We start from the raw sequence: 57671 nt of genomic DNA, 5'->3' as shown, positions 1-57671 counted from the left end.
CCCCATCCACGAGGACACGCCGGGCCCGTTGACCTTCGACTTCGAGGCCATGCAGGCCGGCGAGCTGCGGTTCCGCGCCACCGGCGACCCCGCCGAGCGCGCCGCGGGAAAGCTGACGCTCACCGTGATCCGCGAGGAACTGTCCCGCATCGTGCGTCAGCGGGCGGCCGACGACCCCAACCTGCACTACCTCGACGGCCTCGACCTGTACGGCGAGCAGGACGCGGCCGAACTGCCGCTGCCCGACGACCTCCACCCGGACGCCGTTACCCACCTCCGCATGGGCGAACGCTTCGCCAAGCACGCCTTCGCCGACGGAGGCCCGTTCGGAATGTGACGGCGGGCGGCAGTGCGACAGCGGGCATCGGTGCGACAACGGGCGTTGGCGTACCAGCAGGCACTGCTTCATCAGTGGGCATTGGTGTAACGGCGGGCATAGGCAGGCGGGCGAAAACGGTTCACGATGGGTGGCCGGATCTCCTCACCCAACGGAGGGTCATATCGTGCGTCTGCTCACCGGCTTGACGATGAGTGCCGTACTCGCCACCGGCCTGCTGGCCGCCCCACCTGCCCTGGCCGCCGCCCAGACGGCGGTGAGCTTCGCCGCGGACTCGGGCGACTCATGCCGCCGCGGTTTCACGGAGGGTAGCCTCGAACGCTACGCCGGACCGGTCATCCGCCCGACCGTCCTCGTCGAGGGCTTAGTGTCCGACGAGGGCGTCCCGACCGTCTGCTTCCCCGACAACAAGTACACCACCGCCACCTTCGACGGCTACGACGACACCGGGCTCGTGGCCACCGAGACCGCCAAGGCGAACGACGAGCAGGTCAAGTTCGCCTTCAAGCTGTCCGACTCCACGGGCGTGCGGACGATAACCCGGGTGGTCGTGCAGGTGTGCCGGCACACCAACGCGCCCATCGGGACCAGCTACTGCGGCAAGGCCCAGGAGTACAAGATCCCCTAGTCCCCCGGCTCAGGCTCGCGGCCCAGGCGTATTACGGCTGGGCCGCTTTTCTCTGTCCACAGGGGCGAGCAGCGCAGGGGCACCCGAGGCACGCGACACCCGGACGCCGGGAGGTTCGTGGCTCACGACGGGGGCGGCCCCGAGACGGGGGATACATGCGTGTCCTGATCGTTGAGGATGACGTCACGACGAGCATGGAGCTGGTCCGGGGTTTCGCGGAGCGGGGTTTCGAGACGATCACCGCCGCGAGCGGCCGCTCGGCTCTGCGGCTCTTCGCCTCGGTGGATGTCGTACTCCTGGATCTCGGCCTGCCCGATATCGACGGGGTGGAGGTGTGCCGGCTGATCCGCGCCGTGTCCGGCGTGCCGATCATTGTGGTCAGTGGCCGCGACAACGAATTCGACCGGGTTCTCGGACTGAGGATGGGGGCCGATGACTACGTCGTGAAGCCGTACCGGCTGCGGGAGTTGACCGCGCGCATGGAGGCCGTGGTGCGGCGGGCCCGCTGGCCGCGCGAGAAATATGTGCTCGGCCCCGTGCGGCTCGACCCGCACGGCCGGCGGGTGGCGGTGGCCGACCGGGGGGTCGCGCTCACCCGCAAGGAGTTCGACCTGCTCATTCTCCTGGCCAGCGAGCCGGGACGCACCTTCACGCGCGAGCACATCATGGCCGAGGTCTGGGGGCACGACGGGGCCGGAGACACCCGGACGCTCGGCGTGCACGTGGCGGGCCTGCGCAGGAAACTCGGCCTGCCCGACTTCATCGAGACCGTACGCGGCGTCGGATTCCGGCTGGCCGTCCAGCCGTGCTCGCGCGAACCCTGATCGGCCGTCGCACCTGCCGCAGCACAGTCGCACCTGCCGCAGCACAGTCACGCCCGGGACGACGTAGGGTCCACATCAGCGACCAGTTCCCGGCCGCGCGACCGCGGCCCGCGTGAGAGGGAAGCCGGCATGACCGTCACTCCCGAGCAGTTGCGTGCCCTCGCCACCCGCGCCGAGGCGCTCACCGCCGAGCTCTGGGCGCTCTGTGGCACCGTCCAGAACGGATCCGCCGAACCCGATCCCCTCGTGGCGGCGCGGCAGGCCGCGGGGTGGCTGGCCCGGGGCGCGGAGGATCTGCAACTCGCCGCCGCCGACCTGGCCAGGTTGCAGGAGCAGCCGTGCGGCCTGCCGTGGGGCGTGTGCCCCGAGCACGGCAACACTCTCAACTCCAGCGCGGGCATCTCCACGTGCCGGGTGTGCCAGCGTACGTGGGCGCATGACCGGTTGCGCCGGCCGTGCGACGAGACGGCGACGTGGAAGGTGATCGACCGGGCGGGGACGGTCACGCGGATGTGCGACGGGCACGTCCTGGGCGCGCGCGCCGCCGCAGGCAACGCCACCTTCGTCCGGCTCGGCGCCGACTGACCGAGCGCGTATTTTCCGCGTCAAGACCCGTATGGATCGCCGTATCCCGCTTCACAGGCCGGAGGGCACGGGCGTACAGTTCGTAAAGTACGTACTTGACGTTCATTGCGAAGTTGGCGCGGATGAATCCTTCGGAGAGCGAGTTCGTCGACCGGATGGGCCTGGTCATGGAGCGCCTGGGCACGACGCGGACGATGGGCCGGCTGTGGGGCTGGCTCATGATCTGCGACCCGCCGCACCAGTCGCTCACCGACCTGGCGACGGCGCTCGGCGTGAGCAAGACCGCGGTCAGCACGGTCTCCAGGCAACTGGAGACGGCCGGGATGATCGAGCGGGTGCCCACGTCGGCCCGCGGCCACCACTACCGGCTGGTCGGCGGCGGCTGGGCCTACGCCATCAAGGTCCAGCTCAAGGCCATGCAGCTCAGCCTGGACACGCTGGACTTCGGGCTGTCGGTCGTGGACGAGGCACGGACCACCCAGCGGGCCCAGGTCGCGGAGACCAGGGAGTTCTTCGCCTTCATCCTCCATGACGCGGACGAGATGCTGCACCGCTGGGAGGAATACCGCAAGAGATCGTCCTGACGTACGTCTCGATCATTCGAGAGCGACAAAGAAGAGGGATCCTCAACCCAAGGAGAAGGCGATGTCCTACATCGTCGAGCGGTACAACGTTCCCGCACAACACTTCTGGCTGCACGGGCCGCGATCCGGCCCGCCGGTCGAGTTCAGTGAGGAAGCCGGAATGTGGAACATCTACGGATACCCCGAGCTGCACGAGGTGCTCGGCGATCCGTCCACGTTCTCCTCCGACACCATGCGCGTCGTCCCCAAGTCGATGTTGCCGGACGGCGAGACCCCGTCCCTGGACGGGTTCATCACCCAGATCGACCCGCCGGAGCACGGCAAGCTGCGCAAGCTCGTCAGCAGCGCCTTCACCCGCAAGGTGGTCGCGGACCTGGAGCCGCGGATCGCCGAGCTGACCGGCGAACTGCTCGACGCGGCGCGCGAGCGCGAAGGGTTCGAGCTGGTGCGCGACCTGGCCTACCCGCTGCCCGTGATCGTCATCGCCGAACTGCTGGGGGTGCCCAGCAGCGACCGCGCCCTGTTCAAGGAGTGGGCCGACGCGCTGTTCCAGCGTGATGCCAAGATCTCCGTCAAGTACACCGCCGAGGAGCGCAAGGCCCAGACCGAGCCCTCGATGAAGGCGTGGCGGCAGATGGCCGGCTATCTCGGCGAGCACGCCGAGCAGCGCCGGCGGCAACCCCGCGCCGACCTGCTCACCAGGCTGGTCGAGGCCCAGGTGGACGGCGAACGGCTGCCCGCCGACCAGGTGGTCAACTTCGCCATGATCCTCCTGCTGGCCGGGCACATCACCACCACGATGCTGCTCGGCAGCACGGTGTTGTGCCTGGACGCCTACCCCGGGCAGCAGGACAGGGCGCGCGCCGACCGCGGCACGATCCCGGACGTCATCGAGGAGTCACTGCGGCTCATGACTCCGTTCGCCGCCCTCGGCCGGGCCACGACGCGCGACGTCGAGCTGGGCGGGGTGACGATCCCGGCCGACCAGATGGTCATGTGCTGGCTGGCAGCGGCCAACAGGGACCCCCGGCAGTTCCCCGACCCCGACTCCTTCGACCCGGGGCGCGACCCGAACCCGCATCTCGGTTTCGGCCGCGGCATCCACTTCTGCCTGGGCGCGCCGCTGGCCAGGCTGGAGGGGCGGGTGGCGCTGAACATCCTGCTCGACCGGTTCGACCAGCTCCGCACCGATCCCGATGAGCCCGTGGAGTTCATCACCACGCCGACCATGACGGGGGTGCGCCGCCTTCCGCTGCTGCGGAAGTGACGCGCGTCCGGCCGGAAGATGACACCGTACGGCCCGGAAAGTGCGGCCGTACGGTGCGGATAGTGCGGATAGTGCGGCTGGATGGTGCGGCTGGGCGGGGGGCGGTCAGAAGGTGAAGCCGCCGGGGCGGGCGTTGCGGTCGGCGATCAGGCCGGCCAGCGTGGCGACGGCGATCTCCGGCGGGGTCTGCGAGCCGATGTTCAGCCCGATCGGCCGGTGCACCCGGTCGATCTCCTCCCCCGGCACGCCGAGGTCGGTCAGCGCCCGCACGTGCGGCGCGGTGTGCCGGGCGCTGCCCATGATCCCGACCCACCGGACGGGATACTTGAGCACGTCGCGGAGTATCGGGCCGATCTCGTCGCGGTGGTGGTCGGTGAGCACCACGTCGGCCGTCCCGTCCAGGTAGCCGCCCAGCTCGGCCTCCAGCCTGAACCCCGTCCCGCTTCCCGCCGGACGCCGGGCGGGGTCGGGCTCGTACAGGATCGTACGGAAGCCGAGCTCGGCGCCGAACCTCAGCAGGCAGTCGGCCACCGGCGAGTCGAAGACGGCGACCAGCGTCCGCCCGGCTTGCCGGGCGGGCGCCTCGCTGTGGGCCACCTCACACGCCGGATCCTCATCGTGGGTGTGGGTCATGCCCGCAGTCTGACACGCGTGAGCCGGTCCCAGAAGGCGGGTCAGGCGGTGCGCTTGGCCCAGAAGTGCGGGCCGATCTGCTGGAACAGCGACAGCGTCGCCTGCGACGAGCCGCTCTGCCCGAGATGCCGGAGCGTCGCGACGTTCTTGGTCGGCAGGGTGCCACCGGGCCCGGAGACGGCGGTCGGGTGGAACCACTTCTGGCCGTCGGTGTTGTCGCACACCGCCACCACCACCTCGACGGTGTTCTTGGCGGTCAGGCACAACGCGGAACCCCCGCTCTCCAGGCTGGCCCGCAGCGTGTAGATGAAGGCCGCCTGCCCGCCGCCCGAGGAGAAGGTGGCCGTCTGCGCCCACTGGCCGAACTTGCTGTTGGTGTCGGGCTGCAGCGCCACGCTCGCGCCGTTGACGTTCCCGAACGCCGACATGACCAGCTTGGCGCTGTTGCCCCGGTACTCGAGCTCCTTGTAGACGGGCGCGGCGGCCTGCGCCGGTAAGGCGAGCGCGGCGCCGATCCCGGCCACACCGATGGCGGTGGCGGCGTGGCGGAGCATGCGTGATGCGAACATATGGGTTCCCCCGTTGTCATGATGTCTGGTCCACCCCGTTGATGAACCTCCGGAAGTAAACCCGCTCGGACACCGGTCGGTCCGCGCACAAATACGCGCTACGGCGGTGCTCCCGGGCACACGCCGGCGATCAGCGGGTGGACTCGCGGATCATGAGCCGGAAGGGGGCGACGTACTGGCCGGTCGGGCGCTGGGGGGCGAGCACGCGCTCCACCACCAGCTCCACCGCCTTGGCGGCCATCCAGCGGTGGTCAGGCGCCACGGTGGACAGCGAGGGCACGGCGTACGCCGCCTCCGGGATGTCGTCGAAACCGACGAGACGCACGTCGTCGGGCACCCGCAGACCACGGTCGGCCAGCCCCCGCAGGATGCCGAGTGCGACGGTGTCGGTCACCGCGACCACGCCGTCGATCTCCTGCCCGGAGTCGGCCAGGCGGTGCGCGACGGCGCGGCCGGCCTCCATGCTCATCCCGTCGAGGACGAACAGCAGCGGCGGATCGAGGTCGAGGCCGCGTTCGGCGAGCGCGGCGCGATAGCCCCGGTAACGGCGGGTCACCACGTTCACGCCCTCCAGGGCGCCGCCGGTGACGATCGCGATGCGGCGGCATCCCCGGTCGGCCAGGTGCGCGACGGCGGCGGCGGTGCCGTCCTCGTTGGGCATGGCGACGTGGTCGAAGCGCCCGCCGAAGTCCTGCTCGCCGAGCATCACGATGGGGTAGTCGGCGTCGGCGGGCCCTTCCAGGCGGTCGAGTTCGACCGCGCTGAGGATCAGCCCGTCGAAGTGCAGGGTGCGGGAGTGGGCGATGGCGCCGGCCTCGCCGGCCGCCGCCGCGCCGGTCTGCTCGACGACGACGTGGAAGCCCCGCCGCCGGGCCTCGTCGATCACGTGGACGGCGAGGTGGCCGAAGTACGGGCTGTCGATGTCGGGCACGGCCAGGCCGATGACGCCGGTCCGCCCGGACTTGAGGGTGCGGGCGGAGACGTTGACGCGGTAGCCCGACTGGCGGATGGCCTCCAGCACGCGGCGGCGCACCGGCTCGCTGACGCCGGGGCGGTTGTTGACCACGTTGGAGACGGTCATCTTCGACACCCCGGCCAGCCGGGCGACGTCTGTCATGGTCACCATGCCGTGCCCCACGTTCTGCTCACCTGCGCGGACCCACGTGGCCGCCGCTCACCTGCGCGGACCCGCGCCCGCCGCTCACCTGCGCGGACTCCGCGTGCGCCGCACCCGGCCGAGGCCGTCCGCGCAGGCCACCGATGGCGGTGAGCTTATCGCGGATCACTCGGGCGCGGTCATGCCAGGTCCGCCTCGACGGTGACGAAGGAGTGGGCGGGCAGGTGCACGCGGAGTCCGGAGGCCGTGGCCGTGACCTGCTCGTGAGCGCGCGGCGCGACCGCGGCGGGCGTTTCGGGGCTGTTGTGCTCCTGCGGCTCGCCCGCGGTCAGGATGCGCGAGCGGACGCCGGTGAGCGCGCCGCCACGCAGGTCCAGCTCGACGTCGGCCGGCCGGTCGGTGTCCAGGTTGGACAGGGAGATGAGCACCCGGCCGTCCTTGCGGCTGGCCGACAACGAGACGGTCGCGAGGGTGTCGCTCCCGACCTCGCGGGTGGGCACATCGCCGAGCAGGTCCACGCGCAGGGAGGCGGCGTCCTGGTGACCCTTGTTCATCTCGAACACGTGGTAGGTGGGCGTGAGAACGAGCGCGCCCGAGGAGGGGTCGGTGAGGATCATGGCCTGCAGCACGTTCACCGTCTGCGCGATGTTGGCCATCACCAGGCGGTCGGCGTGCCGGTGGAAGACGTCGAAGTGCACGCTGGCGACCAGCGCGTCCCTGAGCGTGTTCTGCTGGTAGAGGAAGCCCGGGTTGGTGCCCGGCTCGACGTTCCACCAGGTGCCCCACTCGTCCAGCACCAGGCCCACGGTCTTTTCCGGGTCGTAGCAGTCCATCACGTTGGAGTGGCCGGTGATCAGCTCGTCCACGTGGGCGGCCTTCACCATCGTGCGGTAGTACTCGTCGGTGGTGAACACCGTGGCGTCGCCCTTGTCCTGCCAGGTGCCGGGGACCGTGTAGTAGTGGAACGACAGCGCCTGCATGAAGCCGGTGGGCCGGTAGGCGCAGCCCAGTTCGCCGAACTGCTTCATGAGCGTCTCGGTCCAGGCGTAGTCGCCGGCGTTCGCCCCGGCCGCGATCCGGTAGAGCTTGTTGTCGCCGTGGTTGCGGCAGTAGGTGCCGAACCTGCGCGCCTCGGCGGCGTACTGCTCGGCGCTCATGCTGCCGCCGCAGCCCCACGCCTCGTTCCCGAGCCCCCAGTACGGGATCCGCCACGGCTCCTCGCGCCCGTTGGCCTTGCGCAGCCGCACCATCGGCGAGTCGCCCTCACGGGTCAGGTACTCCACCCAGTCGCTCATCTCGCGCACCGTGCCAGACCCGACATTCCCGGAAATGTACGGCTCCGCCCCCAGCAGCTCGCACAGCGCCATGAACTCGTGCGTGCCGAAGTGGTTGTTCTCCTCGACGTTGCCCCAGTGCGTGTTGACCATCACGGGCCGCTCGACCTTGGGACCGATGCCGTCCATCCAGTGGTATTCGTCGGCGAAGCAGCCGCCCGGCCAGCGCAGGTTCGGGATGTTCAGCGCCCGCAGCGCCTCCACCACGTCCAGCCGGATGCCGCCGGCGTTCGGCAGGTCGCTGTCCTCGCCCACGTAGAACCCGCCGTAGATGCACCGGCCCAGGTGCTCGGCGAAGTGGCCGTACAGGTGCCGGCTGATCACCGGGCCTTTGACGTCGAGGTTGATGACGGCGGGCAGCACGTTTTCGCTCATCTCTGAACACCTTGCCTTAGGGGCGCATTTATCGATAAAGCGAAGCTACTTTATCGATACAGAACCCCCTGTCAAGAGGCCGCACCCGCTGTACGCCGCCGCACGCATCGTTCAGCATGGACAGCGTCAGCGGTCGAGGAGGCACCCGTGCCGAAAAGACTCTCCTACTCCGACGCGGTCAAGCTGCTGGGCGGTTCGCGCAGCGGGCTGATCGCCGCCCTGGACAAGCTGACCGGCGGCGTGCTGATCAGCGCCACGGGCGGGGGCGGCGAGTTCGCCCTCAGCCTCTTCGACGTCAAGGGCGAACTGGTCCAGCTCAGCCAGGAACTGATCACCGGACTGGCCGACCGCATGCGCGGCCTGAGCCGCTTCGACAGGACGCAGCGGCTCACCGCCGCGCACAAGGTCATCGTCCTGACCGGCTTCTTCGAGGCCGTCGGCGCGGCGGCGCTGCCGGTCGCCGGGCCGCTGCTCGACAGGCCGGCGCAGGTGGAGCTGGCGACCGGCCGGCCGCCCGCCTCCAAGCGCCTGGACGCGCTGGCCTCCGTGCTGCACGACAGCGACATCCCCGGCGAGTCCGCCGGTCCCCTGCCCGGCGCGTTACCGGCGTTCTACGCCGCCCTGGGCGAACGGCTCCTCGTCTACCTGCGCGACTCCACCGCCTGGGCGGACCTGGCCGATCCCGGCGAGGTCGTTCGCAAGCTGACGCTGGAGGTGCCGGAGCACGCGCTGCGCCGCTACGAGGAGCACCTGCGGCGCCTGGCCGCCGACTTCCCCGAGGTGGCCTTCTGGGCGAACCGGCTCGACCACGTCGCCACGCACCGGCGGCTGGTGGCGCTGCAGGCCGGCATGGAGGGGCTGGGCCTGGCGCTGGAGGAGATCGCCGCCGGGACCGTTCCCGTCGATGCCCGCCGCGAGGCGCTGGCCAGGCGCTACCGCAGCGTGCTCGACCGGCCCATCGTGACGACAGGGGATCTGCCGGAGGGGCTGACGATCCCGTCGCTGGCCAGCGCGTACGTCACGCCCTGCTTCCGCGCCGCCGAGGCCGTCGAGTCCTCCGGCATCGACCAGGAGCAGTGGTGGGACGGCCATCCCGTCCGCGACGACCTCCAGGAATTCCTGATCGGCCACCTGACCTCGATCGCCGCCACCCGCTCCCCGCTGATCGTGCTGGGCCAGCCCGGCTCGGGCAAGTCCGTGCTCACCCAGGTGCTGGCCGCCCGCCTGCCCGCCTCCGACTTCCTGACCGTGCGGGTGGCGCTGCGCGACGTCCCGGCCGACACCGACCTGCAGTCCCAGATCGAGTACGCGATCAGGGCGGCGACCGGGGCGAGCCTGTCCTGGCCCGACGTGGCGGGCACGGCCGGCGGCGCGCTGCCCGTCATTCTGATCGACGGCTTCGACGAGTTGCTGCAGGCGTCCGGCATCGGGCAGAGCGACTACCTGGAGCGGGTCGTACGCTTCCAGGAGCGCGAGGCCGACCAGGGCCGCCCGGTCGCGGTGCTGATCACCATCCGCATCGCGGTCGTCGACCGGGCCCGCATCCCGCGCGCCGGCGCCGTCGCCATGCGGCTGGAGCCGTTCACCCATCGGCAGGTCGAACGGTGGCTGGCCATCTGGAACGAGCACAACCTGGACCAGCTCACCCGGCGCGGCGTGCGCCCGCTGGCCGCGGAGGCGGCGCTGCGGCAGCCGGAGCTCGCGGCGCAGCCGCTCCTCCTGCTGATGCTGGCGCTCTACGACGCGCCCGACAACGCGCTGCAGCGTTACGAGGGCGAGCTGAACCGCGCCGACCTGTACGACCGCATCCTGCGGCGCTTCGTGGAACGCGAGATCCACAAGACCCGTCCTGAGCTGGCGGGCGAGCCGCTGGAGGAGGCCGTCGAGCACGAGTTGCTGCGGCTGTCCGTCGCGGCGTTCGCCATGTTCAACCGGGGCCGCCAGTGGGTCACCGACGAGGAGCTCTCGGCCGACCTGAGCGCGCTGACCGGCGGCCCGGCCGGCGAGCGCAGAAAGGGCGGCTCCCAGACCGCGCCGACCCCGGCGCAACGGGTCGTCGGCAGGTTCTTCTTCATTCACCAGACCCAGGCATTGCGCAGGGACGCCACGGTCACCACGTGCCAGTTCCTGCACTCCTCCTTCGGCGAGTTCCTCGTCGCCCGGCAGATCCAGCGTGAGCTGATGGCCGCCGAGCGCGCCGTGGACGACGGCTTCATGCGTACTCTGCTGTCCTTCGCCCCGCTGACCACAGGCGGCCAGGTCATCGAGTTCCTGCGCCCGCTGACCGGGCAACTGTCCGACGACCGGCGCCGCCTGCTGCGCGGCCTGCTGCTCACCGCCTTCCACGGCGCGCTCTATCCCCCGGGTCGCGTCGTCCGGTCCGCCTACCGGCCCGCCAGGATCGGCGCTCCCGCCGGGCACGCCGCCTACTCGGCGAACCTGCTCCTGCTGATCGTCATGGTGGGCGGGCCGGTCAACGGGCGGGAGTTGTTCCCGGGGACGCCCGCCCCCGCGGCCCAGTGGCGCAGGCACGCCTTCCTGTGGCGTTCGCAGTTCACCGCCGAGGGCTGGGGCAACCTCTCCGCCCTGCTGTCGCTCCGGCGGGTCTGGTACGAAGGCGATCGCGAGGTCAGGATCGGCTGGGGCGAGGAGCCCTCCTGGACGCCGCCCGAGCTGGACGCCTACTGGATGTTCCGCCTGCCGCCGGGGCATCCCTGGCGGGAGCGGCACGGCTGGCGCCTGCACCGCAGTCACCACCTGCTGCGGGAGAGCTACTTCAACTGCGACTTCGCCGAGGACATCGCCTGGCACGCGCTCGCGCCGCTGGTGGCCGAGCTCGACTACGACGACATGGAGGGCGCCGACGACATCGAGGCCACCACGGCCTTCGGCGTGCTGAGCGCCGAGCGGACGGTCTCGGTCACCAACGCCCTGACGCGGGTGTGGCTGGCCTCCAGTCATCCGTACGGCGGCGACGACCTGGAACGGGCCTACGGGGAATGCCTGCGGGTCATCGTGAACAGCCGGCCGGGCGGCCACGCCGTCGCGGGGGACGCCTATCTTGCCCGTTTCCTGCGTCAGCTCGCGGCCGACCGTGACCGGCTGTCACCCGAGTTCCGCGCCCGCGTACTCGATCAGCTCAAGGAGTCCCTGCTCGACGAGGCGCACCTCGACGACCTGCCCATGGTGCGGGGCTGGGCGGAGCGGGCCTTCGGCGATCTCGGCTGGTCCCCGCCCTGAGCCGTCCAACCCTCTGACGGGGGCCGATGACAGTCGTTAGGGAGACCCGGGATGGCACATGAGGCAAGGCTAGCCTAACCTTGGGCGCATGACCGAGGAGATTTCGCTCCGCGGCACGGAGCTCTCCCTCAGCTACCACGGCACCACCGTGGTCGAGGACGGCCGCATCACCCTGCGGCCTGGCCACGTGACCGCGCTGGTGGGCCCCAACGGCAGCGGCAAGTCGACCCTGCTGCGGGCGCTGGCCAGGCTGCACCGCCCCGACAGCGGCGCCGTGACGCTGGCCGGCGGCGCCGACGCGCTGGCCCTGCCGGCGCGCGACTTCGCCCGCCGGGTGACCCTGCTGTCGCAGAGCCGCCCCACGCCCGGCGGCGTGCAGGTGCGCGACGTCGTCGGGTACGGCCGCCACCCCTACAGGCGGCGTTGGCGGGCCGCGGACCCCGGGGGCGCCGCCGCCGTGACCAGGGCGATGGAGCTGACCGGCGTGGCGGCGATGGCGGAGCGGCCGGTGGACGAGCTGTCCGGCGGCGAGCTGCAGCGCGTCTGGCTGGCCACCTGCCTGGCCCAGGACACCGGCGTGCTGCTGCTCGACGAGCCCACCACCTTCCTCGACCTGCGTTACCAGGTGGAGCTGCTGGAGCTCATCCGCGACCTGGCCGACGAGCACGGCGTGGCGATCGGCGTCGTCCTGCACGACCTCAACCAGGCCGCCGAGATCGCCGACCACGTCGTGCTGCTGCACCACGGCCGGGTCCGCGCCGACGGCCCGCCCGCGCAGGTGCTCACCGAGGACCTGCTCAGCGACACCTACGGCATCCGCATCGAGGTCAGCCAGGACCCCAGGACGGGCACCGTGACCACCCGGCCGATCGGCCGCCACAACACCACCGTCCCCGCGGTGACGTGACCGGCCGCCAGAACATCACCGTCCCCGTAACAACCATGACAGGAACCACCATGCGCAGTGCCCTGACGGCCCCCTTGACGGCGTTCGCCGCCATCGTCGTACTCGCCGCTTGCGGCACGACCGAGGCGCCCGTACCCGAGCAGGCCCCTTCCGCCGGAACGGCGTCCGCCACCGCCGCCGCCGTGACCGTGACCGACAGCCGCGGCAAGGAGGTCAAGCTGGACCGCCCCGCCACCCGGGTCGTCAGCCTGGAGTGGGGCGAGACCGAGATGCTGGCCGGGCTCGGCGTGATGCCGGTGGGCGCGGCCGACGTGAAGGGGTTCGCCACCTGGGACACCGCCGTCACGCTCGACGCCTCGGTCAAGGACGTCGGCACCCGGCAGGAGCCCAGCGTGGACTCCATCAGCGCCCTGCAGCCCGATCTGGTCCTCATGGAGTCCGACGACTCCGCGCTGATCGCGCAGCTGGAGAAGTTCGTGCCGGTGATCGTGGCCAAGGGCAGCGACGCCACCGACAACCTCAAGCGCATGCGCGACGACCTCAACATGATCGCCACCGCGGTCGGCAAGACCGACGTGGCCACCAAGCAGCTGGCCGACTTCGACGCGGCGATGGCCGACGCCAAGCAGAAGATCGCCGCCGCCGGCGGCGCCGGCAAGCCGTTCATCATGGCCGACGGGTGGAAGCAGGGCAGCACGATCTCGGTCCGCCTGTTCGGCAAGGGCTCGCTGGTCTCCGACGTGGCCGGGCTGCTCGGGCTGAAGAACGCCTGGACGGGCAAGGTCGATGAGGCGTGGGGCCTGGGCACCACCGACGTCGAGGGCCTGTCCGTGCTCAAGGACAAGGACACCCGCTTCTTCTACAACGCCTCCGACGGCGAGGACGTCTTCACCGACGGCCTCCAGGACAACGCCATCTGGAAGTCGCTGCCGTTCGTGGAGCAGAAGCAGGTCACCAAGCTGCCGAACGGCATCTGGACCTTCGGCGGGCCGCTCTCGTGCCGGCAGTTCGCCGACGTGCTGGTCAAGGCGTACACCGCTTGAGCACGGATGTCCTGACCCCGGCACCGCCCGAGACGCCGCTGCGGCGGCTGGGCACCGCCGGGGTCTTCCTTCTCACGCTGGCCGCCACCATCGTCGTGGCCGCCGTGCACGTGACGCAGGGCACCTCGTCGATCGGCGCGTTCGACCTGCTGGCGCTGCCGTTCGGCGGCGACTCCGGCAACGCCGAGGAGGCCGCGCGCGTGCTGCTGGCCTCCCGGCTGCCCCGGCTGCTGGCCGGCGTCTGCGTCGGTGTGGCGCTGGGCGTGGCGGGCGCGCTGCTGCAGGCGGTCGCCCGCAACGCGATGGCCTCGCCGGACACGCTGGCCGTCAGCTCGGGCGCGTACCTGGCGGTCGCCTCCGCCGCGGCGTTCGGGCTGACGCTGCCGGTGGCGCTGTCGGGCGGGCTGGCCCTGATCGGCGGCCTGGCCGCCGCCGCGCTGGTGCTGGCGCTGTCGGCGGGCGGGCGCTCCGGCACGACCCGGCTGATCCTGGCCGGCTCCGCGACCATGCTGGCGCTGCAGTCGCTGACGAACCTGGTCATGATCCTCTTTCAGCAGGAGACCACCGGGCTGTTCGCCTGGGGCAGCGGCTCGCTCGTCCAGAGTGACCTGAACGCCGTCACCCAGCTCGGCCCGGTGATCGCGCTGGCGCTGGGCGCGGCGGTGCTGGCCGGCCCCCGGCTGGACATCCTGGGTCTGGGCGACGACAGCGCCACCGTGCTCGGGGTGAACGTGCGGCGGCTGCGCCTGTGGCTCACCCTGCTGGCGGTGCTGCTGTCGGCCGGCGCGGTGACGATCGCGGGGCCGATCGGCTTCGTCGGGTTGTGCGCGCCGGTGGTCGTGCGGCTGCTGCCCAGCTCCATCCCGGGGCTGCACCGGCACCGTACGATGCTGCCCCTGTCGGGGCTGGCCGGCGTGCTGGTCGTGCTGGGCGCCGACATCGTGCTGCGGGCCGTGCTGGGCGCGCAGGCGGGGGTGGAGGTGCCGCCGGGTGTGGTGACCACCGTGCTGGGCGCGGGGGTGATGGTGTGGCTGGCCCGCCGCTACCGCGACGCGGGCCCGACCCGCCGGCCGCCCGCCGTGCGCACGGGCGCGACCCGCTCGCGCACCGCCTTCCTGGTCATGATCGCCCTCTGCGCGGCGCTGCTCGCGGGGGCGGTTCTGGTGGGCATGCTGGGCGGGGACCGGTGGCTGCTGACCGGCGACGTGTTCAACTGGCTGCAGGGCCGCAGCGGGCGGGCGCTGACCTTCGTGCTCGACCAGCGCTGGCCGCGCGTGTTCGCCGCGGTGCTGGCCGGCGCGGCGCTGGCGGTGGCGGGCGCGGCCGTGCAGGCCGTGTGCCGCAACCCGCTGGCCGAGCCCGGCGTGCTGGGCGTCACCTCCGGCGCGGGCGTCGGCGCGATCGCGCTGCTCAGCCTGGTGCCGACGGCCGGCATCTGGACCATGTCCGCGGTGGCGGGAGCGACCGCGCTGGCGGCGTTCGCGCTGGTGTACGGGCTGGCCTGGCGCGGCGGGCTGAGCTCCGACCGGCTGGTGCTGATCGGGCTCGGCGTGCAGTCCGCGTGCACGTCCATCATCATCCTGATCATCGTGCTGTCCGACCCGTGGAACACCGCCAAGGCCCTGACGTGGTTGTCCGGCTCCACGTACGGCCGCGTCCCGGCCCAGCTCATCCCCGTCGCGCTCGCGCTGCTGATCGTCGTGCCCCTGCTGGCCTGGCTGCGCCGCGACCTGGACCTGCTGTCCCTGGACGAGGACACGCCGCGCATCCTGGGCGTCCCCCTGGAGCCGGTACGGCTGGGCGCGCTCGCCGGAGCCGTGCTCCTGGCCTCCACGGCGGTCTCGGCGGTCGGAGTCATCGGCTTCGTCGGCCTGGTGGCCCCGCACGCCGCCCGCGCGCTGGTCGGCGCCCGGCACTCCAGGGTGCTGCCGGTGGCCGCGCTGCTCGGGGCGCTGCTGGTCAGCCTGGCCGACACGCTCGGGCGTACCGTCATCGCCCCGGCGCAGGTGCCGGCGGGCCTGGTGACGGCGCTGATCGGCACGCCGTACTTCGTGTACCTGCTGTGGCGGGCCCGCGCGCACGGCGACCGGGCTTGACCTTGACCCCGGGGTCAGCCCTCAGCTTCGCCGCATGACGACAGAGACGTCCCTGCGGGACCAGACAGTGATCATCACGGGCGGCGGGAGCGGGCCTGGTCAGGAAGGCGGGCCTGGTCAGGAGCGGGCCTGGTCAGGAGCGGGCCTGGTCAGGAGAACGGGCAGGCCACCTGGTCGAGGGCCAGGATCGTTAGCTCGTACAGGCTGCGCGTCTCGTGCTCGGCGCACCACCACTGCGTGCCGACGCGCAGGGCGGCCAGGAACGCTGCCGTGACCAGTTCGGGCTCCACGTCGCCCGCCCGCCCGGCCACCGCGCCGCTCAGCTCGCGCTCCAGCCGGACCCGGCCGGCCATCTGCCTGGCCAGCAGGGTGGGGTGGCGCATGGCCAGGCGGGCGCGCAAATGCCATTCCCGGTCGGGGCCGCCGCCGCCCACGTAGAGGCTCTCCAGCGCCTCGCGCAGCGCCTGCCAGGCGGTCCGGTCGGCCGGCTGCTCGCGTACGCGCTGGGCCAGGCTGTCCAGGCGCTGCTCGTCGCCGTACAGCAGCGCGTCCTCCTTGCCGTCGAAGTAGTTGGAGAACGTCCGCCTGGAGATGTTGGCGGCGTCGGCGATGGCCTCGACGGTCACGTGGTCCAGCCCGTGCTCCATGGTGAGGCGCAGCGCGGCCTCGTGCACCGACTGACGGGTCTCGGCCTTCTTGCGCTCCCGCAGACCTGCTGTGTTGCTCATGATGCGACAAGCTTACCCAATGGGAATAAATGCTCAATGCGCAAAGTTGCCCAATGAGCATGTAAGGTGTCCGAGTTGCATCCATTTATTCCTAGATCGGAGAGTTGCGCGTGAAGGCACAGCCGGCAGCGCCGTCCGCGGCGGAGCCGATGACCCACCGCCAGATCCTCGAAGCCCTCAGCGGCCTGCTGCTGGCCCTGTTCGTCGCCATGATCAGCGGCACCATCGTCTCGGTGGCGCTGCCGCAGATCATCGGGGCGCTGGAGGGCAGCCAGTCGCAGTACACCTGGGTCGTCACCGCGTCACTGCTGGCCGCGACCGCCTCGACCCCCATCTGGGGCAAGCTCGCCGACCTGTTCAACAAGAAGCTGCTGCTCCAGATCTCCATCGTGATCTTCATGGTCAGCTCGCTGGCCTGCGGCTTCGCCCAGAACACGGGCCAGCTCATCGCCTTCCGCGCCATCCAGGGCCTGGGCATGGGCGCGTTGCAGATCCTCGTACAGGTCGTCATCGCCGCCATGATCACGCCCAAGGAGCGCGGCCGCTACAACGGCTACCTCGGCGCCGTCATGGCCGTGGCCACGGTCGGCGGCCCGCTGCTCGGCGGCCTGATCGCCGACACCGAGTGGCTCGGCTGGCGCTGGTGCTTCTTCATCGCCGTGCCCTTCACCATCGCGGCCTTCGCGCTGCTGGCCAGGACCCTGAACCTGCCGACCGTGCGCCGCGCCGACGTGAGCATCGACTACTGGGGCGCCGGCCTCATCGCCGCCGGCGTCAGCGTCCTGCTCCTGTGGGTCACCTTCGTGGGCAACTCCTTCGACTGGCTGTCCTGGCAGACCGCGGCCATGGCCGGCGGCGGCCTGCTGCTGCTCGCCGTGGCCACCTGGGTCGAGTCCCGGGTCAAGGAGCCGGTCGTGCCGCTGCACGTCATCAGCCGCCGTACGCCCGCCCTGGCCATCCTGGCCAGCCTCGCGGTCGGCATGGCCATGTTCGGCGGCGCGGTCTTCCTCGGCCAGTACTTCCAGATCGGCCGCGGGTACGGTCCCACCGCCGCCGGGCTGCTGACCATCCCCATGATGGTGGGCGTCCTGCTGTCCTCCACGATCAGCGGCAGGATGATCTCCAACAGCGGCCGCACCAAGCCCTACATCGTCACCGGCCTGATCGTCCTGCTAGCGGGCTTCGGCGGCCTGGCCACCATCGACCATGAGACCTCGCTGGTCCTGGTGTCGGCGTACATGCTGGCCGTGGGCATCGGCGTCGGCATGTCCATGCAGAACCTCGTCCTGGTCATCCAGAACACCGTCCCGCTGCGCGAGATCGGCGCCGCCAGCGGCGCGATCACCTTCTTCCGCTCGCTCGGCGGCACCGTCGGCGTCTCCGTGCTCGGCGCGGTGCTGGCCAACCAGGTCTCGGCCAGCATCGCCGAGGGCCTGGCCAAGGCGGGCATCCCGGTCACCGGCGACGCCGCCGCGGCCGGCGGCAGCCTGAACCTCGCCGCGATGCCCGAGCCCATCAGGGAGATCGTCAGGGCCGCGTACGGCGACGCCACCGGCCACATCTTCCTCATCTCGGCGGGCATCGCCGTCGTGGGCCTGATCGCCGCGGCCTTCCTCAAGCCGACCCAGCTCCGCGACAGCCTCGACCTGCCGGAACCGGAGAGCCCCAAGCAGCAGGCCGTGCCCACGGCCTGACCCCGACCAGGAAGGCCGCGCCCCCGCTTCGCCCGCGGGGCCGCGGCCTTCCTGCTGTGCGGGCGCTATCCCCGGCCGGACTCGCCCTCACGGAACGGGGGCGGCGCGGCGGACGGGTCGGGATAGATGACGGCCGCGAAGAGGTGGCGCAGAGGGCGGCCGACGTAGTTCATCGCGCGGGGCCCACGGGGAACGGTGGCGCGCTCCGGGCGGTAGTGCAGGAAGGTGTAGCCCAGGCGCCAGGCCAGCATCCCGTCCGTGGCCATCTGGTCGCCGATCACCATGCCCGGCTTCGGGAAGCCGCGATATTCGCGCGACTTGAACGGCTTGCCGGCGTCGGAGACATAGCGGATGTCCAGCCCTTCCCGGATGAGCGCGGCGGCGGGACGGCGGCTGGAGTTGGTGGCGAAGGCCACCATGCGGATGCAGGCCAGCTTCGACATCTCATCCACGACGCGCGCGACGCCCGTCTCCAGATCGGCGGAGCCGTTGCGCCAGTAACTCACCAGGGGTTCGACGTCGAAGATCACGCACGCCGGGTTCTCGGCCGCGACGTGTTGCAGGACCTCGTCCCAGGAGACAATCCGATGAGTACGTACGCGCCTAAATCGCATGAAACCAATACTAATAACGCAGAGCCACTGCGCCGAGTCACAACACGGAACGCACAGCGTCCTCGGAGCGCGCGATCACCGCGGAACCGTCGTCGGCCGTGATGATCGGCCGCTGGATCAGGATCGGGTTCTGCGCCAGAGTCCTGATCCACCGGTCGCGGGAGGACATGTCACGCGGCCAGTCCGCCAGGCCGAGCTCGGCCGCCCGCGCCTCGCCGGTCCGCGCGATGTCCCACGGTTCGAGGCCGAGCCTGCCCAGGACCTCGCGCAGTTCGGGCTCGTTGGGTGGATCCTCCAGGTAGTGGCGCACGGTGTACTCAGCCGCCTCGGCATCCAGGACGGACAAGGCGGAGTGGCACTTCGAGCACGCGGGATTGATCCAGATCTCCATAAGAGACGACCGTACCGGTAACGGAGCTTTCCTCTGGACAAACCACCCCGCACAATTTCGGTAACAAACGCGAGCGCCCTGCGGCGGAAGACTCCCGCGCGGCCGTCACCTCTCGCGCAGCCCAATCGCCGGCAGGATCGCCTGGTCGACGATGGCCGCCAGCTCGGCGTCGGTGGGCGGGCCGCCGATGTCGATCACCCGCTTGGAGATGAGCGCCTCGCCCAGGTCGAGCACGACCCACGTGAGCCGCTCTGCCGGGAAGAGGCCGCACTCGGCGTAGTGCCGCAGCACCGTGCCGGTGAACGTGCCGCCGCGGGCGTTGAAGACCTTCTCGTACAGGGCCTCGGAGACCAGCGCGGAGCCCTTCGGGTCGGTGACGATGGCCGCGACCGCCTGGCCCGCCGGGCTGAGCATCCACCCGACCATGAGCCGCAGCGCCCGGATCAGGTCGCCGCGCAGGTCGTCGGAGCCCGGCGTCGGCTCCTCCACCGGGTGCGCGTGGTAGAGCGCGTCCAGGAGCACCGCGATGGGGTCGGGCCAGCGGCGGTACAACGTCGTACGGGGGGTCGCCGCCCGCCTGCCGATGCCCTCCATGCTCAGCCGCCCGACGCCGACCTCCAGCACCTCCTCCAGCACCGCGGCGTGGATGGCGTTGACCAGCTCCTCGCCACGCCGCCGGGTCCGCCCGCCGCCTTCACTCATCACGCGCTCCCCTTTTAAGCAACAACGGTGTATCTTAGCGAGCGAGCATAAGCTACACTCCCGTATCTAATCACTGGGGATAGTCATGTCCATTTCCGCGCCCATTTCCGGCCCGCCCCCTGCCCGGCAGGCCGTGCCGGTCGCGCAGCGGGCCCTCGCCCCCGACCTCGCCCGCGGCTTCATGCTGCTGCTCATCGCGGTCGCGCACGCGCACATGTACCTGTCGGGGCACCCCACCGGCTTCCGGAGCTACACCCTGGACGGCGGCGTACTCGACCGGCTCGTGGCCGGCGTGCAGATCCTGCTGGTGGACGGGCGCGCGCTGCCGATGTTCGCCGCGCTGTTCGGCTACGGCCTGGTCCAGCTCGCCAACCGGCAACTCGCGAGCGGCAGGAGCTGGACTCAGGTGCGCGGCGTGCTGCGCCGCCGGAGCCTGTGGCTGCTGGCCTTCGGCTTCTGTCACGCGCTGCTGCTGTTCTTCGGTGACATCCTCGGCGCGTACGGGCTGGTCGGGCTCATCTTCATCGGGTTCATCAGGCGCAGCGACCGGGCCCTGATGTGGGCGGCCGGGATCGGGGTCGTGCTGCACGTCGTCGTGGTCGCGCTGCTCGGGGTGCTCACCGTGACCGCGGGCAAGAGCGACACGCCCGCCGCCATGGCCGACCCGGTCGAGGCCGCGGTGATGCGGATCATCGGCTGGTCCGGCATGACGCCCACGTACTTCCTGGTGAGCGTCGTGCCGGCGCTCATGCTCGGCTTCTGGGCGGCCCGCCGCCGCATGCTGGAGGAGCCGGGGGCGCACCGGGCGACGCTCGCGCGGATCGCCGGCGTGGGCACGGCGATCTCGGTCATCGGCGGGGTGCCGCTGACGCTGATCGACACGCAGATCTGGACTCCCTCGTACGCGATCTCCGTACCAGCGTACGCCGTGCACAGCGCCTCGGGCATCGCCGGTGGCCTGGGGTACGCGGCGCTGGTCGGGCTGGTCGTGGCCGGGTGGGAGGGCGGCAGGCGGCGGCCGGGTGCGGTGGTGCGGGGGCTGGTCGCGTGCGGGCAGTGGTCGCTGACGTGTTACCTGCTCCAGTCCGTGGTGTTCGTCGCGATCTTCACCCCCTACCTGGGCGGTCTCGGACCCCGGCTCGGCGACGCTGCCGCGTCCGGCATCGCCGTGCTCACCTGGCTCGGGACCGTGGTGCTCGCCGCCCTGTTGTCCCGCGCGGGCGGGCGCGGGCCCGCGGAGACGGCCCTGCGACGGCTGACCTACCGCCGCGGCGGCTGACGACGCCGCCCTGGAGCCTTCCGCCGCACCGGCTGACGGCACGCGGCCCCGGAACCTGCCGCGGCGGCTGACGACGCTTGTCCTGGACCTGCCGCAGCGGCTGAGGGCGCTTGTCCTGGACCTGCCTCGGCGGCTGAGGGCGCTTGGCCTGGAACCGGTCGAGATCGGGTCAGCAATTCGTGCGCGGTCCCCGAACATCGCCGATTCCGCTCACCGCCCTCGTTATAACGAAATCGGCATTGATCTTCACCATGGCCGGGGGACGGGCAAGATGAGCGAACTACGACGGATCGGCACTGGCCTGGGACTGCTCGCCGTCCTGTGCGTACCCGGGCAGGCGGCGGCCGGACCGGGCCAGGCAGCGGCGTCGCGGGCGGCCACCAAGCCCGCCCCGCCCACATCAGCACGACCCGCCGCCGCCCCTGCCGCCCCTGTGAACCTGGTGCTGGACGGCGACTCGTTCTCGCTCTCCGACGCCTTCGCGATCCTCGACGGCCGTCCCGTCTCGGCCAGGATCGCGCCGGGCGCGAACACGGCCATGGCCAGGAGCCGCGCGGGAGCGCTGGCGGCCCTGGACGGCCAGCGCGTCTACGGCTGGAACCAGGCGCTCGGGCCGCTCAAGGACCGCCCGCTCACCCTTGAGCAGGCCGAGCAGTTCCAGCGCAACGTCCTGCGCTCACACGCCGCGGGCGTCGGCGAGCCGCTGCCCGACAACGTGGTCAAACTCGCCCTGGTCCTCAAGGCGAACCAGATGGCCAGAGGCAGGGTCGGCGTCAGGCCCGAGGTGCCGCAGCGGCTGCTCGACCTGGTCAACGCCGGGGTCGTGCCACTGATGCCGCAGATCGGCTCGCTGGGCACCGGCGATCTGCAACCGCAGGCGGCCGCCGGCCTGGCGGCGATCGGCGAGAACGCGCCGGTACGTTACCGGGGCCAGCAGGGTCCCGCGTCGGAGATGCTGCCGAGGGCAGGGCTCACCAGGGACTTCACCCTGCAGGCCGGGGAGGCGCTGCCGATCATCAGCGGCAGTACCGTGCTGGCCGCCTCCCTGCTGCACGCCCTGCACCGGGCCACCACGCTGGCCGATCAGGCGGAGGGCGCCCTGGCCCTGTTCATGGAGGCGATCAGGGCCGAGCGGGGCTCGCTGGACGCCCGTACCCACCGGGAGCGCCGCATTCCCGAGGAGAACGTGGTGGCCGCGCGGCTGCGCGCGATGGTGGCGGGCTCGCGCTGGATGACGGACGAGGGCCGCAGGCGGCTCGACCCGGCGAACTACTCGCCGCGCGTGCAGGACGCGGTGTCGGTACGGGCGGCCCCGCACATCCTGGCCGGACTCCGGCACCAGCTGGCCGACGCCCGCCGGACCCTGGTGCGCGAGGCCAACGCCTCCACCTCCAACCCGCTCGTCTTCAGGCGCGACCGGGGCACCGGGTACGAGTTCGTCATGGGCGGCAACTGGGACGGCTCCGTCATGGGCCACCTAGCCGACAACCTGAACGCCGAGATCACCGACGTCGGCGTGCTGTCACAGGAGTTGTCCGGGCGGCTGTTGTCGCCCAGGTGGAGCTACGGCCTGCCGGCGAACCTGGCCGGCGGGGAGGTCGGCCTGAACTCCGGGATGGTGCAGGTGCAGACGGTGGCCGCCGCGCTGGTCCCCGAGATGCAGGTCAGGGCCACCCCCGCGGGCACGCTGTCCCGGCCGGTCAAGGACGGCCAGGAGGACCACAACACGATGGCGATGGCCTCGGTCAGGCACCTGCACGAGAACCTCGACCGGCTTGAGGTCGTGCTGGCCGTGCAGTATCTGATGGCGGCCCAGGGCGTGGACCTCATCGCGCAGAAAATGGCACCGCTGCCGCTCGGCACCGCCACCCAGGCTCTGCTGGCCGAGTTGCGGCGCTATGTCGCGCCGCTGGGCGACGACCGGTATCTGACGCCTGACGTGGAGCGGGCGAGCTGGCTGGTACGCAACCGGCGCCTGGTGCCGTCCATCGCGGCCCCGGCCCGCCGCGCCGAGGGGCCCGCCCACCGGAACGCGCGATCGGCCCACCAGACCAGCGAGCAGGACCACCGCGACGCCGCCCAGACCCGCAAGGCCGCCGCCACCCGACAGCCGCGCGAAGCCGCGACAGGACAGGGACGCAAGACCGCGACGCGACAGCCGCGCGAGACCGCGACGCGGCAGGTGCGCGAAGCCACCACACGGCAGCCGCGCGAGACCGTGGCGGGGCAGCCGCGCGGAGCCGCCACACGGCAGCCGCGCGAGGCGGCGACGCCCGGACTTCAGCGGCGGAAGTAGCCGGGCGATCAGGTGAGGCGGGCGGCGATGGCCCGCGCGCACACCAGGGACTCGGTATGGGTCGTGTCCACCTCCAGGTCGTAGGCCACCCCTTCGTGGACTACGGCCGCCTGGGACACGGCCATGCCCTGGACCCGGTCACCCCGCGCGATCTCCCGCCCCGCGGCGACCTCGCCGTCACACCTGACCCCGACCCACAACACGTCCAGGTCGCCAAGACTCTGCTGCCACCGCCGCTGGGAGCCCGCCCCGCCGAGAAAGATCTCATCAATGATGATCTTCGCGCCGGCGCGGGCCATCGCCACGATGCCCTGCCGCCAGGCAGCGTCCAGCGCCATGTAGTCCGCCCCGACACTCACCCCGCCATCTTCCGCGAACTGGATCCCGCCGTCCGACGCGTGCATCTTCAAGGGCATCGCCGCGATGAACGAATCAACCCCGAACGCCAGCCACGGATCCGGCAGCACTTCCTGCAGGCACCGTATGATCCCCGACTTCCCCGAACTCGACCCGCCGTTAACAATGATCATCTGTGTGGTCACCGAGCTACACTAGGCCATTTTCCGGGGCAGCGCGTGCGCCTTAAGTCCCTCTGCCAATCGGCGTTGCAAGCCAGGAATGACCCCTACCAGACTTAAGCGGCCAGGCCGGACTGTGAATTAATTATGAACGATAAAAACGCTCGGTGGCCGCGCCTTTACCAAGAGAGAAAAAAGGCTTACCCGGCCACCACTCCGATGCACTTTGCGCCATTGCCGCTACTCTGCGCATACCCCTATGCGGGGCGCAGTCAAGTTTACTAGTGGGTCTAAGCTTCGACGGCAGGCGTCCACTTGACTCACGGATAGATGTCGGCCATCGCGTCGAGTTCCGCATAACGGGCCTGGCAGTCGCGGTAGAACGGAAGCAGCCCGCGCTCCTCGGCCTCCCGCAGGGATGGAGCGTTCCTGTCCATGTCCGACAGAATGAACTCGTGATCCCTCGGCCAGGGGATGTTCAGGTCGGGATCCAGCGGGTCGATCGAGACGGTCGTGGTCGGCGAGTACAGGCTTGAGCAGAGATACCAGACCGTCACGTGCTCCGACAGCGCCAGGAAGCCGGCGGCGAGGCCCTCCGCGACGTAGAGGGCGCGCCTGCTCTCCGCGGTCACCTCGACCGCGAGGTGCTTGCCGAAGGTGGGCGAGCCAATCCTCGTGTCCAGGACGACGCAGAGCATGGTCCCGTGCGCGCAGTTGAAGTACCGGGCCTGGCCGGGCAACCCCACGACGTGCAGGCCGCGGATGGTGCCGCGGTGAGACCACGAGCAGTTCACCTGGGCCACCCAGAGCGGATGCCCCACCGCCTTGCGGAAAGCCGGCTGGCTGAACGGTTCGAGGAAAACCCCCCGCAGGTCGGGGAAGATTTTGGGCTCGACCATGAAGACGCCTTCTATATCAAGCTCTTCAATGAACATGACCGAAAACCTTTCTTATGAACTGATTTTTCTGTCAGGACATACCAAAGATTCCAATTGAGCCATTAGACCGACAACCCCTATGAACCCCTAGCCGAAGGCGATCCTGATCTTCCGGTCAGGACGCCATGTAAAACCGCTGGCCGGGCCGGAGGAATGGCCGCGGCAGACGGAACCATTCAGCGGAGCCCCACGGGGCCGGGCCACGGAAGGCCATGCAGATTTGGATGGCCAAAAAGAAGCGTCACAAGTCCGGAAATCAGAAGAATGCCTTTGATGAAATGCCCGCCTTCTTTGGAGGGAGGGCCCGCCCGCAGCGGGGGCGATCACGACGCCGGCCCCCACGCCCACCCCGCCCGCGGGCCCGAACGGGTTCGACATGAAAGTTTCACTGACGGAACTTTGCTCTGTTAGGCGCTGACCGGGGACGACGCCGATCCCGGCGCGGAGGGTGGGCCGGGTCCCATTGACGAGGGGAAAGCGCTTTCCTAGATTCACTGTCGTTCACTCCCATGCCAGCCGTTCACATACGTGGACGGCAGGCAGCGAGCTCGCCGGGATTCCACCTACAGACAACAGCGCAGTAGGAGCACACCCATGCGAACAACACGACGCGTCCTCACCATCGTCACCGGCCTGGCCGCCGCGGCCGCCGGGCTGACCGCGGCCGCCAGCGCGCCCGCCGCGGCCGACACGCCGCTGGTCGGCTGGGCCACCCAGGGCGGCGGTACGACCGGCGGCGGTACGACCCCGCCGATCACCGTCACCAGCGCCTCGGCGCTGACCAGCGCGCTGTCGTCCGGCAGCGCCGCGGTGATCCGGGTCTCCGGGACGATCTCCTGCTCCGGCATGCTCCGCGTGGCCTCCAACAAGAGCGTCCTCGGCAACTCGGGCGCGACCATCTCCGGGTGCGGCTTCAACGTGTCCAACGCCTCCAACGTCATCATCCGCAACCTCAACTTCCGCAACTGGGGCGACGACGGCATCAACGTCCAGTACTCGACGCGCGTCTACATCGACCACAACTCCTTCAGCAACGGCGGCGACGGCGCCCTGGACATCAAGCGGGCCAGCGACTACGTCACCGTGTCCTGGAACAGGTTCTTCAGCCACGACAAGACCATGCTGCTGGGCCACAGCGACAGCAACGGCGGCGAGGACCGGGGCAGGCTCCGCGTGACCTACCACCACAACTGGTTCGACGGCACCAACCAGCGCCACCCGCGCGTACGGTTCGGCAACCCCGTGCACGTCTACAACAACTTCTACCGCAGTGTCGGCAGCTACGGCGTGGCCTCGACCCAGGAGGCCGGCGTGCTGGTCGAGGGCAACTACTTCGAGAACACCGACGACCCGTACCACCTTGGCGAGGGCAGTTCCCCGGCCGGCACCCTGGTCGCCCGTAACAACCACTTCGTCGGCTCGGGCAGCGGTCAGACGGGCGGCAGCGTCAGGTCGATTCCGTATTCGTACACGCTCGACAGCGCCTCCAGCGTCAAGTCCATCGTGAGCGCCGGGGCCGGCGCGGGACGCATCTCCCCCTGACGTCCCATCCTGGCCGTGGGCGCGGCCGGCCTCCCGCGCCCACGGCCCCACCCCAGGTCGGCCGGCCGCCGTCGTCGCCGGGCCACTGGGTGGTACTGACCGGGTTCGCCAAGACCCAGTTGCGGACGCCGGAGGACGCCGAGGCGGTACCTGCGCAGATGCGCCGATGATCGCGACCTTTCCGGAGTTTGAGTCGCTTGACTTAAATAGGGGCGCTGACTTGAATGGCCGGGACCGGTACCCCCACAAGGGAGAGTGATCGTGACCGAGGCGCCCGAGTACCCCTTCCGCAACCCGACCCCACTGGAACCCCCGCAGGAGTGGGCCGAGTTCAGGCAGGGCTGCCCCGTGGCACAGGTCCGGCTGGTCAGCGGCGACCAGGCACTGCTGCTGACCCGGTACGACGATGTCAAGGAGGTCCTGTCCGACCCTCGTTTCACCCGCCAGCTCGACGCCGAGGACGCCGCCCGCGTGACGACGAATGAGTCGGGCGGCCCGTTCAGCAACAGCGCCGGCGCCATGACGACGGAGACCCACCGGGCGTGGCGGCAGCTCGTGGGCAGGACGTTCACCGCCAAGCGGGTCACCGCGATGCAGCCCAGGATGCGGGCCATGGCCGAGCAGCTCGTCGAGGCCATGGTCGAGCAGGGCGAGCCGGCCGATCTGGGGGCCGCCGTCGGGTTCCCGCTGCCGGTGTGGGCGATCTGCGACCTGCTCGGCGTGCCCGACTCCGATCGGGGCCGGTTCGCGTACTGGTCGGACACCATGCTCAGCATGAGCAAGTTCGGCCAGGACGAGATCGACGCCGCCCAGGCCGAGTTCGACGCCTACATCGTCGCGCTCGTCGAGACCAAGCGGACCGAGCCGGGCGACGACCTGGTCAGCGAGTTGCTGGCGGTCGTCGAGGGGCTGGACGGGCGGCTCACCGAGCAGCTCATGCTGGCCACGGCCAAGGGCCTGCTGGTGGCCGGGCACGAGACCACCGCCAACATGATCGGCAAGATGATGTCGATGTTGCTGGCCGACCGGTCCCGCTGGGAGGCACTGCTGGCCGACCGTACGCTGGTCCGCCAGGCGGTGGAGGAGGCGCTGCGGATGGACGCCAACCCCGGCATCGGCCTGCCCCGCTACCTCACCGAGGAGCTCGAGGTGGGCGGCGAGATCCTGCCCAAGGGCAGCACCGTGATCTGCAGCATGTCCGCGGCCAACCGGGACGAGCGGAAGTTCGACGAGCCCGCCGAGTGGCGGCTGGACCGCTCGCCGAACCAGCACCTGACCTTCGGCGTGGGCCCGCACTCGTGTCTGGGCCAGACGCTGGCCCGCACCGAGTTGCAGACCGTGCTCAACGTGCTGCTCGACCGGCTGCCCACGCTGGAGCTCGCGATCCCGGCCGAGGAGCTGGAGCGCCGTGAGGGGCTGCTCATCGGCGGCCTGGAGCGGGTCCCGGTGCGGTGGTGACCATGATCGCAGGGCGCTGACCATGGCCGCCGGGACCGATCGGGCGCGTGACACCCGCGAGGCCATCCTCGACGCCGCCGAACGGCTGTTCGCCGAGCACGGGGTGGGCGCGGTGTCCAACCGCCAGATCGGCCTGGCGGCCGGCCAGGGCAACAACTTCGCCGTCGGCTACCACTTCGGCTCCAAGGCCGACCTGGTACGCGCGATCGTGCGCCGCTACACCGCCGAGACCGAGCAGCGCCGCCTGTCCATGCTGGCGGCCATCGGCGACTCCCCCGACGTGCGCGCGTGGATCTCCTGCCTGGTACGGCCCGTCACCGGCCACCTGGACTCCCTGGGCGCGCCGACCTGGCGGGCCCGCTGCCTGGCGCAGGTCAACACCGTGCCCGCGCTGCGCGAGATCGTCATCGGCGAGTCCATGGCCACACCCTCCATGCGGCGCACCCTGGAGGGAATGTTCAGCCTGCTCCCCGACCTGCCGGAAGAGGTGCGCGCGGAGCGGGGCGACATGTGCCGCCTGCTGGTCGTGCACACGCTGGCCGAGCGCGAGCCGGCCCTGTACGGAGACGGCCCGGCGGCCCGTACGAGCTGGGAGCCCACCGCCGTGGGCCTCATCGACGCGCTGACCGGCCTCTGGCTTGCCCCGGTCAGCACGCGTGACCGAAATCCCGCCCGGTAGACCGAAAACCTCCGGCGTCGCGGGGCGAAACCCCTTCCGCGCGCCCCTTTCCTGGGTGCATGCTGATAATTCTGACCAGCCCAAACACCGGAATCCGAGGACGGTCCCAGCATTTTCCCAGGTAAGAGCCCTACGGTAAGGCCCTTCACAGATCCGGGCCGACTTCAGGGAGCGCAGCGCACATGTCCGTAACCCCTCGCGAGACTGAAGCTGAGGGTGCCGGGCAGCCGGCGTCCGTGGACGGTGTGCGGCGGGTACGCGGTAACGACTATCGAATCCTCACTCCACCAGAGGAGTTCACGCCCGAGCTGCGGGTCAGCGTGATCGTGCCGGCCTACGGCGGTCAGGACAAGCTGGACCTGGTGCTGCAGGGGCTGGCGCGGCAGACGTACCCGGCGGAGCTGACCGAGATCATCGTGGTCGACAACGGCAGCGAGCCGCCGCTGCGGATCCCCGGCGGCTCGGCCGCCCGCCTGGTCCGCTGCGACCGGCCGGGGCGGGCCAACGCCCGCAACGCCGGGCTCGCCGAGGCCACGGGCGAGGTCATCCACTGGCTCGACTCCGACGTGGTGCTCACGCCGTGCGCCGTCGAGGCGCACATGCGCTGGCACCACACCGCCCCCTACCTCTCCGTCACTGGCTACATGCGCTTCACCTCCGCCGACCTGCCCGCGGAACTGCCCGAGGACCTGGAGGCGGCCTTCGAGCCCGCCGACCCGCACACCTGGCTGGTCGGCATGGTCGAGCGGACCGACGGGCTGACCAACAACCCGGTGCGCCCGTTCAGCCTGCACGTCGGCGGCGCCACCTCGGTCAACGCCCGCCTCGTACGGGCCGCGGGCCCGATGGACGACGACCTGATCCTCGGCCAGGACACCGAGATGGGCTACCGGCTCGCCCAGGCGGGCGCGGTGTTCATCCCCGAGCCGCGGGCCCGCGCCTACCATCTCGGCCCGACCATGCGCATGCGCGACCAGCAGCGCATCGACCGGGTCAGCCACGCCTTCGTCGCCGACCGCATTCCCGCCTACCAGTGGCTGCGCACGCATCCGGCCAGGCAGTACAAGATCCCGAACGTGACGGCCGTCATCGACGGCACCGCCGGGTACGAGGCCGTGCGCGCCAGCGTGGACGCCCTGCTCGCGGGGACGGTCGTGGACCTGTCCATCGTCCTGACCGGCCCCTGGGACACCCTCGAACGCGACCGCCGCGCGCCGCTCAAGGACCCGAACCTCGACCTGGTGCTGGTGCACGGCCACTACGAGCACGAGAGCCGGGTACGCCTGGCGACCGAGGAGGAGGTGCACCCGTCGGTCCCCTTCGTGCTGCGCCTGCCGGCGGGCTGGGTGCCGGGCGAGGACAGCCTGGCCAGACTGCTGAACCTGGCGCGCGCCGAGGGCCTTGGGCTGATCAGGGTGCTGCTGGAGGAGTCTGAGCGGGGCGTGGCCGAGGCCAGGCTGGAACGTGTGTCCTCCTTCGCCCGCGCCCGGCTGGTGGCCGGGGCGGGCGAACCGCTCGACGACGCCGTGGACGACGTCTCGGGCGTGCGGTGGGTCGTCGGGGAGCAGTACGGCTTCGGCCCGGAGCCCGGTGAGCTGCTCGGCCGCCGGGCCGCGTACAAGGCCAGGATCGAGGCGGAGTCCGAGGCGGCCCGGCTGGCCAAGGAGGCCGAGCGGCTGCGCGGCCAGGTCACCAAGTGGCGGGACGAGGCGGGGCGCTGGCGCAAGAGCGCGGTGGAGCTGCGCCGCGAGGTCGGCACGCTGCGCAAGCAGCTGCACGTGGCCCAGCGCAGCCAGGACGGCATGCGCGCCATCCTGGCCAAGCGGGTGAAGCGCGTTCTGCGCAGACGACCCCAGTAGACGGCCCCAGTAGACGGCCCCAGTAGACGGCCCCAGCACACGGCCACACGAGCGGCCCCGGAATCAAGGCATCGGGACCTCACCTCTCGGCGAGGAGGCGCGGACCGGCATCGGGAGGATGCTGCCCCCATGGATGCCGAACGAGAACGACTAGCGCAGTCGGCCGCTCCGGACGCGCCCTGGCGCCGGTGGGGGCCGTACCTGAGCGAACGACAGTGGGGCACGGTCCGCGAGGACTACAGCTCCGGCGGCGCGGCGTGGGACTACTTCCCCCACGACCACGCCCGCTCCCGGGCCTACCGCTGGGGTGAGGACGGCCTCGGCGGCGTCAGCGACGACAAGCAGCGCCTGTGCCTGTCGATGGCGCTGTGGAACGGCACCGACCCGATCTTGAAGGAACGGCCGTTCGGGCTCACCAACAACGAGGGCAACCACGGGGAGGACGCCAAGGACTACTACTTCTACCTCGACAGCACGCCCACGCACTCCTACATGCGCTTCCTGTACAAGTACCCGCAGGCCCCCTTCCCCTACAACGACCTGGTCACCACGAACGGGAACAGGGACGGGCGCGCCTACGAGTACGAACTGCTCGACACGGGCGTCTTCGAGGGCAACCGCTACTTCGACGTGTTCGTGGAGTACGCCAAGGCCGGCCCCGAGGACCTGCTCATGCTCATCACCGTGGCCAACCGGGGCCCGGAGCGGGCGACGCTGCACGTCCTGCCGACGTTGTGGTTCCGCAACACCTGGTCGTGGAGTCACGGGGCGGACAAGCCGGTCATGCGGGCGACGGGTCCGGGGACGGTGCAGGCCGATCACCGGGAGCTGGGGTCGTACCGGATGTACTGCGCGGCGGACGCGCCGCTGCTGTTCACCGAGAACGAGACCAACAACCAGCGGGTGTTCGGCGGCACGAACGCCTCCCCCTACGTCAAGGACGGCATCGACCGCCACGTCGTACGCGGTGAGGCCGGCGCGGTGAACCCGGACAGGACCGGGACCAAGGCCGCCGCGCGGCACACGCTGAGCGTGCCGGCCGGCGGGGAGGCGACCGTACGGGTGCGGCTGACCACCGGTCAGGTCCAGGAGCCGCTCGGGCCCTCCTTCGACGAGGTGCTCAGGCAACGGCGCGCCGAGTCGGACGCCTTCTACGCGGTGCTCACGCCCGAGGGCATGGGGGCCGACGAGGCGCTCGTGCTCCGGCAGGCGATGTCCGGCCTGCTGTGGAGCAAGCAGTACTACTACTTCGACGTGGAGACCTGGCTGGCCGAGCACGGCGCGGACCCGTGGACCCGCCCTGACCAGCGCAACCACGCCTGGTACGACCTGGACGCCGACGACATCCTGGTGATGCCGGACAAGTGGGAGTACCCGTGGTTCGCGGCCTGGGACCTGGCCTTCCACGCGGTCGCGCTGGCCATGGTGGACCTGGACCTGGCCAAGCACCAGGTCGAGGTGCTGCTGAACGACCGCTACCTGCACGCCGGCGGCCAGGTGCCCGCGTACGAGTGGAACTTCGGCGACGTCAACCCGCCCGTGCACGCGTGGGCCGCCCGCTTCATCAACAGCCTGGACCGGCGGCTCGACGGGCAGAGCGACCTCGACTTCGTGGAGCGGGTGTTCCAGAAGCTGCTGGTCAACTTCACCTGGTGGGTCAACCGCAAGGACCCCGAGGGGCGCAACGTGTTCCAGGGCGGTTTCCTCGGCCTGGACAACATCGGCGTCTTCGACCGCAGCTCCGCGCTGCCCACCGGCGGCACGCTGGACCAGGCCGACGGCACGGCGTGGATGGCCTTCTACACGCAGACGATGTTGCAGATGGCCGCCGAGCTGTCGGATCGGGCGCCCGCGTACGAGGATCTCGCCGTCCGTTTCGCCCAGCACTTCCTGCGCATCTCCGCCTCCACCGACCGGGTCGGGGACGTCAAGGAGGAGATGTGGGACGAGGGTGACGGGTTCTTCTACGACGTGCTGCGGCTGCCGAACGGCGACGCCGTCCGGCTGAAGGTGCGCTCCCTGGTCGGGCTGCTGCCGCTCTGCGCGACCACCGTCTTCACGCCGCGCGCCGACGAGGACGAGGCCCGGCTGCTCAACCGGATCAGGGCGTTCGCGGCCCGGCATCCCGACCTCGCCGAGGGCATGTCGACCGCCGAGCGGACGGGCGTGGCGGGCCGGCGCATGGTGTCGCTGCTGGACGAGCGCAAGCTGCGGCGGGTGCTTTCGCGCATGCTCGACGAGAACGAGTTCCTCAGCCCGTACGGGATCCGCTCGCTCTCGCGCTACCACCACGACCACCCGTACACGTTCTGGGTGGAGGGCCGCGAATTCCGGGTGCCGTACCTGCCCGCCGAATCCGACAACCGCATGTTCGGCGGCAACTCCAACTGGCGGGGACCGGTCTGGTTCCCGACCAACATCCTGATCGTCCGCGCGCTCCTGCAGATGTACGCCTTCTACGGCGACGACTTCACCGTGGAATGCCCGACGGGTTCGGGAAACCGGATGACGTTGTTCGAGGTGAGCAAGGAGATCTCGAACCGGCTCATCCGCATCTTCCTGCGCGGCGACGACGACCGGCGGCCCGTCTACGGCGGGCAGCGGATGTTCCAGGAGGACCCGCACTGGCGGGACCTGATCCAGTTCAGCGAGTACTTCCACGGCGACAACGGCGCGGGGCTGGGTGCGACCCACCAGACGGGGTGGACCTCGCTCGTGGCCGTCCTCATGATCATCTACGGCCGGCTCGACGCCACCGACTTCTGACCCGCAGCGGAAACGGGGCCCCGCCGGAAACGGCGGCGGCCCCCTTTCTGTCGGGACCCCCACCGCCGTTTCCCGTGTTCACGACTTAAAATCCCTGTATGCGGGGCAGAAGCGTTTACTTATGGACAGGCCTTATCTGACAAGGCGTTGTGACCGAAACTGCGGCTGAAACTTCTCGGAGCCTCTCTCCGTTCAGCGGATAAGAAAACGGCAACTGCGAGGAAATGTGCGCGTCACTTCATCCTTCAGGTCCCTTTTAGCGCTGATCACGACCGCTGCCGTGGTGTTCCAGCCGACGGCCGCGCAAGCCGCCCCGCCCTCGGACGTCAAGCCCGTCCGCGTCGTCATCCTGGTCGACGAGTCGGGCAGTCTGTCGGGGCAGGACGTCTCCCGTGAGCGGGCCGCCGCCCAGCTCATCGCGCTCAGCGAGCTCTCGCCGCAGTCGCAGGTGGCCGTGGTGGGGTTCGGCAGCTCCAACGGTCCCGGCCAGTCGGCCGTGGACCTCGTGTGCCCGCTGACCGGGGTGCAGACGGCGCAGGACCGCGAGTCGCTGAGCCGGTGCGTGGACAAACTGCGCCGCCGCGAGGCCGGGGACGGCAACGACACCGACCACGCCGCCGCACTCCAGCAGGCGCTGGAGATCATGAACGGGCCCGACGACCAGCAGCGGGCGAAGATCGTGTTCCTGCTGACCGACGGCGTGCTCGACGTGCGCAACAGCCCGCAGTACGGCGCGGACGCCCAGGCCAGGAACGACAACGCCAGGAAGCAGATCGACGACAGCCTCGGCGAGGCCGAGCGGGGCCGGGTGCAGATCTGGCCGCTGGGCTTCGGCTCGGCCGACAAGGCGGGGCTCGACGCCTTCGCCGCGGGCGGCTGGCGGGAGCCGTGCGGCGGCCAGGAGTCGGCCACCCCGCGCGCCCGCGTGGTCGCCACCTCCGCCGACGTGGAGCGCTCCCTGCTGGAGGCCTTCGCCTACGCCAGGTGCGCCGGCATCGGGGAATCGGTCACCGACTCACTCGCCACGGGCGAGACCGTCAATCTCAAGGTCAACATCCCCATCATCGCGACCGACGGCTCGATCGTGGTGGTCAAGCGCGACCGGCGCATCCAGGTCGCCTACTTCGACCCCGAGGGCAGGCAGGTGCCCAAGCAGGGCGAGCAGAACGAGTCCACGTTCCAGGCCGCGGGCGAGGCCGGTCCCGTGGAGTCGCTGCGCATCCGCAACCCGCTCCCCGGGGAGTGGCGCATCCAGCTGACCTCGCAGCCGGGCGTCTCACGCCAGGACGTCAGCGCCACCGTCGTCTGGCAGGGCGCGCTGCGCTCCTCGATCTCCCTGAGCAACCCCAGGCCACGGCCCGGCGAGCAGGTGACCGTGCGGCTGCGCCTGCAGACCAGGACGGGCGTGATCAGTGATCCCGCCGCCCTGGAGGGCCTGAGCTTCACCGCGCGGATGTCCGGGGACGGCTTCCAGGAGGCCCCGGTCGACCTCGCCGACTCGGGCGCGGGGCCCGACCGGGCCGCCGGTGACGGCGAGTACTCGGGCCAGGTCGTCATCCCCGCCACGGCCACCGGCGCGCTGTCCTTCCTGGGCAGGGTGACCGGGCCGGGCGTGGCCGGCGACGAGCGCCCCTACGCCACCCGCATCGCCGGGCCCGCCGACCGGTTGCGCGCCAAGGTACGGCTCGACTCGGCCACCGTCGAGCCGGGCGGCGAGATCTCCGGCGCCGCCTCGGTCACCAACGACGCCGAGCCCGCGCGGCTCGCGCTGCGGCTCGTCGAGGCGCCCGGCACCGTGAGCCTGTCGGCCCAGGGCTTCCAGGCGCCCGCCGGAGCCTCCGAGCACGCCTTCAGGCTGCGCGTCGGCTCCGACGCGGCCGAGGGCCCGGTGGGCGGCCTGGTGCAGGTGCTCGACCCGGCCGGGCAGGTGGTGGCCGAGGAGTTCGTGGACGTGACGGTCCAGCTGCCGACGCCGCTGTGGCAGCGGGCGTTGCAGGCGCTGCTGATCCTGCTCGCGGTGGTGGCGGTGGCGCTGCCGTTCCTGCTGGCCAAGCGGCGGGCGCGACGCCGGGCGGCCGACCCGAGCGAGCTGACGCTGCACCTGTACGAACGGCCGGGCGAGCCGTACGTCAGCCGGCTCCAGGCGCCGCTCGGCGAAGGGCCGGAGTTCACCTTCGACATCTCCGGCGGCGGCCTGCTGGTGCGCACGTACGGCACCGGCTACCTGGTACGCCGCGGCCAGGGCCGGGCCGTCCTGGTGCGCGACCCGTCGGGGCGGGAGCTGGACCCGCTGTTCCCCGGTCAGCCGATCGCCCTGCCCAACGGCCTGTTCCTCGGCGTGGACGACGGCCGGGCCAGGGGCGGGAGTGGGACGGAGCAGCCCGCGTACGGGGCGCGGGAGCCGTACCAGCAGAGCAGGAGCCACAGACCGATGCCGGGCGACGACCTGTTGTGAGGGATGAATGAGGATCTTCGATCCGATGATGTTCGTGGGCCTCGGCGGCACCGGCTGCCGGGTCGGGGTGGAGCTGGAGCGCTGGCTGCGTGACGAGCTGTGCGGTCCGGACGGGATGGACCTGATCAGGAACTTCAGCTGGCAGAACTACCAGCCCTACGAGCTGCCCTCCTGCCTGCAGTTCGTCTATGTCGACCTCAACGACGCCGAGCTGAACCGCACCCGCCGCCGGGTGGTGCCGACGGAGAAGGAGCTGCCGGCGGCGGGCCGTACCGCGCATCTCGTCCATGACGTGGTGCCGAAGTTCGACTCCTACCCGGAGGTGGCCCGGAGCCTGCGGGCCACGCTGGGCGATCACGTCAAGGACTGGCTGCCGCCGCGCGAGCAGGAGCCGCTGGTCGCGCCGCTGATGCGGGGCGCGGGGCAGTTGCCCACGGTGGCCAGGGCGGCGCTGTTCGAGCGCATGCGGCACGGCACGGGGCCGGTGGTGCAGGGCGTCGAGAGCGCCATCGGCGCGATCAGCAACTCGGGCAGCGAACTGGCCGCGCTGGGCGGCCGGCTGCGGCGCAGCTGCGACGTCTTCGTGGCCTTCTCGGTGGCGGGCGGCACCGGCAGCGGCATCTTCTACGACTACCTGCACCTGATCGGCGACGCCTTCGCCCGCAACCACATCAGGGCGCGCATCTACCCGCTGGTCGTCATGCCGTCGGCCTTCGCCGAGGGCAAGGGCGGCGGCCGGCGCGCCCGGCTGAACGCCGGCGCGAGCCTGCTGGACCTGTTCCGGCTGGTGGACGACCAGAACGCGCCGCACGCGGGCACGCAGGTGGACGAGCAGGGCATCGTGGGCGAACTGGGCGTGCGTTACCCCACCAGGGGCGAGGTACGCCTGGCCACCGGCACCGTGCAGACCGCGTTCCTGTTCACCATGCCGCCCGGCGTCGAGCGCGACGACCTGCACCGCTCGATCGCCTCGCTGATCGTCTCGCTGGCCGGCACCAAGCCGAGCACGGGGGGCGAGCTCTCGGGCGGCATGGAGGACCGCGGCGAGTCCTCCTTCGCCGACGACTTCATCAACCGGGCGGTCGAGCGTGAGGTGGCGGCGGCCTCGGGGATCGGCAACCGGGGCGTCTCGACGGCGTTCGTCTCCTCCATGACCGTGCCCGTGGAGGAGCTGGCCGACCTGGTCAGCTCGCGGCTGCTGGCCCGCGCGGTCACGCAGCTCGAAGCCGTGCCGCCGGGCGCCGCCGAGAGCAACGTGGATGAGATCCGGCGCATGTTCACGCAGGCCAACCTCGAACCGCTCAACTCCCGCGAGCCGCTGCCGCTGCCGGAGGCGCGCACCGCCACCGGCGCGGCGGAGATCCAGAAGTCGCTGGCCAACCGGATGCGCGCGATGGAGGACAACCTGGCCTCGCTGGAGCGGCAGCTCAGCCGCGGCGTGCCGGCCATGGCCCAGGAGATGGACGTGCGGCGCGGCGTGTTCGAGGGGCTCGCGCACGTGGACCCGTTCCGGCTGCGGCGCGTGGTGGTCGGCCTGCCGGGCGACGTGCACGAGGCCGACCGGCTCGGCTTCGCCGGGCTGCTGGACCACCGCAGGGCCCAGCCGCGCAAGCCGTACGAGAACATGACCGAGGCTCCCCCGCAACCGCGCCCGATGCGCGACCGGCTGCTGCGCAAGGTGCAGTGGTCCGACCCCGCCGTGCAGGCCTCGCTGAGCGATCAGGAGGCGTGGTACCTGTGGCGCAGCCAGGCGCTGTGGCACAAGGCGTGGGCCGACCAGATGCCGCGCTGGGAGCCGCGCCGCAAGCAGCTCATCAGGGAGGTACGCGAGTTCACGCAGGTCTTCGCCGAGCACGCCGAGTCCGACCCCGAGCGTTTCGCGCGCCGCGCGGGCGAGCTGTACGAGACCCGCGTGGGCGTCTACCACCTGCTGCCGCCGGCCGGCGCGGAGTCGTTCTACGACGCGGTCGTACGCCGCTTCGTGGACGTCTTCGTCGCCCGGCAACTGCTGCGCCCGACCGACGGCGAGGCCGGCGTGGTCAACGCGCTGCTCGGCCCCGAGGGCTGGCGGCACGCGCACGACCTGGCCTGGCGCGGCGGCAAGCCGGCCGAGGCGCTCAACTGGGTGCGCGAGCGGCTCAAGCTGGAGGTCAAGAAGCTGTTCAAGGACCGCGACGAGGCCGCCGCGCTGGGCGAGCAGCCGCTGCTGCCCTCGCTGGCAGACATCCTGGCCCAGGCCGCATCGGGCGCGGGTGACGACCCGCACGTGCGGCAGTTCCAGCTCAAGCTGGCCGACCTGGTGCCGGGCGGCTTCACCCCCGACGGCACGGGCGACCTGAAGGTGCTGGTCTCCTATCCGGCGCCGGCCAAGGACCCGGACCTGGAGCGGTTCCTGAAGGAGCGGATCGACCTGCCCGGCACACCCGACTTCCGCAACATCGACGCCGACTCGGTGACGGTCGTGCAACTGCGTACCTCGATGAGCGTCACCCAGGTCCGCGAGCTGCGCGAGGTGCTGGCGAGCTGGGCGGAGGCGCTGCACGACGAGCGCCCGCAGGACCACCTGAAGTGGCGGCAGCGGCTCGGCTACGACTTCGGCTACCTGGCCACCACGGAGGAGCACCGGGTGCGCATCCTGCACCGCCTGCTCTGCCTGTTGTGGAACGGGCAGGTCAGCGTGGTCGAGGGCAAACCGGAGTCGCCGACCCGGATCAGGATCGACGTCGAGGGCGGCTCGATGACCCTCCCCCTGACCGGGTACGGCAGAGCCGCCTCCTGGCCCAGCATGTTGCGCGCCTACGAGCAGTGGGTGATCGGCGGCGACGAGGAGTTCCGCAGCCTGGTCAGCGAGCAGCTCATGGACGCCACGCCGAAGGGCCTGGCGGGCACGCTCAGCCGCCCCGACCCGCTCTACCACCAGGTCACCGGCATGGCCGCGGACCAGCTCGGCCTGCTGGAGATCATGGTGCCGAAGCTGCCCGCGGGCGCGCGCAACCGGGCCGACCAGCTCGTGGCGTTCTGGGCGCACACCCTGCCCGCCGCGCTGGAGCTGCCCTTTGAACGGGTCGCCGAGGCCGTCGCCTACAACCTGCGCGACCTGGACGCGCTGGCCGCCGAATGAACCCAGTCGTCGTCTTCGACCTGCGCAAGGGCGAGGAGCCGCCCAGGCTGGCCGGCCAGGTGCTGGTGGTGACCGACACCGGGCGGCTGGCCGGCGGGCAGCGGGTGCTCCAGGAGGTGTTCAGCTCGCGCCTGGTCAGGTCGGTGCTCGTGGTGGCGCTGGGACCCGATCTGCGGCTGCCCCCGGCGCTGGACGGGGAGAGCCGCCGGGTGTTGTGGGTGGGCGATCCGCGCGGCATCCTGTGGAACGCCGACACCGGCGAGGCCGCGCACGGGCCCGAGGTCAGCTCGGAGGCCATCCTGATCGACCTGCTCACCCAGCCCGAGGTCTTCGACGAGGTGGTCAACGGCCTGGGCGACATCCCGTACGGCACCGCCTCGCCCGGCTGGCGCATCGTGGCGGGCCGGATCGCCCCCGAGGTGCTCTCCCAGGCCTTCTCCGACGTGGCCGGGCGCTTCGGCGGGCCCGTCCAGCAGGACACGGGCGCCTTCGCCGCGCCGCTGGCCACCGCGCTGCCGGTGCTCAGCGGCAGCGCGGACCTGCCCGCCGACCTGCTCGACGCGTTCATCCCGGAAGGCCGCGTGGACCGGCTCTACCGCCGGGCCCACGAGCAGGTGGACCGAGCGGTCCGCGCCCTGGACGACCTGCGTTACTTCACCCCCGCACCCGCCCGCCACGCGATCCTCGACGAGGTGATCGCCGCCGGCCGGGCGCTGGCCGAGTTCCGCGACGCCGTCACCCGGCTGCTCACGGACGTCGACCACACCGACGAGGACGTCGGCGAGGTGCTGACCGCGCACGGCGTCAAGTTCGCCACCCCGGCGGGCATGGGGCACGCCGAGATCGTCGCCGAGTTGCGCGCCGACGTGGAGGGCGCCCTGGCCGAGCGCAGGAGCCTGACGCGGCTGGTCGCGCGGCTGCGGCTGCTGGCCGACCAGAGCGCGCCCATCGGCAGCGCGGCCTTCGCCGGCGACTGCCCGCGCATCTGCCCGGACGAGCTGCTCAACGCGCTGCACGCGCCGCCGGAGTTCCCCGCCCGCCTGATCGACCGGTTCGTGTACTGGCGGCGCTCGCGGGCGTGGTGGCGCGAGCAGCTCTCGCTCGGCCCGGCCAGGACCGCGCTGGACGGGCTGCGCTCGCTGCTGGAACGGGTCGCGGCCAGCGAGTGGATGCTCGGCGAGGCGCGCGTGCACACCTCCGACGCGGCCCGCACGCTGGCGGCGTCGCTGAGCGAGATCTGCGCGCAGGTCGCGGCCACGCTGACCGACTGGAGCAAGGCCGAGGCGGGCCAGGCCGCCGCGAGCGCCGCGCTGGACGAGGAGGTCACCGTGCGCCTGCGCGACCGCGGCGGCCAGCTGCGCGAGGTCATCGCCGGCGACGTCGTGGACGCGGTGGCCGGCTGGCTGGAGCCCGGCTGGACCTCGCTCGAACACGGCGACTACCGCGACGCCCAGCTCGGCCTTGAGCGCCGGGTGGAGGAGACGCTGCGGCAGTACCGCTACCACCTGGCGCACCGGGGCGTGCAGGAACGGCCCGAGTTCGGCACCGGCGACACCGGCCGCCAGGAGCTCGTGGACGCGGTGTGGCGGCAGTCGCAGCAGGTCGTGCGGGCCCTGCGGGCCGCGCCAGGCGGGCAGATGTTGCAACTGTGCGGCGACCGCGACCTGTCGTTGCTGCTGCGGCGCGCGCACGCGGTGCGGTTCGCGCCCAGGGCCGTACGCGGCCAGGGCAACCCGCCCGGCGTCGTGTGGACGCGGTCGGGCCAGTACGCCGGCACCTTGCGCCTGGTGCCGCTGCGCCCGGGGACGGTGGAGGAGAACTGGAGTGGTGATGGAGCCTGAGCCGCTGGACTTCAACTCCCCCGACGGCGACCCGGTCGGCTGGGAGGTGGAGGCCGAGCCGTGGCAGGACCCGTTCGAGCGCCGGGTCACCCACCTGGCCACGGGCATCAAGCTGGTGCAGCGCCGGGTGCCGCGTTCGGAGGGGCGCGAGCGCGAATACCTCTACGACCTGCTGGAGACCGAGGCCAGGATGGGCGCCAGGCTGCTGACCCTGCTGGGCCGCGCCTACCCGGCCGAGCTGCCCCGGCTGATCGGCTACAGCCTCGACGTGGAGGAGCCGTTCGTCCTGCTGTCGGACTACCGGGGCGAGCCGGTCAGCCGCTACTCCGGGGCGTTGCTGATCACCGACCAGCGGGCGATGCAGGTGAGCCTGCTGCGTGCCGTACGCATCCTGTCGGCCTGCGGCATCGTGCACCGGCGCATCGAACCCGCCACCGTGCGCTGGGACGGCTCCGCGGTGCAGCTCACCGACCTCAGCCACGCCACGCTGATCGGCAACCGCCGTCTGCGGATGGGCGAGGCCCCCTACGCCTGCCCGGCGCAGCGCCAGGGCACCGGCCTGGCCGCCACCTCCGACGACCTCTGGAGCGCCGGCATGGTCATCTACCGTACGGTCACCGGCCGCGAGATCGCCGACCTGCCCGACCTGTCCGCCACGCCGGCGCTGCAGCCCATCAACGACGTCTTCTCCGGCTCGCCGCCGTCGGCTCAGGAGATGCTGGCCCGGCTGCGGGCGCCCGACCCGATGCGGTCCCTGTCCGTGGAGCAGGACCTCGGGCTGGAGGAGGGCCGCGCCGCCTTCGACCGGGCCCGTGAGGCCAAACAGGAGCCGGTCGCCGCGACGGAGAACGTCACGCGGGCCCAGCCGGTGATCGAGGAGGAGGGCGGCCGGCTGCCGTGGTGGGCCCGCTGGTTGCCGCTGGCCGTCCTGCTCGTCCTGCTCGTCCTGCTCTGGGTGGTGACCCGGTGATCCTGTGCCCCATCTGCCTGCACGAGTTCGAGTGGAGCGACGAGGAGCTCTTCGAACGCACCCCCGCGGGCCAGTACCTGCCGCTCTCCCTGGACCAGGTGAGCGGGCCGCGCCGGGAGGACCTGCTGCGGGCCGCTCACGTACGCTGCCCCGCCCCGGTGGCCGACCCCGGCCTGGAGCACCACCTGCCCTATCCCTACGTCCGGCACGGCCGCCCGCTGGTGATCGGGCTGGTCGGCGGGCCCGAGACGGGCAAGACCCACCTGCTGGCCGCCATGATCGGGGCCATCGAGCAGGGCGGGCTGCGGCCGTACGGGCTGACCACGGACGCCGTGGACATCGAGCGGCACGCCGAGTACGTCAACTCCTACGTGCATCCGCTGCTGGTCGAACGGGTGGCGCTGTCCCGCACCACGCACCGGGCCACGGCCGAGCCGGTGGACGCGCTGCTCGTCAACGACGGCCGGCACACCACCGCGGTGGCCTTCTTCGACATCGCCGGCGAACTGCTGCGCAGCGCCACGCACGAGGCGACCAGGTTCGTGCCGGCCATCGGCGGGCTGCTCTTCGTGATCGACGGCGCGACCAGGACCTCCAGGATGGGCGACGAGTCCTTCAGGGCCGTGCTCGACCGGCTGCCCAAGACCGGCGGGCGGCTGGACATCCCGGCCGCCATCGCCGTCACCAAGAGCGACGCGGTGCGTTTCCAGGCGCCGGTCGACACCTGGCTGTACGCCGAGCCCGACGGGCTGGACCCGAAGGCCGTGCTGGCGGAGAGCCGGGACGTCTACGCCTTCCTGCACCGCCGGGGCGCGCACGCGTGGCTGAGCCCGTACGACAAGTGCCGCAAGTGCACGCTGCACTTCGTCTCGGCCACCGGCGCCGCCGCCACGGAGGGGCACTTCCGCAGGGGCGTGCGGCCACGGCGGGTCCTGGAACCCCTGATCTCGCTCTTCGCCATGACCGGCGTCCTGCGGGGCCACCCGGAGGTGGGGATGTGATGGGGCGTTACTCCAGCATCGACTGGATTCAGTTCGAGTGGGACGAGAAGCGGACCGGCCTCGGACCCGTGCGCTCCTCCCTGGACAGCACCGCGAGCTGGTACCACCAGCTCGGGCCCTGGCTCGATCCCGGCCCCGCCGCCGGGGTCAGCGTGTGCCGGCTGCGGGTGGAGGGGCGGGTGGTGGTGCTCGCGCGTACGCGGACGGGCGGGGCGGACAGCAGGCGCACGATCCGGGTCCAGGCGTACGTGGGCGGCTCCACGTCCATGCCCTCGGCGATGCCGAACGTGCGGCAGGCGCTCGCGCTGGCCCCCGGCTGGGCGGCGCGGTTGCCGGCCGAGGACGAGCCGCTGGACCTGGCCGAGTTGCTGCAGCCCTACCGCGAGGCGAGCAGGGCGCTGGACCGGGAGGCCAGGGCCGGCGCAGCGGCGCTCGCACCGATCGTCTCCGAGTGCCTGCGCCGGCCGCTGACCGCGCTGTCGGTGGCCTCGCACGGGGATCCCGTCGTGCAGCTCTGGGGCCTGGTGGACATCCTGGACCTGGTGCTGGGGCACTGTCCCGAGACGTTCTCCACCTACGAGAGCGACGACCTCCGGCAGGGGGCCGAGGTCATCTTCCTGAAGCAGTGGCCGGGGCCCTCGTCTCAGGGGGCCTACCGGGCTCGGGTGGATCTGCGCGCGCCGGACCAGGACGACAGGTACGCCCGGATCGCGGGGACCATCGTGGACGCGTACGCGCGGGGGCGGCTGGTGGAGTTGGTCAAGCGGCTGCGGGTGAGCGACGACACGCCGGTGGAGGAGCGGATCGGGCGGCTGGACGCGGTGGCGCACGACGCCACGACGCTGGTGGCCCGGCCCACTCGGAGCGAGGAGGCCCGGGGGGACGCGGCGTCTTCGGAGGAGACCTGGGCGCCCCGGCCGCCGGCCCGCTCCCGACCGGCCCCGCCACCACCGCCCCCGCCGATACCCGCACCACAGGCCCGCGCACAGAAACCACCCGCCCAGGCGTCAAAACCACAGGTCGTGGCACCGGAAGAGGCGTCGCCGGCGGCCGAGGAAGCCCGGGCGCCACAAGCCCAAGCAGCGCAGGCGCCACAGGCTCAGGCAGCGCGGGCTCAGGCAGCGCAGGCGCGCCCGGGGGCGGCGCGGCAGGCCACCGAGAAACCCGCACAAGCCCGCCCAGATCAGACGCCGGATCCTCAGGACGGAGCCGTACCCGTGCCGGACAACCGACAGGAAGCGCGGTCCTACGCCATGCGTGACGTCTTCGAGGAGTTCCGTGCGGACCTGGCCGTGGCGACCTCCGACAAGGAGGCCATGGCCATCCTCCAGGACGTCCGCGTCTGGGCGGCCACGCGCCAGCCGTCCGAGGTGCGTTCCCGGCTGCCGGTCCTGATCGCCGACCTGGAGCGGCTGTTGCCGGACGGCAGGATCAACCCGATTCTGCGCGACCTCCTGGACCCCGACGCCTCACCCAGGGTGGCCAGGTCGAACTGGCTCGACCCGCAGTGGCTGGTGCTGGTCGTGGCGGTGCTGATCGTTCTCGTCCTTCAAGTGGTGCAGTTGCTGCGCCCCTGAAGAGTAGGAGCCCCAGGCGGTCACTCAGCGTCCAGAAGTGCCGCCGTTACGATCACGAACCGCATGTTGACAAAGAGTCAACCCACCATTCGCGATGATTCTTCGCATCTGTACCTTGAAGTGCTTCTGCCCCATCGGCATAGTGGACGTTCCACAGGCGCACCGAGTCGTGGCGGGCAGCCTCGGGGGGCGGCAACAGAAGTCACGACTGCCCGGCGCACAACTCCACGCGCGGAATAGGACGTGAAGGATGAGCTCGCCGCCGCCTATTCGCACCAAGCTGCTCAGGATCCTCCTGCTCCCGCTGGTCTCCATGGTGGCCCTCTGGGGGTTCATCGCCTACTCCAGCGCGGACGAGATCGCCACGGTCTCGCAGATCCGGGACCGGTGGGAGTCCATCGGGTCGCCGGTGCTGCAACTGATCGTGGAGTTACAGAGGGAGCGTCAGCTCTCCGCCGAGGCTCCGGGCAGCACGGCCGCGTACAAGCCGCTGACCGAGCAGCGGCGGGTCACCGACAACCACGTCAGGCGGCTGCGCGAGATCATCGCCTCGCTGGACGGCGACGCGGCGGGCGGGCAGACGCCCACCCAGGTGCAGACGATGGTGCAGGCCCTGGACGGGCTGCAGTCGTTGCGGGCCTCCGCCGACGGAGGCGTGCTGGCGCCGGCGCTGACGATCATCGAGGCGTACAACAACCTGATCGCCGTGGCCAACCAGCAGTTCACCGACCGCGACGCGTTGAGCGACGTCTCCTCCTACCAGACGGTGCGCGGCATGACCGCCTTCAGCACCTCGGCGGAGTACCTGTGGCGCGAGCACGCCATCCTCACCACGACGATCGTGCACCGCAGCATGACGCCCACCGACCGCGCCGCGTTCGTCGCCGCCATGACCGCCCGCAGGCTCTCGATGGCCAACGCCGAACGGGACGCTGGGCCCGAGTTGCGCGCGAACTATGACCGGCTCGTGGCCAGCGACGCCTACCGGCGGGTGGTGGCGGTCGAGGACGAGCTCTTCTCCTACGACACGGGCGGGCCGCCGCCGGTGTCGGCCGCCGAGTGGCGCGGCGACGCCGAGACCGTGCTGGCCCAGATCAACCGCGACACGCAGACCGACCTGGCCCGCGCCGCGGCGGCCGGCCAGGCGCAGGTGACCGGGGCGTACTGGCGGATCGGGCTGGTCCTGCTGCTCGGGCTGGGTGCCGTGGTGGGGTCGTTGTGGTTGTCCTACCGGTTCGGCCGCTCGCTGGTCGATGAGCTGAGGCGGCTGCAGGGCTCGGCCGTCGAGCTGGCCGAGCAGCGACTGCCCCATCTGGTCGAACGGCTGCGCCGCGGCGAGGACGTGGATCCCGCCACCGAGGCGCCCGATCTGGAACGCGCCGACACCGCCGAGGTGGACCGGGTGGCGAACGCGTTGTCCGCCGTACGCCGCACCGCGGTCGAGGCGGCGGTCGGCCAGGCGGTCCTGCGCAAGGGCGTCGGCCAGGTCTTCAACAACCTGGCCCGGCGCAACCAGGCGCTGCTGCACCGCCAGCTCTCGCTGCTGGACGTCATGGAACGCCGGGTGGAGGAGCCGGAGCTCCTGGAGGACCTGTTCAAGCTCGACCACCTGACCACCCGCATGCGGCGGCACGCGGAGAACCTGATCATCCTGTCCGGCTCGTCGCCCGCCCGCCGCTGGCGCGACCCGGTGCCGCTGTTCGACGTGGTACGCGCGGCGGTGCTGGAGGTCGAGGACTACACCCGCGTGACGGTCGCGCCGATGCCGAACGCGCCGCTGCTGGTCGGGGCCGCGGTCACCGACGTCATCCATCTGGTCGCCGAGTTGGTGGAGAACGCGACCGTCTTCTCCCCGCCCAACACGACCGTCAACATCCGCGGCGTGACGGCGGCCAACGGCCTGGCGCTGGAGGTCGAGGACCGGGGTCTTGGGCTGAACGACGCCAACCTGGCCGGGCTGAACGCGCGGCTGGCCGACATACCGGAGTTCGACCTGGCCGACAGCGACCGGCTCGGGCTGTTCGTGGTGGCGCGGCTCGCGACCCGGCACGGGATCAAGATCATGCTGCGGCGGTCGCCGTACGACGGGACGACCGCGATCGTGCTGCTGCCCGCCTCCCTGCTCGCCGACGCCCAGCCCCTGGCCCTCACCGCCGGCCCATCCGCCGTCACCACTGCCGCCGCCGCACGCGGCTCCTCGTCCGAGGCGCCGTTCGGCATCTCCTACGAGCCCTCGTACGAGAACACGCACACCATGGACCACGCCCACGACGCCGGCACGGCGAACCAGGCGCACCCGGCCGAGTCGGCGCCCAGTCCCTGGTTCGACGCCGGTCCCGTACCACCGCCCGCTCCCGACCTCACGCCCCCGTTCGAGCGCATCCCGCCGTTCGCCGGCACCTCGGCGTTCTCGGGCAGCTCACCGTTCGACAACGGCTCGCCCTTCGCCGGTGACTCGCCTTTCGCCGGTGACTCGGCGTTCTCGGGCAGTTCGGCGTCCGGCAACGGCTCGCCGTTCGCCAGCACCTCGGCGTTCTCCGGCGGCTCGGCGTCCGGCAACGGCTCGGGGCCGAAACCTGACCCGGCGCTCAGGACCGAGCCGCCGGCCCCCGGCCCGGCGATCGCGCCCCCGAACGGCCCCACCACGCCCGGCGGACCACCAACCGGAGACACGCCCTCCGAACCACCTACCGGTTCACCCACCGAACCACGGGCCGAACCACGGGCCGAACCACCGGCCGGATCACCCACCGAACCACCCGCCAGGTCCACGCCCGGCGGGCCGACCGGCGGGCCGCCGGTCGGGTGGAGTGTCACGGTCCCGCCGCAGGAGGCGGATGAGGATCTCGACGGGCTGCCGATGCGGATTCCGCAGGCCAGCCTGGCTCCTCAGCTCCGCATCGACTCGCGCCCCGAGCGGCGCGCGAGCTCGGAACGCTCCCCCGAGGAGCTCGCACAGCTCATGTCGTCCATGCAACGCGGCTGGCAGGAAGGACGCCGGCGGACGGAGCAGGAGCAGGACATGTGGAACGGAAAGGACGACCAACCCGATGTCTGACCCCAGAAGCGAACTGAGCTGGCTGCTCGACGACCTCACCCAGCGGGTACCCGGTATCCGGCACGCGATCGTGCTGTCAGCCGACGGGCTGTCCATGGGCAGCTCCCGCGGTCTGACCAGGGAGGACTCCGAGCACCTGTCCGCCATCTCCGCCGGGAGCCACAGCCTCGCCATGGGGGCGGGGCGGCACTTCGGGCTGGGCGGCGTACGGCAGACGATCATTGAGATGGAGGAGGGCTTCCTCTTCGTCACCGCCGCGGGCCAGGGTGCCCGGCTGGCCGTGCTCGCGACCGGCGACGCCGAGCTGGGCATGGTCACGTACGAGATGGCGTTGATGGTCAAGAGGGTCGGCGAGCACCTCTCCTCCAACCCGAGGGGAGCGGCACCGGCACCCGCCTGGAACGGCGCACGACCATGACAGGCGAGGATCCCGGGCCGCTGATCCGGCTGTACGGGCTGACCGGGGGCAGGGCACGCCCGCAGGGCGAGACGTTCGACCTCGTGGCCATCGTCGTGACGGTCGGCGGCCTGTCCGGGCCCGCGGGCATGATCCCCGAGCACCGCGCCGTGCTGTCGCTGTGCCGCAGGCCGACCCCGGTCGCGGACGTCGCGGCGCACCTCAGGCTGCCGCTGAACATCACCCGGGTGATTCTGGGGGACCTGCGGCGGGACGGCCTGGTCAGCATCGATCGCCCGCGCCCGGTGGCGCAGACGATGGATGAACGCATCTACAGGGAAGTGCTGGATGGGCTACGCAGCCTCTGAGCCCGGGACGGCCACGGTCGCTCCGGCTCTTGCCATCAAGATCCTTATCGCGGGCGGTTTCGGCGTAGGCAAGACGACCATGGTCGGCACGATCAGCGAGATCCGGCCGCTGCACACCGAGGAGTTGCTGAGCGACCGGGGCATCGGGGTGGACGACACCTCGGGCGTGGAGTCCAAGGTCACCACCACCGTCGCGCTGGACTTCGGCCGCATCACCATCCGCGACGGGCTGTGGCTGTACCTGTTCGGCACGCCGGGGCAGGACCGGTTCTGGTTCATGTGGGATGAGCTGGCGCTCGGCGCGCTGGGCGCCGTCGTGCTCGCCGACACGCGCCGCCTGCAGGACTCCTTCCCCGCCGTGGACTACTTCGAGCAGCGCAGGATCCCGTTCGTGGTGGGCGTGAACTGCTTCGACGGCGCCCGCCGCTACGATCCGACCAAGGTGCGGCGGGCGCTCGGGCTGAACGAGAACATCCCGATCGTGATGTGCGACGTGCGCGATCGCGGGTCGGTCAGGGACGTGCTGACCACGCTGGTCACGTACGCGGTCGAGGGCATGTCACCGAGGTACTAGGGGACGAGCGCGGCCCGGCGAAGACGACGCGCAGAGGCGGCATGGGCCCCGGAGGTAGAAACCTCGCGGCCGGTCCATACCGCCTCCCCTTGAGCCCTTCGTGTCACGGGGCTCCGTCCGAGAGAGTCAGGGACGCCTGCCGGACCCTAGGGTTCGGTGCGGCACTCCGTGGAGAGCACCTTGCCGTTCTGGTCCTTGCAGACCGTGCACTTGCGCTTCGAGCCGGGCGGGTCGATTGTCGTCACGCATTCCTTCGTGGTCGGCCCGGAAGTCTTCTTCTCGCAGTATTGGCGCTGCCAGCCACTGCCCTTCTTCTTGCAGTAGAGGCATTTCTTGCCGCTTTCACTCGTCATCCATTTGCATTTCGGGGCGTTCGAGGTGCGCATGCAGTCGGCGAGCGACGTGCGTGTACTCGCGGCGGTGCCGGCATCGGCCTGGACCTGTGCAGTCGTGGATGGGACGAGAGTGCTGGCCACCAGAGCGGCGGCGGCGCATGCTTGTTTGAGCATGAAAATCCTCCCGCTCATTCGGTTCTTCCTTCTCGCCCATCGTGCCCCGGAAAGGCCGGCGGCCGTCAAGGCATTCGGAGGAAATTATTTCTTGACGTACCGACCGCATATTCCTCAAGAAATTCGCATTCCTCTTCTGGGCCGGGCCCATCGGTGACACGGCCGGCCTCATCGGCGACCGTGTCACCCTTGGATCCCACCCAGCCGCCCGCCCCGGCATGATCAACACGCCGACCTCGGCCCTGTGGTGGGACGTCTCCGACGCCGCCACCCCGGCCCAGGCCGCCGTCTCCCTCCTCGACCTGGCCCTGGGCCCGATCGACCCATCCCACTACGGCCAGCTCGTACGGTTCGGCAGCGCCCTGCCCTGGAGCCCCTGAGACCGGACGCGCATGTTTGAGCCGCCGCACCCGGGCATCTGAAGGCCAGGCGCACCGGCACCGTTTCGGCGACCACCTGCGCGGGGCCGGTGCACCGTTTCGTCACACTCTGTTTCTTAACGGCCCATTTGGGTAATCATCCCGGTAACACGTCAGCGGCCCATGACCTCCCCCCTCGTAACCCGCTCAGGCAACGCGCGGAGGGCCGCGAGAGGGGGGCCGTGTACGAGATCCACGGGGTGTGCGAACCCCGCTACAACGCGGTGCGCGAGGCGTTCGCGCGCAACTTCGAGCAGGGCCGCGAGCTGGGCGCCTCGCTGGCCGTCTACCAGCGCGGACGGCCGGTGGTCGAGTTGTGGGGCGGGCGCGCGAGCCGTACGACGGGATGGCGGCGGGACACGATCGCGCTCCTGGCCTCGGCCACCAAGGGGCTGGTCGCCACGGCGGCGATGGTGCTGGTCGACCAGGGCCGGCTCAACCTGGACGCGCCGATCGCCGACTACTGGCCGGAGTTCGCGGTCTCGGGGAAGGCGAAGATCCCGCTGCGGTGGGTGCTGGGGCACCGGTCCGGCGTGGTGACCGTCGATCCGCCGCTGACCATGGGCGACATCGGGCAGAACGGCGCCGTCAGCCGCGCGCTGGCCGCCGCCAGGCCCGCGTGGATGCCGGGGCAGGCGCACGGATACCACTGCCTGACCATGGGGTGGCTGGTCGGCGAGGTCGTACGGCGGGTCACGGGCCAGTCCGTCCAGCGCTTCTTCGCCACGGAGATCGCCGCCCCGCTGGGTGTCGACCTGCACATCGGCCTGCCGGCCGACAGCGACAGGAAGGTGGCCGACCTCGTACCGCCCACCGTGGAGCAGTTGCTCAAGGGACGGGACGATCCCGAGCTGACCGGGCTCAACCGGGCCATCTGCGACCCCGGCTCGTTGTTCCACCGCTCGACCTTCGGCAGCATCGCCATGAAGGGGGACCTGCTGGCCGCCGCCTGCATCCCCCAGGCCGAGATGCCCTCCTTCGGCGGGGCCGGCAACGCCGCCGGGCTCGCCAGGATGTACGCCGCGCTCATCGGCGAGGTGGACGGTGTGCGGCTGCTGCGTCCGGAGACGGCCGACCGGGCCAGGACCGTCGAGGCCAGCGGCATGGACCTGGTGTTGCGCTGCCACACCAGCTACGGCCGCGGCTTCATGCTTCCCGGCGGCCCCATGTGGCCCGGCTCCTGCTCCCCCACCGCCTTCGGCCATGCCGGGGTCACGGGGGTCTTCGCCTACGCCGATCCCGACCACGAGGTGGGGTTCGCGTACGTGCCCAATCGCATGACCGAGCTGATCGAAGGCGGCGACGCCCGGGTCAGGCACCTCGTCGAGGCCACCCACCGCTGCGCCGCCACCTGACCACCCACCTCAAAAGCCGCACCTCAGAGGCCGCCGCCGTAGAAGCCGCACCTCAAAGCCGCACCTCAGAGGCCGCCGCCGCATCAGGGCGCGGCCTCAGCGGGGCGCACGTCAGAGGTAAGGCCCCGTGCCCGGGGGCGCCTGGTCGGGCCGGACCATGTGCGGGCCCTCCGGGGACGCGGCCTGCTGGAGGGTCAGCCCGACCTTGATCCCCTGGAAGACCCCTTCCAGCCAGCCGACCAGCTGACTCTGCGCGATCCGGATCTCCGACTGGCTGAGCTGCTGCGACGTCGAGGGCAGCAGCCGCTCCAGCTCATCCCGCAACTCCGGCGCCACCGACTCGCCGATCTCCGCGACCACCCGCGCGTGAATGTGCTGGAGCTGGTCGCGCGCGTGCTCGTCCAGGGAGAGCCCGCGGGCCTCGTCGAGCAGCGAGCGCGCCATGGTGCTGACCCGCAGCAGCCGCGCGGGCTCCTTGACCCGCCCGATCTCGGCTTCGAGCGCCGACTCTTCCGGCTCGGACGGCCCGGGACCGCCGGGCCCCTCGGGCTGCTGGGGAACGGCTGAAGATGTCATGTCGCGTCCTGTCGGTCGCTCATCGCTCGAAAGCGCGGTCATGACGGCCCCTGCCCACGTTCGCGCTGCTCACGCCCCAGATGCGATCTTCCGGGGCAGCGTCACCACCTCCAGCAGCCCGTCGGCCAGGTCGCGCGCCGGCCGCTCGTACGCGCGGGCCAGGGTGTGGAAGACCTGCTCGGCCCGGATGGCCGGCCAGTCGGGCGGCAGGTGCCCGGCGGGCAGGTGCGGGTCCTGCCGGACGAGTTGCAGCCAGTCGGTGTGCAGCAGGAGTTGCCGTGCCAGGTCGTCCGGCAACGTGGCCTGCGGGCCGGGAACGTCCCAGCGGTCGAGGAAAGCGTGGTAGCGGGCGGCGATCTGGCCGGTGTCGAACGCCTTGCGTACGAGGTCGGCCGACTCGGTGGGCCCGGCGGCGCGGGCGGTCAGCACGGTCACGTGGTCGCGCAGGCCGAGTTCGGCCACGATCGCGCCGACGTCCTTGACGCCGGGAGCGATCCACATGCCGCTCTGCAGCAGCCCGAACCCGGCCCAGATGAGCTGGGAACGCAGGTCGTGGCGGGTGTTGCGGCGGCTGTCCGGCAGCGAGAAGCCGACCAGCGTCCAGGCGCCGTCCCAGTCGCGGTTGACCGCGCCGGTCTCCCAGACGCGCCGCCGCCCGTCCTCCAGCACACCGGCGGCGTGCGGGGTGAGCCCGAAGTACGTCCTGCGCCCCGACCGGTGCCGCGCCAGCAGGCCCCGCTTGGCCATCCGGGTGAGCGTGGAGCGCACCGCCTCCTCGGTCACGCCGAGCCGCGCGAAGACCTCGATGACGCTGCCGGAGTAGACGGCGACGTCGCGGCCGAGCACGTACACGCCGAGGAAGCTGAACATCAGCGACTGGGGACGCGTGGACGGGGACTGCGGCGGGCCCGCCTCCCCGCCGGAGGCTTCCTCGCTCAGCACCGGCCCACGGAAAGTCACAGACCGAGGGTAGACGGATTCGACTTACTGGGCAAAACTTTGACGCAAGTCGCAAGTTTGCCCCACGTTCCACGCGAGGTGTCGTTCATGGATGTGTCAGGGAAGGTGTGCGTCGTCACGGGGGCCGGGCGCGGTCTCGGCCGCGCCTACGCCGAGGCGCTGGCCGCGGCCGGTGCGGCGGTCGTGGTCAACGACGTGGACGCCGAGGCGGCCGGGGGCGCGGCGGGTGCGATCCGCGCGGCGGGCGGCCGGGCGGTCGCCGCGCCCGGCGCGATCGGCGGGGCGGAGGTGGCCGAGCGGCTGGTGGACACGGCGGTGGCGGAGTTCGGCCGGCTGGACGTGCTGGTGACCAACGCGGGCGTGCTGCGCGACCGGGTGTTGTGGAAGATGTCCGACGAGGACTTCGACACGGTGATCGAGGTGCACCTGCGCGGCACGTTCGCCTGCGCGAGGGCCGCGGCGGTACGCATGCGCGAGCAGGGCGAGGGCGGCCGGCTGATCCTCATCTCCTCCCCCGCCGGGCAGCGCGGCAACTTCGGCCAGACCAACTACGCCGCCGCCAAGGCCGGCGTCGTGGCGATGGCCCGCACCTGGGCGATGGAGCTGGCCAGGGCCGGGGTCACGGTCAACGCGGTCGTCCCGGTGGCCGTCACCGAGATGACCAGGACCATCCCCGCCTTCGCGCCGTACTTCCAGGAGGCCGAGCGCACCGGCGAGCCGCTGCCCGGCTGGCTGCGCAGGGACGAGGGCATGGGCACGGTCGAGGACGTGGCCGGGCTGATCGTCTACCTGGCCTCCGACGCCTCCGCCGGGGTGACCGGGCAGGCCATCGGCGTCGGCGGCGACCGGCTCGCGTTGTGGTCGCACCCGGCCGAGAAGAGCGTCGCCTACGCCGAGGGCGGCTGGAGCGCCGAGGCGATCGCGCGGAGCTGGAGCACGTTCGAGCCGGAGACGTACGGCATCCCCGCGCCCAAGGCCCCGGCGTCATGAACCTGGACGAGCTGACCGCGATCGACGTGCACACCCACGCCGAGGTGTCCAAGGACGGCCACACCTCGCTCAGCCCGGCGCTGTTCGGCGCGTCGGCGGAGTACTTCGGCGCGCACGAGCAGCCGTCGATCGAGCGGATGGCCGCCTACTACCGGGAGCGGCGGATGGCGGCCGTGGTGTTCACGGTGGACGCCGAGCACGCCACCGGCCACCCGCGGATCGCCAACGAGGAGATCGCCGAGAGCTGCGCCGAGCACGCCGACGTGCTCATCCCGTTCGCCAGCATCGACCCGCACAAGGGCCGCGCGGGGGCGCGGGAGGCCCGGCGGCTGGTGGCCGGTCACGGGGTGCGGGGCTTCAAGTTCCATCCCAGCCTGCAGGGCTTCGACCCGGACGACCGCATGGCCTACCCGCTGTACGAGGTGATCGAGGAGCTGGGCGCGGTGGCGCTGTTCCACACCGGGCAGACCGGCATCGGCGCGGGGGTGCCGGGCGGCGCCGGAATCCGGCTGCGGCACTCCAACCCGATGCTGGTCGACAACGTGGCGGCGGACTTCCCGCAGTTGAAGATCATCCTGGCGCATCCGTCGTTCCCCTGGCAGGACGAGGCCCTGGCGGTCGCCACGCACAAGCCGGGCGTGCACATCGACCTGTCCGGCTGGTCGCCGAAGTACTTCCCGCCGCAGCTCGTCCGCTACGCCAACAGCCTGCTCAAGGACAAGGTGCTGTTCGGCTCCGACTACCCCGTGATCACCCCGGACCGGTGGCTGGCCGACTTCGCCAAGCTCGACATCAAGCCCGAGGTCCGCCCCAAGATCCTCAAGGACAACGCCGCCCGCCTGCTCGGACTCGCACCGAAGGAGAGCTGACCATGACCATCACCGCGAACGGCCTGGCCGAGATCACCGAACTGGCCGGCCGCGACCTCGGCCACAGCTCCTGGCTGGAGATCACCCAGGACCGGGTGGACGCCTTCGCCGACGCCACCAACGACCACCAGTGGATCCACGTGGACCCCGACCGGGCCAAGAACGGCCCGTTCGGCGGCACGATCGCGCACGGCTACCTCACCCTCTCCCTGGTCATCCCGCTGTTCGGCGAGCTGCTCGACGTCCGGGGCGTCTCCATGAGCATCAACTACGGGCTGGACAGGGTCCGCTTCCCGTCCCCGGTCAAGGTCGGCGCGCGGATCCGCCTGGCCGGCACGGTCGCCGAGGTCCGGGACGTGCCGGACAACGGCGTGCAGATGGCCATGGACTTCACCGTCGAGATCGACGGCGGAACCAAGCCCGCCTGCGCGGCCCGCGCCATCTACCGCCACTACGCCTGACACGCGGTTCTTGCTCACCGTTGCCGACGGCCCGTGCAAAGCTCGCCGCTTCGTGCGCGCAGCCCGCCGGTTGGTGCGCCGACCCGTCTGTGAGCGTCGGACGTTCGTGCGCCGTCCTACGATGTGATCGTGACTCCGACTCCTCGACGCGTGTCCCGCCCCGCCGCTCGCGGTGGAGGCGCGCCCAGCATCCGGGATGTCGCCGCCGAGGCGGGAGTCTCGTACCAGACCGTCTCGCGGGTGCTGAACGAGTCGCCGCGCGTGCGGCCGGAGACGCGGACGGCGGTGCTGACGGCCATCGAGCGGCTGGGCTTCCGGCCCAGCAGGGCGGCGCGCGCCCTGAGCCTGGGGCGGGCTCGCGGCATCACCGCCGTCACCTCCAACACCGTCCTGTACGGCTACGCCGCCACGCTGCAGGGCCTGGAGGAGGCCGCCCGCGCCGAGGGCATGGCCATGGGGATCAGGGTCGTGGAGTCCGCCGAGCCCGCCGAGGTGCGGCAGACCGTCGAGTACGTCGGCGACGCCAGCGCCGGCGGGGTGGTGGTGATCGCGTTCGATCCGCCGAGCGTCGCGGTGCTGGAGGCGCTGCCCGCGCACGTGCCCGCCGTCGCCGCCGCCGAGCCGGCCGCGCCGGACCGGGGCCGGGTGGCGATCGCCCTGGACGAGCGCCGCGCCGCCGCCGACGCCACCCAGCACCTGCTCGACCTCGGCCACCGCACCGTCCACCACGTGGCCACCCCCTCAGAGGGCGGAACGACGGGCGGTGACCCCGGCGGCGCGTCGGTCAACGGTGGCCTCATCGGTGCGGCCGGGGGCCGGTTGGCGGGGTGGCGGGATGCGTTGTGGGCGGCCGGGGCCGAGATTGCCGATGTGCTCGGGTGCGGGTGGGACATCCGGTCCGCGTACGCCGCCGGGCAACGGCTGGCCGCCGACCCCGGCGTGACCGCGATCCTGTGCGGCAACGACGACATCGCGCAGGGGGTGCGCAGGGCGCTGTACGACGCGGGCAAGGACGTGCCGGGTGACGTGAGCATCGTCGGGTTCGACGACATCCCCGGCTCGGCGTACTGGACGCCCGCCCTGACCACCGTGCGGATGGACTTCGCGGGCCTGGGCAGGGCCTGCTTCCACGCGGCCGTGGCCGAGCTGACCGGCACCGCACAGCCCGAGCCCGCGCTCACCCCACCGGCCCTGGTCCTACGCGAGTCCACCGCTCCCCCACCGGGCCGCACGTAGCCCCCGCCCACTCCGGCCGCACATGACCCCCGCCCGATCCCGCCGCACGTAACCTGCAGCCCGATCCGGGCCGCACGTAACCGGGCTGTAACGATCCGGCAAAGAGGGCTTCCCCCTTCGACGTGTGACCGCTCACACTGAGGCTCAAGCATGTGACCGGTCACATGTCCTGCTCACGAAAGCGAGATCTTGATGCCTGCTGACGTCACCGAGACTCTGCGCTGGGGTCACACCGGCCTCACCGCCGTCGTGGAGATCCACCCGGATCGCCCGGTGGCACTGCGCGAGCTGTCGGCGGGCGACGACACCCTCCGGCAGGACGGCGGCGCGCGGGGACGAGCACCCGCCCAGCCGCTGGTGGAGGTGCTGGTGCCCGGCGAAGGACGGGCCAGGGCCTCGCAGCGGTTGTCGGAGACGGCGGTGGGCACCCGGCTGCGGTACGCGGGCTCCGACCGATCGGTCCGGGACGGCTGGCACGAGCTGCGCCTGCGCCTGCGGGACGAGACGTCGGGCCTTGAGGCGGAGCTGATCCTGCGCTCCCCCGACGGCGTCGCGGCCGTTCGGTCCCAGGTCCGGGTGACCAACACCGGCGACCACCCGGCGCTGCTCCTGGCGGTGACCTCCTTCGCCGCCGTCTTCCCGGCCGGCGAACTCGCCACGAATCTCCCGGCCGACGAACTCGCCACAAGCGTCCCGGCCGCCGACCTCGACGTGTTGCACGCCGACAGCGAATGGCTGGGCGAGAGCCGCTGGTCACGTGGGCCGTTGCGGAATCACGTACCGGATCTGGGTCTGGCGGGGCACGGGCAGCACGGCAAGGGCACGTACGCGCTGACCAGCACCGGCACCTGGTCCAGCGGCAAGCACGTGCCGATGGGCGGGCTCACCGACAACCGCACGGCGCGGACCTGGTTGTGGCAGATCGAGCACAACGGCCCGTGGCGGTGGGAGACGGGCGAGCGGACCGACGGCGCGTACGTCGCCCTGTCCGGCCCCACCGACCTCGACCACCAGTGGAGCCAGCCGCTCGCGCCCGGCGAGTCGTTCACCACCGTGCCGGTCGCGATCGCCGTCTCCCACGAGGGCGTGGAAGGGGCGGCGGCGGCGCTGACCGCGTACCGGCGCGCGCTGGTCCGCCCGCACCCCGACAGGGCCGGCCTGCCGGTCGTGTTCAACGACTACATGAACACGCTGATGGGCGACCCTACGACGGACAAGCTGCTGCCCCTCATCGACGCCGCCGCCGAGGCCGGCGCGCAGGTCTTCTGCGTGGACGCCGGCTGGTACGACGACGGCGGCGACTGGTGGGACAGCGTCGGCGAGTGGCAGCCCTCGCAGACCCGCTTCCCGCGCGGCCTGGAGGAGGTGCTGACCCGCATCACCGAGCGCGGCCTGACCCCGGGCCTGTGGCTGGAGCCCGAGGTGATCGGCGTGCGCAGCCCGATGGCCGACAAGCTGCCCGCCGAGGCGTTCCTGCGGCGCGGTGGCGTACGGCTGGCCGAGCACGGCCGCCACCACCTGGACCTGCGTCACCCCGCCGCCGTCGCGCACCTGGACCAGGTGGTGGACCGCCTGGTGGAGGAGCTGGGCGTCGGCTACTTCAAGCTCGACTACAACATCAACCCCGGCGCGGGCACCGACCTGAACGCCCCCAGCGCCGGCGCCGGCCTGCTCGCCCACAACCGGGCCCACCTGGCCTGGCTGGATGCGGTGCTGGACCGGCACCCCCGCCTGGTGCTGGAGAACTGCGGCTCCGGCGCGATGCGCATGGACTACGCGATGTTGTCGCGCCTGCAGTTGCAGTCCACCAGCGACCAGCAGGACTTCCTGCGCTACCCGCCGATCGCGGTCGCCGCGCCGCTGGCGATGTTGCCCGAGCAGGCCGCCAACTGGGCCTATCCCCAGCCCGGGATGACGGACGAGGAGATCGT

General features: G+C 71.4%; 48 protein-coding genes (2 of these 48 only partly in view). 35 read left to right on the top strand and 13 right to left on the bottom strand.

The window, feature by feature from the left end:
- From AB0I81_RS14270 to AB0I81_RS14245, 6 genes are all read left to right on the top strand, one after another.
- A protein-coding gene (locus AB0I81_RS14270) for an SGNH/GDSL hydrolase family protein (protein ID WP_360655490.1) crosses the window boundary here: on the top strand, positions 1 to 337 show its 3' portion. It extends 833 nt beyond the left edge of the window; only the last 337 of its 1170 coding nucleotides appear in the window; the start codon falls outside the window, past its left edge; its stop codon occupies positions 335 to 337.
- A 166-nt stretch (positions 338 to 503) separates the two neighbouring features.
- Entirely contained in the window at positions 504 to 965 is a 462-nt protein-coding gene (locus AB0I81_RS14265) for a hypothetical protein (protein ID WP_360655487.1), read from the top strand.
- 155 nt (positions 966 to 1120) lie between these two features.
- Positions 1121 to 1789, top strand: a complete 669-nt coding sequence (locus AB0I81_RS14260) for a response regulator transcription factor (protein ID WP_360655484.1) — start codon at positions 1121 to 1123, stop codon at positions 1787 to 1789.
- Between the two features lie 129 nt (positions 1790 to 1918).
- Positions 1919 to 2374, top strand: a complete 456-nt coding sequence (locus tag AB0I81_RS14255) for a hypothetical protein (protein WP_360655481.1) — start codon at positions 1919 to 1921, stop codon at positions 2372 to 2374.
- Positions 2375 to 2469: 95 nt separating this feature from the next.
- A complete protein-coding gene (locus AB0I81_RS14250; RefSeq protein WP_360655478.1) occupies positions 2470 to 2958 on the top strand; it encodes a MarR family transcriptional regulator in 489 nt (162 codons plus the stop codon).
- Positions 2959 to 3019: 61 nt separating this feature from the next.
- The gene (locus AB0I81_RS14245) at positions 3020 to 4225 is read left to right on the top strand and encodes a cytochrome P450 (RefSeq protein WP_360655475.1); all 1206 of its coding nucleotides are present in this window, start codon (positions 3020 to 3022) and stop codon (positions 4223 to 4225) included.
- A gap of 105 nt (positions 4226 to 4330) precedes the next feature.
- Here AB0I81_RS14245 and AB0I81_RS14240 read toward each other — a convergent pair whose 3' ends face one another.
- The 4 genes from AB0I81_RS14240 to AB0I81_RS14225 all read right to left on the bottom strand — a co-directional run bounded on the left by AB0I81_RS14240 (position 4331) and on the right by AB0I81_RS14225 (position 8253).
- On the bottom strand, positions 4331 to 4858 hold the full coding sequence (locus AB0I81_RS14240) for an XdhC family protein (RefSeq protein WP_360655472.1): 528 nt from the start codon (positions 4856 to 4858) through the stop codon (positions 4331 to 4333).
- 41 nt (positions 4859 to 4899) lie between these two features.
- The gene (locus AB0I81_RS14235) at positions 4900 to 5427 is read right to left on the bottom strand and encodes an RICIN domain-containing protein (protein ID WP_360655469.1); all 528 of its coding nucleotides are present in this window, start codon (positions 5425 to 5427) and stop codon (positions 4900 to 4902) included.
- Between the two features lie 130 nt (positions 5428 to 5557).
- Positions 5558 to 6553 carry a LacI family DNA-binding transcriptional regulator gene (locus AB0I81_RS14230; protein ID WP_360655466.1) on the bottom strand — a complete coding sequence of 332 codons (996 nt, stop codon included), beginning with the start codon at positions 6551 to 6553 and terminating at the stop codon, positions 5558 to 5560.
- Between the two features lie 170 nt (positions 6554 to 6723).
- Positions 6724 to 8253 carry an alpha-L-arabinofuranosidase C-terminal domain-containing protein gene (locus AB0I81_RS14225; RefSeq protein ID WP_360655463.1) on the bottom strand — a complete coding sequence of 510 codons (1530 nt, stop codon included), beginning with the start codon at positions 8251 to 8253 and terminating at the stop codon, positions 6724 to 6726.
- 147 nt (positions 8254 to 8400) lie between these two features.
- Between AB0I81_RS14225 and AB0I81_RS14220 the strand changes: the two genes are divergently transcribed.
- The 4 genes from AB0I81_RS14220 (at position 8401) to AB0I81_RS14205 (ending at position 15539) form a co-directional block, all read left to right on the top strand.
- Positions 8401 to 11493 carry a hypothetical protein gene (locus tag AB0I81_RS14220; RefSeq protein ID WP_360655460.1) on the top strand — a complete coding sequence of 1031 codons (3093 nt, stop codon included), beginning with the start codon at positions 8401 to 8403 and terminating at the stop codon, positions 11491 to 11493.
- A gap of 88 nt (positions 11494 to 11581) precedes the next feature.
- Complete coding sequence (locus AB0I81_RS14215) at positions 11582 to 12400, top strand: ABC transporter ATP-binding protein (protein ID WP_360655457.1); 819 nt, start codon at positions 11582 to 11584, stop codon at positions 12398 to 12400.
- A gap of 50 nt (positions 12401 to 12450) precedes the next feature.
- A complete protein-coding gene (locus AB0I81_RS14210; RefSeq protein ID WP_360655455.1) occupies positions 12451 to 13443 on the top strand; it encodes an iron-siderophore ABC transporter substrate-binding protein in 993 nt (330 codons plus the stop codon).
- Positions 13440 to 15539 (top strand): iron ABC transporter permease, encoded by a 2100-nt coding sequence (locus AB0I81_RS14205; RefSeq protein ID WP_360655452.1) that lies wholly within the window; start codon positions 13440 to 13442, stop codon positions 15537 to 15539. The genes AB0I81_RS14210 and AB0I81_RS14205 overlap by 4 nt, the downstream gene beginning before the upstream one ends.
- 149 nt (positions 15540 to 15688) lie before the next feature.
- Here AB0I81_RS14205 and AB0I81_RS14200 read toward each other — a convergent pair whose 3' ends face one another.
- Positions 15689 to 16267 (bottom strand): TetR/AcrR family transcriptional regulator, encoded by a 579-nt coding sequence (locus AB0I81_RS14200; RefSeq protein ID WP_360655449.1) that lies wholly within the window; start codon positions 16265 to 16267, stop codon positions 15689 to 15691.
- A gap of 149 nt (positions 16268 to 16416) precedes the next feature.
- Between AB0I81_RS14200 and AB0I81_RS14195 the strand changes: the two genes are divergently transcribed.
- Positions 16417 to 17961 carry an MDR family MFS transporter gene (locus AB0I81_RS14195; RefSeq protein ID WP_360655534.1) on the top strand — a complete coding sequence of 515 codons (1545 nt, stop codon included), beginning with the start codon at positions 16417 to 16419 and terminating at the stop codon, positions 17959 to 17961.
- 65 nt (positions 17962 to 18026) lie between these two features.
- Here AB0I81_RS14195 and AB0I81_RS14190 read toward each other — a convergent pair whose 3' ends face one another.
- The 3 genes from AB0I81_RS14190 to AB0I81_RS14180 all read right to left on the bottom strand — a co-directional run bounded on the left by AB0I81_RS14190 (position 18027) and on the right by AB0I81_RS14180 (position 19668).
- A complete protein-coding gene (locus AB0I81_RS14190) occupies positions 18027 to 18575 on the bottom strand; it encodes a hypothetical protein (protein ID WP_360655446.1) in 549 nt (182 codons plus the stop codon).
- Positions 18576 to 18612: 37 nt separating this feature from the next.
- A complete protein-coding gene (locus tag AB0I81_RS14185) occupies positions 18613 to 18966 on the bottom strand; it encodes an ArsC/Spx/MgsR family protein (protein ID WP_360655443.1) in 354 nt (117 codons plus the stop codon).
- Between the two features lie 105 nt (positions 18967 to 19071).
- Positions 19072 to 19668, bottom strand: coding sequence for a TetR-like C-terminal domain-containing protein (locus AB0I81_RS14180; RefSeq protein ID WP_360655440.1), 597 nt, complete (start codon positions 19666 to 19668; stop codon positions 19072 to 19074).
- 85 nt (positions 19669 to 19753) lie between these two features.
- On the opposite strand from AB0I81_RS14180, the gene AB0I81_RS14175 reads away from it, so the two are divergent.
- The gene (locus tag AB0I81_RS14175; protein WP_360655437.1) at positions 19754 to 20947 is read left to right on the top strand and encodes a DUF418 domain-containing protein; all 1194 of its coding nucleotides are present in this window, start codon (positions 19754 to 19756) and stop codon (positions 20945 to 20947) included.
- Between the two features lie 271 nt (positions 20948 to 21218).
- Complete coding sequence (locus tag AB0I81_RS14170) at positions 21219 to 23243, top strand: aromatic amino acid ammonia-lyase (protein ID WP_360655434.1); 2025 nt, start codon at positions 21219 to 21221, stop codon at positions 23241 to 23243.
- An 8-nt stretch (positions 23244 to 23251) separates the two neighbouring features.
- Here the strand turns inward: AB0I81_RS14170 and cpt are convergent, their stop codons facing one another.
- Together cpt and AB0I81_RS14160 are read right to left on the bottom strand one after the other, a co-directional pair.
- Positions 23252 to 23773, bottom strand: a complete 522-nt coding sequence (gene cpt, locus AB0I81_RS14165; protein ID WP_360655532.1) for a chloramphenicol phosphotransferase CPT — start codon at positions 23771 to 23773, stop codon at positions 23252 to 23254.
- Positions 23774 to 24081: 308 nt separating this feature from the next.
- On the bottom strand, positions 24082 to 24696 hold the full coding sequence (locus AB0I81_RS14160) for a dTDP-4-dehydrorhamnose 3,5-epimerase family protein (RefSeq protein WP_360655431.1): 615 nt from the start codon (positions 24694 to 24696) through the stop codon (positions 24082 to 24084).
- A gap of 597 nt (positions 24697 to 25293) precedes the next feature.
- On the opposite strand from AB0I81_RS14160, the gene AB0I81_RS14155 reads away from it, so the two are divergent.
- From AB0I81_RS14155 to AB0I81_RS14085, 15 genes are all read left to right on the top strand, one after another.
- Entirely contained in the window at positions 25294 to 26241 is a 948-nt protein-coding gene (locus tag AB0I81_RS14155) for a right-handed parallel beta-helix repeat-containing protein (protein WP_360655429.1), read from the top strand.
- A gap of 261 nt (positions 26242 to 26502) precedes the next feature.
- The gene (locus tag AB0I81_RS14150) at positions 26503 to 27699 is read left to right on the top strand and encodes a cytochrome P450 (RefSeq protein WP_360655426.1); all 1197 of its coding nucleotides are present in this window, start codon (positions 26503 to 26505) and stop codon (positions 27697 to 27699) included.
- A 22-nt stretch (positions 27700 to 27721) separates the two neighbouring features.
- Positions 27722 to 28378: a TetR family transcriptional regulator gene (locus tag AB0I81_RS14145; protein ID WP_360655423.1), complete on the top strand. Its 657-nt coding sequence runs from the start codon at positions 27722 to 27724 to the stop codon at positions 28376 to 28378.
- A gap of 182 nt (positions 28379 to 28560) precedes the next feature.
- Positions 28561 to 30237, top strand: coding sequence for a glycosyltransferase (locus AB0I81_RS14140; protein WP_360655420.1), 1677 nt, complete (start codon positions 28561 to 28563; stop codon positions 30235 to 30237).
- A gap of 129 nt (positions 30238 to 30366) precedes the next feature.
- Positions 30367 to 33003 (top strand): hypothetical protein, encoded by a 2637-nt coding sequence (locus tag AB0I81_RS14135; protein WP_360655417.1) that lies wholly within the window; start codon positions 30367 to 30369, stop codon positions 33001 to 33003.
- 280 nt (positions 33004 to 33283) lie between these two features.
- Positions 33284 to 35458 (top strand): vWA domain-containing protein, encoded by a 2175-nt coding sequence (locus AB0I81_RS14130; protein ID WP_360655414.1) that lies wholly within the window; start codon positions 33284 to 33286, stop codon positions 35456 to 35458.
- A 7-nt stretch (positions 35459 to 35465) separates the two neighbouring features.
- Positions 35466 to 38579: a tubulin-like doman-containing protein gene (locus tag AB0I81_RS14125; RefSeq protein ID WP_360655411.1), complete on the top strand. Its 3114-nt coding sequence runs from the start codon at positions 35466 to 35468 to the stop codon at positions 38577 to 38579.
- On the top strand, positions 38576 to 40420 hold the full coding sequence (locus tag AB0I81_RS14120; RefSeq protein ID WP_360655408.1) for a hypothetical protein: 1845 nt from the start codon (positions 38576 to 38578) through the stop codon (positions 40418 to 40420). Before AB0I81_RS14125 ends, AB0I81_RS14120 begins: the two co-directional genes overlap by 4 nt.
- Positions 40407 to 41390, top strand: a complete 984-nt coding sequence (locus AB0I81_RS14115) for a hypothetical protein (protein ID WP_360655405.1) — start codon at positions 40407 to 40409, stop codon at positions 41388 to 41390. Before AB0I81_RS14120 ends, AB0I81_RS14115 begins: the two co-directional genes overlap by 14 nt.
- The gene (locus AB0I81_RS14110) at positions 41387 to 42391 is read left to right on the top strand and encodes a hypothetical protein (RefSeq protein ID WP_360655402.1); all 1005 of its coding nucleotides are present in this window, start codon (positions 41387 to 41389) and stop codon (positions 42389 to 42391) included. Before AB0I81_RS14115 ends, AB0I81_RS14110 begins: the two co-directional genes overlap by 4 nt.
- Complete coding sequence (locus AB0I81_RS14105; RefSeq protein WP_360655399.1) at positions 42391 to 43968, top strand: hypothetical protein; 1578 nt, start codon at positions 42391 to 42393, stop codon at positions 43966 to 43968. The genes AB0I81_RS14110 and AB0I81_RS14105 overlap by 1 nt, the downstream gene beginning before the upstream one ends.
- Before the next feature lie 250 nt (positions 43969 to 44218).
- A complete protein-coding gene (locus AB0I81_RS14100; RefSeq protein WP_360655396.1) occupies positions 44219 to 47026 on the top strand; it encodes a nitrate- and nitrite sensing domain-containing protein in 2808 nt (935 codons plus the stop codon).
- Complete coding sequence (locus tag AB0I81_RS14095; RefSeq protein ID WP_360655393.1) at positions 47019 to 47444, top strand: roadblock/LC7 domain-containing protein; 426 nt, start codon at positions 47019 to 47021, stop codon at positions 47442 to 47444. Before AB0I81_RS14100 ends, AB0I81_RS14095 begins: the two co-directional genes overlap by 8 nt.
- Entirely contained in the window at positions 47441 to 47791 is a 351-nt protein-coding gene (locus AB0I81_RS14090) for a DUF742 domain-containing protein (protein WP_360655390.1), read from the top strand. Before AB0I81_RS14095 ends, AB0I81_RS14090 begins: the two co-directional genes overlap by 4 nt.
- Entirely contained in the window at positions 47772 to 48365 is a 594-nt protein-coding gene (locus AB0I81_RS14085) for an ATP/GTP-binding protein (RefSeq protein WP_360655387.1), read from the top strand. The genes AB0I81_RS14090 and AB0I81_RS14085 overlap by 20 nt, the downstream gene beginning before the upstream one ends.
- Before the next feature lie 146 nt (positions 48366 to 48511).
- Here the strand turns inward: AB0I81_RS14085 and AB0I81_RS14080 are convergent, their stop codons facing one another.
- Positions 48512 to 48892 carry a hypothetical protein gene (locus AB0I81_RS14080; protein ID WP_360655384.1) on the bottom strand — a complete coding sequence of 127 codons (381 nt, stop codon included), beginning with the start codon at positions 48890 to 48892 and terminating at the stop codon, positions 48512 to 48514.
- Positions 48893 to 49092: 200 nt separating this feature from the next.
- Here AB0I81_RS14080 and AB0I81_RS14075 point away from each other — a divergent pair, with 200 nt between their 5' ends.
- Positions 49093 to 49254, top strand: coding sequence for a hypothetical protein (locus tag AB0I81_RS14075; RefSeq protein WP_360655382.1), 162 nt, complete (start codon positions 49093 to 49095; stop codon positions 49252 to 49254).
- A 221-nt stretch (positions 49255 to 49475) separates the two neighbouring features.
- Positions 49476 to 50648 carry a serine hydrolase domain-containing protein gene (locus tag AB0I81_RS14070; protein ID WP_360655379.1) on the top strand — a complete coding sequence of 391 codons (1173 nt, stop codon included), beginning with the start codon at positions 49476 to 49478 and terminating at the stop codon, positions 50646 to 50648.
- A gap of 111 nt (positions 50649 to 50759) precedes the next feature.
- Here the strand turns inward: AB0I81_RS14070 and AB0I81_RS14065 are convergent, their stop codons facing one another.
- Complete coding sequence (locus tag AB0I81_RS14065; RefSeq protein WP_360655376.1) at positions 50760 to 51224, bottom strand: proteasome activator; 465 nt, start codon at positions 51222 to 51224, stop codon at positions 50760 to 50762.
- Between the two features lie 69 nt (positions 51225 to 51293).
- A complete protein-coding gene (locus AB0I81_RS14060) occupies positions 51294 to 52184 on the bottom strand; it encodes a PaaX family transcriptional regulator C-terminal domain-containing protein (protein WP_360655373.1) in 891 nt (296 codons plus the stop codon).
- An 87-nt stretch (positions 52185 to 52271) separates the two neighbouring features.
- Here AB0I81_RS14060 and AB0I81_RS14055 point away from each other — a divergent pair, with 87 nt between their 5' ends.
- From AB0I81_RS14055 to AB0I81_RS14035, 5 genes are all read left to right on the top strand, one after another.
- On the top strand, positions 52272 to 53174 hold the full coding sequence (locus tag AB0I81_RS14055) for an SDR family NAD(P)-dependent oxidoreductase (RefSeq protein WP_360655370.1): 903 nt from the start codon (positions 52272 to 52274) through the stop codon (positions 53172 to 53174).
- Positions 53171 to 54043: an amidohydrolase family protein gene (locus tag AB0I81_RS14050; protein ID WP_360655367.1), complete on the top strand. Its 873-nt coding sequence runs from the start codon at positions 53171 to 53173 to the stop codon at positions 54041 to 54043. The genes AB0I81_RS14055 and AB0I81_RS14050 overlap by 4 nt, the downstream gene beginning before the upstream one ends.
- Before the next feature lie 2 nt (positions 54044 to 54045).
- Positions 54046 to 54504, top strand: coding sequence for a MaoC family dehydratase (locus AB0I81_RS14045; protein ID WP_360655364.1), 459 nt, complete (start codon positions 54046 to 54048; stop codon positions 54502 to 54504).
- A gap of 129 nt (positions 54505 to 54633) precedes the next feature.
- On the top strand, positions 54634 to 55740 hold the full coding sequence (locus AB0I81_RS14040; protein ID WP_360655361.1) for a LacI family DNA-binding transcriptional regulator: 1107 nt from the start codon (positions 54634 to 54636) through the stop codon (positions 55738 to 55740).
- 192 nt (positions 55741 to 55932) lie between these two features.
- A protein-coding gene (locus AB0I81_RS14035; protein ID WP_360655358.1) for an alpha-galactosidase crosses the window boundary here: on the top strand, positions 55933 to 57671 show its 5' portion. Its footprint extends 463 nt past the window's final position; only the first 1739 of its 2202 coding nucleotides appear in the window; its start codon is at positions 55933 to 55935; its stop codon lies off the right edge, out of view.

It is taken from the genome of Nonomuraea sp. NPDC050404, assembly GCF_040655495.1.
In the GTDB taxonomy this organism is placed as follows: domain Bacteria; phylum Actinomycetota; class Actinomycetes; order Streptosporangiales; family Streptosporangiaceae; genus Nonomuraea.
The sequence above is the reverse complement of the archived record's forward strand: the minus strand, read 5'-3'. Positions and strand labels throughout refer to the sequence as shown.

Excerpts from the sequence above, each read along its gene's own strand:
- AB0I81_RS14260 (WP_360655484.1), top strand. The coding sequence starts at position 1,121 with ATGCGTGTCCTGATCGTTGAGGATGACGTCACGACGAGCATGGAGCTG.
- AB0I81_RS14255 (WP_360655481.1), top strand. The coding sequence starts at position 1,919 with ATGACCGTCACTCCCGAGCAGTTGCGTGCCCTCGCCACCCGCGCCGAG.
- AB0I81_RS14245 (WP_360655475.1), top strand. The coding sequence starts at position 3,020 with ATGTCCTACATCGTCGAGCGGTACAACGTTCCCGCACAACACTTCTGG.
- AB0I81_RS14240 (WP_360655472.1), bottom strand. The coding sequence starts at position 4,858 with ATGACCCACACCCACGATGAGGATCCGGCGTGTGAGGTGGCCCACAGC.
- AB0I81_RS14235 (WP_360655469.1), bottom strand. The coding sequence starts at position 5,427 with ATGTTCGCATCACGCATGCTCCGCCACGCCGCCACCGCCATCGGTGTG.
- AB0I81_RS14230 (WP_360655466.1), bottom strand. The coding sequence starts at position 6,553 with ATGGTGACCATGACAGACGTCGCCCGGCTGGCCGGGGTGTCGAAGATG.
- AB0I81_RS14225 (WP_360655463.1), bottom strand. The coding sequence starts at position 8,253 with ATGAGCGAAAACGTGCTGCCCGCCGTCATCAACCTCGACGTCAAAGGC.
- AB0I81_RS14215 (WP_360655457.1), top strand. The coding sequence starts at position 11,582 with ATGACCGAGGAGATTTCGCTCCGCGGCACGGAGCTCTCCCTCAGCTAC.
- AB0I81_RS14210 (WP_360655455.1), top strand. The coding sequence starts at position 12,451 with ATGCGCAGTGCCCTGACGGCCCCCTTGACGGCGTTCGCCGCCATCGTC.
- AB0I81_RS14200 (WP_360655449.1), bottom strand. The coding sequence starts at position 16,267 with ATGAGCAACACAGCAGGTCTGCGGGAGCGCAAGAAGGCCGAGACCCGT.
- AB0I81_RS14195 (WP_360655534.1), top strand. The coding sequence starts at position 16,417 with ATGACCCACCGCCAGATCCTCGAAGCCCTCAGCGGCCTGCTGCTGGCC.
- AB0I81_RS14190 (WP_360655446.1), bottom strand. The coding sequence starts at position 18,575 with ATGCGATTTAGGCGCGTACGTACTCATCGGATTGTCTCCTGGGACGAG.
- AB0I81_RS14185 (WP_360655443.1), bottom strand. The coding sequence starts at position 18,966 with ATGGAGATCTGGATCAATCCCGCGTGCTCGAAGTGCCACTCCGCCTTG.
- AB0I81_RS14180 (WP_360655440.1), bottom strand. The coding sequence starts at position 19,668 with ATGAGTGAAGGCGGCGGGCGGACCCGGCGGCGTGGCGAGGAGCTGGTC.
- AB0I81_RS14175 (WP_360655437.1), top strand. The coding sequence starts at position 19,754 with ATGTCCATTTCCGCGCCCATTTCCGGCCCGCCCCCTGCCCGGCAGGCC.
- AB0I81_RS14170 (WP_360655434.1), top strand. The coding sequence starts at position 21,219 with ATGAGCGAACTACGACGGATCGGCACTGGCCTGGGACTGCTCGCCGTC.
- cpt (WP_360655532.1), bottom strand. The coding sequence starts at position 23,773 with ATGATCATTGTTAACGGCGGGTCGAGTTCGGGGAAGTCGGGGATCATA.
- AB0I81_RS14160 (WP_360655431.1), bottom strand. The coding sequence starts at position 24,696 with ATGTTCATTGAAGAGCTTGATATAGAAGGCGTCTTCATGGTCGAGCCC.
- AB0I81_RS14155 (WP_360655429.1), top strand. The coding sequence starts at position 25,294 with ATGCGAACAACACGACGCGTCCTCACCATCGTCACCGGCCTGGCCGCC.
- AB0I81_RS14145 (WP_360655423.1), top strand. The coding sequence starts at position 27,722 with ATGGCCGCCGGGACCGATCGGGCGCGTGACACCCGCGAGGCCATCCTC.
- AB0I81_RS14140 (WP_360655420.1), top strand. The coding sequence starts at position 28,561 with ATGTCCGTAACCCCTCGCGAGACTGAAGCTGAGGGTGCCGGGCAGCCG.
- AB0I81_RS14135 (WP_360655417.1), top strand. The coding sequence starts at position 30,367 with ATGGATGCCGAACGAGAACGACTAGCGCAGTCGGCCGCTCCGGACGCG.
- AB0I81_RS14125 (WP_360655411.1), top strand. The coding sequence starts at position 35,466 with ATGAGGATCTTCGATCCGATGATGTTCGTGGGCCTCGGCGGCACCGGC.
- AB0I81_RS14120 (WP_360655408.1), top strand. The coding sequence starts at position 38,576 with ATGAACCCAGTCGTCGTCTTCGACCTGCGCAAGGGCGAGGAGCCGCCC.
- AB0I81_RS14105 (WP_360655399.1), top strand. The coding sequence starts at position 42,391 with ATGGGGCGTTACTCCAGCATCGACTGGATTCAGTTCGAGTGGGACGAG.
- AB0I81_RS14100 (WP_360655396.1), top strand. The coding sequence starts at position 44,219 with ATGAGCTCGCCGCCGCCTATTCGCACCAAGCTGCTCAGGATCCTCCTG.
- AB0I81_RS14095 (WP_360655393.1), top strand. The coding sequence starts at position 47,019 with ATGTCTGACCCCAGAAGCGAACTGAGCTGGCTGCTCGACGACCTCACC.
- AB0I81_RS14090 (WP_360655390.1), top strand. The coding sequence starts at position 47,441 with ATGACAGGCGAGGATCCCGGGCCGCTGATCCGGCTGTACGGGCTGACC.
- AB0I81_RS14085 (WP_360655387.1), top strand. The coding sequence starts at position 47,772 with ATGGGCTACGCAGCCTCTGAGCCCGGGACGGCCACGGTCGCTCCGGCT.
- AB0I81_RS14080 (WP_360655384.1), bottom strand. The coding sequence starts at position 48,892 with ATGAGCGGGAGGATTTTCATGCTCAAACAAGCATGCGCCGCCGCCGCT.
- AB0I81_RS14075 (WP_360655382.1), top strand. The coding sequence starts at position 49,093 with ATGATCAACACGCCGACCTCGGCCCTGTGGTGGGACGTCTCCGACGCC.
- AB0I81_RS14065 (WP_360655376.1), bottom strand. The coding sequence starts at position 51,224 with ATGACATCTTCAGCCGTTCCCCAGCAGCCCGAGGGGCCCGGCGGTCCC.
- AB0I81_RS14055 (WP_360655370.1), top strand. The coding sequence starts at position 52,272 with ATGGATGTGTCAGGGAAGGTGTGCGTCGTCACGGGGGCCGGGCGCGGT.
- AB0I81_RS14050 (WP_360655367.1), top strand. The coding sequence starts at position 53,171 with ATGAACCTGGACGAGCTGACCGCGATCGACGTGCACACCCACGCCGAG.
- AB0I81_RS14045 (WP_360655364.1), top strand. The coding sequence starts at position 54,046 with ATGACCATCACCGCGAACGGCCTGGCCGAGATCACCGAACTGGCCGGC.